The organism is Micromonospora sp. NPDC049801, from assembly GCF_040656575.1.
Lineage (GTDB): Bacteria > Actinomycetota > Actinomycetes > Mycobacteriales > Micromonosporaceae > Micromonospora.
The window spans coordinates 1-57005 of the sequence record NZ_JBFAMS010000018.1; the positions used below are offsets into that span (position 1 = coordinate 1).

Sequence of the window (57005 nt, forward strand, 5' to 3'; positions counted from 1 at the left end):
GCCCCCGCCGCTGGGCCATGGTCATGCTCTCCGGCGTGCTGTCCCGCGTCGCCCGCACCAAGCTCACCGACACCACCTCCGGGCTCCCCGGAAACCCTGACTCCTGCGGCCGCCGTCCGTCGGTCACCCGATGGGCCGTCGTGGGTCGCCGGTCGTCGGTCGCTCGCGGAACGGATCCGCTTCACCGCAGTCGAGTACGCCAGCCGCCCGGAGAACCTGCCCAAGGAGATCCACTGGACCACCGAGATCCCCGACGGCATCACCGGACTGTTGCTGGCGACCGAGTGGCTGGACAACGTGCCGCTCGACGTTGCGGTGCACGCCGACGGTGGCTGGCGGTATGTGCTGGTCGAACCGTCAACCGGGGTGGAGACGGTTGGTGGGCCGGTCAGCACTGCTGATCTTGATTGGCTGACCACCTGGTGGCCCAGTCCGGCGAGCCCTCACGGTGCGGACCGTGACGTGACCGGTGGTCCGGCCTCGACGGACGCGACGAGCGGAAGCGGGTCGGGCTTCGGGGCAGCCCGGCCGGCGCAGGGATCAAGCCTGACCGCCCGGAGCCGGCCGGGCTGCCCGGAAACCCCACACACCGACCACCGCGCAGAAATCGGCAGACCACGCGACGAAGCCTGGGGGTACGCGGTGGGCAGGATCAGGCGCGGGTTGGCGGTGGCGGTCGACTATGGGCACCTGCGGGAGGGGCGGCCGGTGGATGGGACGTTGACGGGTTACCGGGGTGGGCGGCAGGTGCCTCCGGTGCCGGACGCGTCGAGCGATGTCACCGCGCACGTGGCCATGGACTCGGTCGCCTCCGCCGGCGCAGCGGTCGCCCGGTGCGCGTACTCCCTGAGCTTGCAGACCGAGGCGCTGCGGGCGCTCGGGGCCGACGGCGGTCGACCGCCGCTCAGCCTGGCCGGCACCGACCCGGCCGGCTACGTGCGGGCGCTGGCCGCGGCGTCGGCGGTGGCCGAGCTGACCGACCCGGCCGGGCTCGGCGGGCACTGGTGGCTGCGCCAACCGGTCGGCATCGGGCTACCGACGGCCGTGGCACGATGACGGGCATGAGCACCGACGCCGGGGACCTCCGTGAACTGACCGTCGGCACCGGGGCCGGGCTGGTCGCCGGCACCGGCGGTCAGCAGCTCGGCACCGACATGGTGCTCAACATCGGCCCGCAGCACCCGTCGACGCACGGCGTGCTGCGACTGAAGCTCGTGCTCGACGGCGAACGGGTGGTCGCCTGCGAACCGATCGTCGGCTACATGCACCGGGGTGCGGAGAAGCTCTTCGAGGTACGCGACTACCGGCAGATCATCGTGTTGGCCAACCGGCACGACTGGCTGTCGGCGTTCTCCAACGAGCTGGGCGTGGTGCTCGCCGTGGAACGCCTGATGGGCATGGAGGTGCCCGAGCGGGCCACCTGGCTGCGGATGGCCCTCGCCGAGCTGAACCGGGTGCTCAACCACCTGATGTTCCTCGGCTCGTACCCGCTGGAGATCGGCGCGATCACACCGGTCTTCTACGCGTTCCGGGAACGGGAGACCATCCAGGCGGTGATGGAGGAGGTCTCCGGGGGCCGGATCCACTACATGTTCAACCGGGTGGGCGGCCTCAAGGAAGAGGTTCCGTACGGCTGGACGGGACGAGCCCGTGCGGCCATCGGCGAGGTACGCGGACGGCTGCCCGACCTGGACCACCTGATCCGGCGCAACGAAATCTTCCTGGCCCGTACCGTCGGAGTGGGCGTGCTGTCCGCCGCCGACGCCGCCGCGTTCGGCGCGTCCGGGCCCGTGGCCCGCGCCTCCGGCCTCGACCTGGACCTGCGCCGCGACGACCCCTACCTGGCGTACGACGAGCTGGACGTCCCGGTGGTCACCAAGACCGCCGGGGACTGCCACGCCCGCTTCGAGGTGCTGCTCGACCAGGCGTACGCGTCGCTGGACCTCGCCGAGCAGTGCCTGGACCGGGTGGACCGGCTCACCGGGCCGATCAACACCCGGCTGCCGAAGGTGCTCAAGGCGCCGGAGGGCCACACGTACGCCTGGACGGAGAACCCGCTCGGCATCAACGGCTACTACCTGGTGTCGCGGGGTGAGAAGACACCCTGGCGGTTGAAGTTGCGCACCGCGTCGTACGCGAACGTGCAGGCGTTGGCCACCCTGCTGCCCGGCTGCCTCGTACCGGACCTGATCGCCATCCTCGGCTCGATGTTCTTCGTGGTCGGCGACATCGACAAGTGACCGGGATCAGCGCCAGCGGTCGGTGATCGGGGCGCCGCCGGCACGGGGCGCGTCGTCCTGCGGCGGGTAGCCGTACCGTTCCTCGACCCGGCGGCGGCCACCCCGCTCGGGGGCGGGTTCCGGCTCGTGGCCGCGCTGACGCGGCGGACGCCACTCGTCCGGTACGGCCACGCCACCGACCGGCAACGCCGGCCGAGGTTCGTCCTGCCGGCGCGGATCCTCGTGGCGGCGGGCGTCCTCCTGCCGGCGCGGATCCTCGTGCCGGCGCGGATCCTCGTGGCGGCGCGGATCCTCGTGGCGGCGGGCGTCCTCGTGGCGGACGGACGCCCAACGGTCCGCCATCCGGTACTCGGTGCCCGTGGCGTCGGCGTGCACCTCGGCCCGGCGTTCCCCGACGTGCAGCTCACGGCCGTTGTCGTCGTCGCGGACAGCCGCCCACCGGTCGCCGGCCCGAAGCTGGGACCAGTACTCGCCGGTGTCGTCCGCGCGCAGGGCGGGACCGGGCTGCGGGGCGCCGGCGCGCTCCGGCTCGGCCTGCTCCGACCAGCCACGGCGCTGCGAACGACCGTCCCACGCGGACTCGTCGGCCGGCGCGTAGGCGTCGCGCTGGTCGGTCCACTCCGGCTCGTCGGCGCGAGCCGTCCTGCGGGGCACCTCGTCGCCACGATCGGGCCCGCCCCATCCCAAACCGTCGCGGGGGCCCACCGGGGCCGACTCCCCCCGAGAGGCGTGCTGCGTACCCCAGGACCGGTCGTCGGCGCGGCGCTCGCGGTCGTCGTCGGCGTACTCGGACCGGGGCTCCTGCGCGTCGTCCCAGGAACGGGCACGCCCCTGGGCGCCGCCGCCCCGGGTCCATTCCTGGGCCGGCGGGGTCCACTGGCCGCCGTACCCGGCGCCGTAGCGCCCACCCGACTCGGCGGGACCGCCGTCGACGACGGTGTGCCGGGTCGTGACGTGCACGGTCTCGGTGTGCCGGACCACGCCGACCGGCCGGTGCGTCGACTCCGGGCGGTCGCGCTCACGCGGGCGGTCGTACTCGCGCGGCGGGTTGTACTCCCGCGCCCGGTCGTGCTCCGGCGGGCGCGCAGTGGCGCCGTACACGCTGCCGGCGGTGGGCTCGGGAGCATCCGCGGCGCGGTGGCGGTACGCCGGTTCGTCGTCGGCACGGTCGTCGCGTCCCCACCGACCGGCCGCCTCGTCCGGTGCCGGCACCCGCACCCGAGGGGCGTCCTCGTCCGTGGCCGGGGCCGGAATCCGACTGGCGGCCTCGCCCGGAGCCGGTACCCGCACCCGGGCGGCCGGGATGTCGCCGGGGACCGGTACCCGGCTGCGGGCGGGTGGGGTGTCGCCGGGGACCGGTACCCGGCTGCGGGCGGGTGGGGTGTCGCCGGGGACCGGTACCCGGCTGCGGGCGGGTGGGGTGTCGTCCACCGGCTCGACGGACGGCACGCGGGCCCGGCTGGCCGCCGCCGGCTCGGCGGCCGGGGCGGCGCCAGCGAGGGCCGCACCGGTGGCGTCGAGGCGGCGACGGACCGCGGCGATCCCCTCCTGGGCGCGCTGCGCCTGGTCGAGCGCCTGGTTACCGCGCTGCGCGGCGGCCACGATCTCGGCGCGCAACTCCCGGCGCAACTCCTCGATCTCCTCCAGCAGCTCGTCGGCCCGCGCCGATGTGCCGTCCCCGTCGGGGCGCAGCGCGATGGAGAGGCCGATCAGGACCACCGCCACGATGGCGAGCACCGCCGCGAGACGCAGCGGACCGTTACCGTCAGCCACCAGGAGAATCAACGCCGCGACGGGCGCCAGCGCCACGCCGCCCCAGAAGAGCACGGTCAGCAGAAGCGGTTGACGCCGGGCGTCGGAGGTGACCGGGGCTGGCATGGGAGTGCAGCCTACCGACGATCCGCACCGGAGGGAACGGTTCCCGGACGGACGGACGCCCCCGCCCCTGCGGGGCGGGGGCGTCCGTCACACGCCGTAGCAGAGCGTCAGCTCGTGGCGAACGCACTGTCCGAGGAGAAGACCAGGCCCACACTGATCTTGCCCTCACGCAGACCGTTCTTGGTCAGCGGTCCACCCTGGTCCAGGGAGGAGAACGAACCCACCGAGAGGCCGTAGGTCTTCTCCAGGCCCGGCTTGCAGAACGGCCGCTGCTGGCACTCCGGCGGGCCGCCCAGCACGGTGGCGCTGCCGGAGCACTTCGCGGCCAGCTCGGAGAGGGTCCGTACGCCGTACTTGTCGGCGAACTCCTGGGTCACCGCGAAGGCGTTCTGGTCCTGCGCGGCGGCCGGGGCACCGAAGGTGATGCCCACCTTGTCGCCCTCGGCCTTGAGCGCCGTCACCGTGGTGTTGATGTCGGGCGAGGAGACGGGCGGGGGGTTCTGGCCGTTGGCCTTGGTGTTGAGGAACTCGGCCATCGTCGACGCGTACTCCGGGACGACCTGGACCTCGCCCTTCTCCAACGCCGGCTCGTACAGCTCCCGGTTGCCGATCTGCTGCACCTTGACCTGGTAGCCGGCGCCGGTGAGCGCGATGCGGTACAGCTCGCCCAGGATCTGGCTCTCGCTGAAGTTCGCGGCGCCGACCACGATCTCGCCACCCGGGCCCTTGGCGATGCCCGCGGTGAGGTTGTTGGCGCTGGCGAACTCCTCGGCCGCGACCTTGGGGGTCTTGCGGTCGACGTCGACCGCCTTGTTGAGCTGGACCAGCTTCGGCGTGTCGAGCGTCGCGGAGACCTTGTCGAGCGCGGCGATCAGCTGTGGGTTGGCCACCTTGCTGTTGATCGCCGGGAGGACGTTGTCGGAGTTCTGGAGCTTCTTGTCGTCGGTCAGCGCGATGAGCTGCTTGCCGGCGACCGGTGCGCACCCGGCGCCCGAGGCGCTGGTCTGGGGAGCGTCGGTGCCGGACGAGCCGGCGTCGCCACACCCGGTGAGAAGTGCTGCCCCGGCCACGACGCCGACGGCGCCGATCGCGAGACGTGTACGTGCGCGCATATGTGCCGCCCGCCTTCCGTGTCCCGGCGCGACCCGTCCCGGGCCGGCCGCGTGTCCGACGGGCGATCCTGGATGTTGGTCGCCCGCAATTCCCACCCAACATGGTCCACGGCCGACCGACAACTCGGGATGGGCTTCGTCACCGCATCGTCACCGACCGGCCCGCCGCTGGTCGCCGCTTCGGCGTCCACTCACCCGGACGGAGCACGCCCGGTGACCTGTCAGGCGCGGCCGGTGGCGTCGGCGGGTCGCGGACGGCCCGCGCGCCGCCGGCCCCGGCGCAGCGGACGCGGGGTGACCATGCGTTCGACGATCCCGAGCAGCAGCTCGGCCAGCAACGCCAGCCCGGCCACCAGCACACCGCCGGCCACGATCTGCCCACCGCCGACGGCGATGCTCAGACCGAACCCGGTACGGATGATCTCGCCGAGCCCGCCGCCGTTGACGAACGAGGCCAGCGCCGCCGTGGCGATGACCTGCACGGCCGCCGTCCGGAAGCCGGCGGCCAGGTACGGCACCGCCAACGGCAGCTCCACCCGCCGCAGCAACTGCCCGCCGGACAGGCCCATCCCCCGGGCCGCGTCGCGCGCCTCCGGGTCCACCTGGCGTACGCCGGTGTAGGCGTTGGCCAGCAGCGGCGGTACGGCGAAGACGGCGAGCGCCACCACCACCGGCGTACGCCCGAAACCGAGGAACGTCAGCGGCAGGATGGTCAGCAGCGCCAGGGTGGGGATGGCCAGCGTGGCGTTGGACACGAGCACCACCAGGCCGCCGCCCCGACCGGCGTGCCCGAGCCAGAGCCCGACCGGCCAGGCCACCAGGCAGCCGAGCGCCACCGCCAGGGCAGAGATCGTCAGGTGCTCGCCGAGGCGCTCCAGGATGCCGCCGGGGTTGGTCCAGTTCAGCGGGTCGTTGAGCCAGAGCACCCCCTGCTGCAGGGGGTTCGCGGCGGCGCTCACCGGACGCCCCGGGCGGCCCAGGGAGTGACCAGCCGGCCGACGAGCACCAGCAGCAGGTCCAGCAGCACCGCCAACGCCACGCAGAGCACCGTCCCGGTCATGATCTCGGCCTTGTAGAGGTTGTTCTGGAAGCCCGCGAAGATCAGTTGCCCGAGGCCGCCGTGCCCGACCAGCACCCCGACCGTGACCAGCGCGACGGTCGACACGGTGGCCAGCCGCAGCCCGGTCAGGATGCCGGGGATGGCCAGCGGAAGGTCGATCCGGAACAGCCGCCGCCACCGGCCGTAGCCCATGCCCTCGGCGGCCTCGCCGACCTCCGGCGGCACCTGGTTGAGCCCCGCCACCACGTTGCGGACGATCAGCAGCAGCGCGTACAGGACCAGCCCGACCAGTACGGTGGTGGCGCCGGTACCCAGGTACGGCGCGATGAAGGCGAACAGCGCCAGCGACGGAATGGTGTAGATCACTCCGGTGACGCCGAGGATCGGGCCGGCCAACGGACGGAACCAGTACGCGAGCACGGACAACGGCAGGGCGATGAGCACCGCGATCAGCACCGCGCGCCCGGTGAGGGAGGCGTGTTCGCGCACGGCGGCAAGGATCGTGTCAGAGTTGTCCCGCACGTACTGCCAGGAGAACCAGGGGTTACCCGGGTCGGCCCGGTAGCTCAGGCGGAAGGACATACGTGGACGTTACCCCGGAGGCCCCCGGCGCGGCCGAATCCCCTCGCGCGGCGTCGATCTCCCTGCAGGGCATCCAGAAGCGCTACCCGAACGGCACCGAGGCCGTTAAGGAGCTGAGCCTGGACGTCCGGGCCGGTGAGTTGGTGGTGCTGATCGGCCCGTCGGGCTGCGGCAAGTCGACCGTGCTCCGCATGATCAACCGCTTGATCGAGCCGACGGCCGGTCGGATCATGCTCGGTGACGAGGACGTCACGGACGCCGACCCGGTGCGGCTACGCCGCCGGATCGGCTACGTGATCCAGAACGTCGGCCTCTTCCCCCACCAGACGGTCCGGGCCAACGTGGCCACCGTCCCGGGCCTGCTCGGCTGGTCCCGCCAGCGGACCCGCGCCCGGGTGGACGAGCTGCTCGACCTGGTGGGACTGGACCCGAACCAGTTCGGCCGCCGCTATCCGCACGAGCTGTCGGGCGGTCAGCGGCAGCGGGTCGGCGTGGCCCGCGCGCTCGCCGCCGACCCGGTGGTGCTGCTGATGGACGAGCCGTTCTCGGCCGTGGACCCGATCGTCCGGGCCCGCCTGCAGGAGGAGTTCCTTCGCCTGCAGGCCGAGGTCCGCAAGACGATCGTCCTGGTCACCCACGACCTCGACGAGGCCGTCCGGCTCGGCGACCGGATCGCGGTGCTGTCCGAGGGCGGGCATCTCGAGCAGTACGACACGCCGGCCGCGCTGCTCGGCGCCCCCGCCACCGCGTTCGTCCGGGAGTTCGTCGGCGCCGACCGGGGCATCCGCCGGTTGGCGGTCACCCCGCTCGACCGGGATTCCCTGGAGCCCGTGCCCGGCGACGCCCCCGCCGACCTGCCCACCGTGGGGCTCGACGGCACGGCGTACGACGCCCTGGCGGCACTGCTGACGTCGGGACAGGATCGCCTCCTGGTGACCGACGACGGCCGCCCGGTGGGCGCGCTCAGCCGCCAGAGCCTGCTCGACCCGGGTCGCTAGCGGCCGGCCCACCCGGCCCCTGGCTGAGTCCGCTCGGCGTGGCGGCTGGACCCGGTCCGCTGGGCTGGCCGGCTGGCGGTCCGGTCCGCTGGGTCCGGTCTGCTGGGCTGGCGGCTAGGCCCGGCCGCCGAGGCTCGCGGTGCCGATGATCCAGCCGGTGAGGAAGCCGTAGCCGGCGCCGCTGCTCGCATCCTGCAGCGCCTTCAGCAGCGACGGGTCCGGGCCGAGGAGCGCCGCCAGCACGGCGGCGAGCCCGCCGGCCAACACGTACGCGGCCCAGCCGGAGAAGAACTGGCTGACCGGCCCGGGTACCCGGGCCACCTGCGCGGCGGGCAGCAGGTAGAGCAGCGCCACCGCCAGGAGCACCAGCGCGACGGCCCGCAGGTCGGCGGCGAACAGGCCGCCGGCCTGCCCGTCCGCGTCCAGTCGCCAGGCCGGCCAGGCGAGCAGGCGCAGGTAGAAGCCGCCCGCCGAGGTCGGGTCGGTAAGCGTCGCGGCGGCCCAACCGGTGTACGCCGGGCTGCCACAGATGCCGACCAGCAGCAGTACGGCGAGCGCGCCGGTGCCGGCGGCCGTCCCGTAGCCGCTGACCGGGCCCGTACGGACCAATCCCATGATCCGCCCAGGGCCCCTGCCGGCCGACCGGGCGGACCTGGGCTGCGTCGGGCGGCTCAGTGCTTCAACAGATAGTCGATGAAGGCGGCCCGCAGCAGCGGTGCCGACTCCTCGTAGCCGTGCCCGGTCAACTCCCGCCACAACGCGTTCGCCTCGTCGATGGTCGGGCCGATCGAGTTCGGCGCGCCGTCCAGCACCGTGGCCTCGTCCGCGTTCGGCAGATGGCGCAGCACCGACCAGTAGAAGCCCACGTCGCGGCGCTCCCGGGCCAGGGCGAACGCCCGCTCCCGCAACTCCTCCGTGGACAGCGCGTCGAGTTCCTCGAACGAGGTTCCGCCGGGCGCGGCGGGTGGTGTGTCGGTCATGCGGCGAGCCTAACGGTCGAGATCACCGCCGGCTCGGCGGACGCCACACGGCTCACCGGTCGCCGACATCCCAGCGCCGCGGGCCGTCCTCCCAGCGGGGATCCCGCCACGGGTCGGCCGGTTCCGGCGCGGGCGGCGTCGGCAGGGTCGGCGGCCAGTTGTCGGCCGACTGGGGCCGGGGCACGCTCCAACCCGAGCTGATCGTGCCGTCGCCGACGGGCTCCGGCTTCTCCACCACACCCGGCCGGGGCCGCCCGAACGTCTCGACCAGTCGGGTCGCCAACAGCCCGACACCGAGCGCCACCCCGCCCACCGCCCAGCGGCTCACCGACCAGTCGCGCTCCGGCGCGTACGCCTCGAAGACGGTGACCAGGCCGACCGCCAGCACCGTGCCGAACACGCCGCCGCGCCGGCCGTACGCGCTGGTGCCGCCGAGCAGGGACACACCGATGGCCAGCACGGTCCAGTCCAGCCCGGAAGTGGGCGTGACGACGCCGGGAGGGTTGGCGGCGAGCAGGACCCCGGCGAGCGCGGCCAGCACGGTGGAGCCGACGAGCGCCAGCGCGGTGACCACGGCGGCCAGCGCGCCCCGGCGCCGGGCCGGATCGGCAACCGGCCGGTACCGGCCCACCAACCGGCGGATCGCGCGGATCGCGCCGAACAGACCGCCGAGGACCGCGACGGCGGCGAACCCGGCGAAGAGGTAGCCGGCCGTCCGCCTCGGGTCGTAGTCCCCCTGCACCAGCACCGGCGCAGACCGGCGTTCGATGTACACCACCACGCCGGCGGCACCGGCCAGGCTCGCCGCCCACGCGGGCACCTGCAGTGCCACCACGGCGAGCGCCAGCACGAGACCACCCACCGCGGCGACCACGACCGCCGACCCCACGGACGCGGCCAGGCCCCGGTCACCCTGCTCCGCGTAGTGCAGCGCGGCGGCGACCGCCACCGACCCGATGGCCAGGTTGGGGGCGGCGGTGCGCAGACTCAGCCCGGCGGCGAGAGCGAGCAGCCCCAGGCCGACCGCGTCGACCAGCAACGTGCGCAGGTCGGCACCGCGCAGCGCGTCCGGGTCGGCCCGCCAGAGCAGCCAGCCCAGGGCAGCCAGACCGGCCAGCAGCAGGAACTCCCAGAACACGTGCACGCCGACGCGGTCGCGGCCCGGCTCGCCGTGGGTGGGATCGTCGAAGACGTTCTCCAGGACGGCGGCGGGAACCGCGGGCGTGGGGTCGACCGACCGCTCCCGGCCCGTGTCTTCGTACCCCATGGCACCGCCTCCCCAGTGGCCGGCCGCTTCCGTCCCGGCACCCGGATGGACCGGGGCGGCCGTTGCTCTCCGATCGGAGGCACCGTACCCGCGGTGGGAGCCGGACGTAACCCCCTGCTCAGCGCTGGCCGGGGCGGCTCTCGCGCTGGTCCTGCTCGTGCTCGTCGTCCGGGCGCTCCGGGACGCGGCAGGAACGTTCCAACCACAACGCGGCGCCCACCAGCGCCAGCGACGCCAGCAACCCGCCTCCGGCGGCCGGCCGGTCCTCGGTGGCCGCCCGGGTTGTCTCCACGAAGAGCCACCCGCTGAGCCCGGCGTAGAAACCGACGAAGATGGAGCCCGCCAGCGCCGACGCCTTGGCCAGCACCACGAACCGGGCGACCAGCAGCGGATTGACCGGATCCCGACCGGGCTTCCGGTCGATGCGGCCGCGCGTGTTGACGGCCGCGTACGCCTCCAGGACCGCGAGCGCGGCCAGCGTCACCACCGGCAGCCACGGCAGGCGGGGGATGCCGCTGTAGTAGAGCGCGCTGATCAGCAGCCAGGCCACCGCCGCCGCGGCCAGGGCCGCCACGACCAGCGTCGAGATCCGGGTGGGGCCCATCCGCGACCCGTCGGGGCCCGGCGGTGGGGACTTCGCCTGACTCATGCCGGCCGGCTCCACTGGGTCATGTCGTCGACTCTAACGTCAGTTCCGGCCGGGGACGCAGTTCCAGCGCGTCGTCGGCGGCCGGGCCGGAGGTGAGCAGGTCGGTCAGCCAGCCATGGCCGGGCAACCGCCCGTACGGTTGGATGTCGATCCACGGCCGCAGCACGAACGCGCGCAGGTGTGCGCGGGGATGCGGCAGGGTCAGCTCCTCCTCGTCGCTGAGCACCGGCTCGTCGTCGTCGCCCCACACCGCGATCACGTCCACGTCGAGGGTGCGCGGCCCGAACCGCCGCCCCGGGTCACGGACCCGACCGGCCGCGCGCTCCGCGTCGTGGGCCCGCGCCAGCCAGTCGCGCGGGGTCGCGCTCCCGTCCTGGGCGAGCACCACCGCATTGAGGTACGCGGGCTGGTTGGCGTCTCCCCACGGTGGAGTCTCGTACACCCCGGAGACCACCAGCACGGCGTCACCCAGCGTCGCGACGGCCGTCCGGAGGTGGTCCAGGCGATCGCCGAGGTTGCTGCCGAGCGACAGCACGGCCCGGGTCATCGGGTACGCGTCCGGGTCATCGTGACGGCCACGTCGGTGAACGTGTGCGGCACCGGCGCCTCCGGCTTGTGCACGGTGACCGTCGCGGTGACGACCCGCTCGTCGGCCAGACAGACCGTGAGCAGCCGGTCGGCCAGGGTCTCGATCAGGTTGACCGGTTCTCCGGTCACCACCGCCACCAGCCGCTCGGCCAGTTCGCCGTAGTGGACCGTGGCGGTGACGTCGTCGCTGGCGGCGGCCGGGCCGAGGTCCAGTTCGAGGACGGCGTCGACCACGAAATCCTGCCCCTGCTCCCGCTCGAAGTCGTACACCCCGTGCCGGCCGTGGGCCCGCAGGCCGGTCAGCTGGATCCGGTCATTCATCGGATGGCCTCCGCACGGCCGACCGGCCGGCCGTCGGGACGGACGGGCGTGAGGCGCGGCCGGCCGGTGGCGGTCCAGACGGCAAGCGCGTCCGCGGTGGCCCGCACGTCGTGCACGCGTACGCCCCACGCACCGGCCGCGACGGCCAGCACGCTGGTGGCCACGGTGGCGGCCTCGCGTTGGGCGGTTGGCCGCGGTGTGCCGTCGGCGGCGGCGAGCAGGCGACCGAGGTAGGACTTGCGGCTGGCGCCGAAGAGCAGCGGGTATCCGAGGTCCAGCAGCTCCGGTAGGCGCGCGCTGAGTTCCCAGTTGTGGGCGGCCGTCTTGGCGAAACCGAGGCCGGGGTCGACGACGATGCGGTCGGCGGCCACCCCGGCGGCCAGCGCCGCGTCGACGCGCTGCCCGAGCTCCACGCGTACGTCGGTCACCACATCGGTGTAGCTGGCCAGGTCACGCATCTGCCGGGAGTGGCCACGCCAGTGCATGAGGACCCAGGGGCAGCCGGCGTCCCGCACGACGCGGGCCATGTCGGGGTCGGCCAGTCCGCCGGAGACGTCGTTGACCACCACGGCGCCGGCGTCCAGCGCCGCCTCGGCCACCCGCGCGCGGCTGGTGTCGATGCTGACCGGCACCCCGGCGGCGCTCAGCTCGCGGATGACCGGCAGTACGCGTTCGGCCTCGGTCGCCGCGTCGACCCGGTCGGCGCCCGGGCGGGTCGACTCGCCGCCGATGTCGACCAGGTCCGCCCCGGCCTCGCGCAGACGGACGCCGTGTCCGACGGCCGCGTCGAGGTCGGCGTACCGTCCGCCGTCGGAGAAGGAGTCCGGCGTGACGTTGAGGACGCCCATCACCACCGGGCCCGGAGCCCGTACCAGATCGGTCACGACTAGACCGTACCGGTCATGACGACGGAGCTCGGCCACCCGGGTCGACCATCCCTGACGTGCGCATTGGAACAGGTGTACGATCGGTCGTCCGGGCAGCAACAGGCAGTCCCTTCGCGGCTTGTCGCAATCCGGGGCGGCCCGTACGCTTTGGAATTGGCCAGCATGGAGATGGCGAAGTCTGGAGGGAGGGCCGAAGCGGGCAAAAACCGCCCAAAGCTCGCCACCCTCCGTGGTGAGTAACGAACACAGGGTCGAAATCGCTCCGCCCTGTGAGCAGATTTCCCGCCAGGCTTGCCTACTGCACCGCCGCGGCTCCGCCGGCCGCGATATGGGGAGGTTCCAGTGATCGCCTTCGAGCTCATGGAGACGGCGTCGTCCGGCGTCGCCCACGCGCTCTCCACCCTGGCCTCGGCTCCGCTCGCGGAGCCGGCACCGAAGGGGATCGACACCAACGGTGTGGTCACCTTCTTCGCCAGCAAGATCGCGCCGATCCTGCTCGCGGTCCTGGGCGTCATCTTCATCGGTCGCGCCAGTCGGGGCGAGATTTCCAAGGTCCTGACGAGCTCGGCGATCGCCATCGTCGGGCTGGCCTTCATCGCCGGCGCGGCAACACTCTTCTTCGTCGGCGATTACCTGATCGACCTGATCTTCGAATAGGCGCGGTCACCAGATGCGGCTGCGCACCGACGACGACATCTACCGGGCCCGCCTGGTCTACCTCGGGCCGCCCGGCTACACCCTTCCGGTCCACCTGCCCTACGCCCAGTACGGGCTCTTCATCCTGCTCGTCCCCCTCTACATGTTCATCCACTGGCTGTTCACGTTGACGGTCGACCTCTTCCCTGCCTGGGAGATCGCGCTCGCCATCGTGACCACGTCGTTCATCTTCCGGCACGTTGATCCAGACCGGCCGGCGCGGGTGGTCATCCGCACCGCGCTGACCGACTGGCGACGCACCCGGGAGCCGGCGATCGAGCAGCGCGACCCGCGCCTGGTCGGCAGCCGGATCAGGATCCGGGAGGAGCTGGCATGACCGGGGGCACGTCGATCGGTCTGTTTCACGCGGGTGAGGCGGTCGCATGAGTCGCTCTTCCACGCCGGGCTCCCCGGCCGGCCGCCCGGCCGTGCCGGCCAGTCACCGTTCGCAGTCGTTCGACTACCCCGAGACCGAGGATGAGGTCGCACTCGATCCCGCGCTGGTGACCTCGCCCGGTCACGGCGCGGTCGGCGTGTTCCAGGCACCCCGGCCGGTCACCCGCCGGACGCCTCCCACCGAGCCGAGCACGGTCTCGGCCGGCGACAACGCCGACATCGACTCGCCCTTCCTGGACCTGTTCGGTGGCGCGCGGCCCCGGGCCGTGACGGCGGCTCCCGCCAGCCGGCCCCAGCCGGCGATCCCGCAGCAACCGCCGACGCCGACCCGCCCGGCTCCCGAGCTGGAGCCACCGTGGACACCGGACGACCCCTCCAGCAGTGGCCACCGGATCGACACCCGTCCGACCGTCGAGCCCCGGTTGCCACACCAGGCGGGCGACCGACGGCCGATGCCGCAGCCCACGGTCGAGGTCGAGCAGACCGCCCCAGCCGCGCCCGCGCCGCCGTCCAGCGGCCCGGCGAGCCGGGTGTCCAGCAGCACATCGGCCGGGCAGACGGCGGCGCCGGCGCAGCGTCCGAGCGCCCCGGCAGAGCAGCCGACCGCGCCGGTCGACCGGCCGGCCCTGGCACGCGGGCCGCACCGGACCACCCGGACGGAGCGACCCACCGGCGCCGGCAGAGAGGTCACCACGCCCCGCCAGCGGGCCGCGAACCGTCAGGACCGGCCGATCAAGCCGGTCCGGGTCCGCGCTCCGAAAATCAAGTTCGGTGACCGGGACCCATCGGTCGAGCTGGCCATCACCGAGATCGCCGGCCACCTGACCTTCACGCCGAACACGGTGACCGCCTGGTACTGGCTGCCCGAGGTGCGCTGGGCCTTCCGCCCCGACGCCGAACGCGAGGCGCTGCTGTCGGCGATCTCCGAGCAGTACGCGGGCCTCGCCGGCTTCCGGCTGCACCTGCGCCGGACCACCCGGCCGTTCCCAGCCGACGAGTGGGCACGCACCATCGACACCCACACGGCCGCGCCGCTGCCCGACGTGCCTGGAACGACCGGCTGGGCGGACCACCTGGTCGCCGCCCAACGGCACCTGATGGCGGTCAACCACGCCGAGGGGCAGACCTACCTGGGCGTCACCTTCGCCCGGCGTTCCCTCGGCGACTCCATGACCGAACGGCTGCTCCGCACCTTCGGCCGGGGCACGGCGGAGGGCGAGCGTCGCAAGCTGGGTCGCACGGTCGAGCAGTTCGACGAGGTGCTCGGCGCGTTCGGCATGCGTGGCCGACGGGTCACCGCGCAGGAGCTGGAATGGCTGCTCTACCGCTCGGTCGCGCTGTGCATGGCGCCCCCGGGTCGCCTCTCGCCGGTGACCGACGGGCAGTGGGAGCGCGGTGACCTGCTCGCCCTGACCGAACAGGTCGAGCGCTACCGCACCCCGTACGGCTCGACCGTCAAGCTGGTCAACCGGATGACCGGCGAGGAACGGCACGTGGCCGTGCTCGCCGTCGGCCGGATGGAACCGCTGGAGATCCCGGAACGGCACGAGCCGTGGCTGCACTTCCACGAACGACTGCCCTGGCCGATGGAGATCTCCACCCGGGTCGACATCCTCGGCTCCGGTGACTCGTTCCGTAACCTCGAGCACCGGCTCCGCATGATCCGCTCCCAGCAGCTCGACTACGCCGAGCACGGCATCGACGCTCCCCCGGAGCTCGAACGCCTCGCCAAGCGGGCGCTGGTGATCGGCGACGAGATGACCACCGGCCTGCCCGTCGACTCGGCGCGCGCACACGGCTGGCACCGCATCGCCGTCGGCGGCCGGACCAGGGAGGAGTGCCTGGAGCGGGCCCGCCGGCTCATCCAGCTCTACTCCCGCGAGCTGCGCATCTCGCTGCAGCACCCGAAGAACCAGGACTGGCTGGCCCGCGAGTTCATCCCCGGCGAACCGATCGCCAACACCGGCTACGTCCGCCGGATGCCCGTCCCGCTGCTCGCCGCCGCGCTCCCGCAGGCCGCCTCCACCGTTGGCGACCGCCGGGGCGACCTGATCGGGCGTACCGCCGGCACCTGCCGTCGTCCGGTCTTCCTCGACCTGCACTTCCCCATGGAGGTACGCGAACGCTCCGGGCTCGCGGTGTTCGTCGCCGAGCCGGGTGGTGGCAAGTCGACCCTGCTCGGCGCGCTGGGCTACCTCGCCGCCCGACGGGGTGTGCAGGTGACCCTCCTCGACCCGTCCGGGCCGCTGGCCCGGCTCTGTGCCATGCCCGAGCTGCGCCCGTACTCCCGGGTGTTGAACCTGACCGGCTCCGAGCACGGCACCCTGGCGCCCTACTCGCTCATCCCCACGCCCCTGCGCAGCGAGTTCGCCAGCGGGGCCGCCGGCGACCGTGAGTTCGAGATCGCCGTCTCCAACGCGCGGGCCGAACGCCGCATGCTGGTCCAGGACATCTGCATGATGCTCGTGCCGCCGCAGGTGGCCCGGGAGGCGTCGACCGCCACCCTGTTCCGGCACGCCGTCCGGCAGGTACCCGCCGAGGAGACGTCCACCCTGGACGACGTGGTGAGCTGCCTCGGGCGGCTCGACGACGATGCCGGCAAGGAGTTGGCGAACCTCCTCCTGGACACCGCCGAGATGCCGCTCGCCATGCTGTTCTTCGGCCGGCCGCCCGAAGGGCTGCTGGGCGCGGACGCGGCGCTCACCGTGATCACCATGGCCGGGCTCCGGCTGCCCGACCTCAAGATCGAACGTGAGTACTGGTCGGCCGAGGAGGCCCTCGCCCTGCCGATGCTGCACACCGCGCACCGGCTCGCCGTCCGCCGCTGCTACGGCGGGTCGATGTCGTCCCGCAAGCTGGTCGGCCTCGACGAGGCGCACTTCATGGAGGGCTGGCGGTCCGGGCGTTCGTTCCTGGTCCGGCTCGCCCGAGACTCCCGGAAGTGGAACCTCGCCGCGCTGGTCGCCTCGCAGAACCCCCGCGACATCCTCGGCCTCGACGTGCAGAACCTCGTCTCCACCGTCTTCGTCGGCCGGATCGCCGAAGACGCCGAGATCGCCTCCGAGGCGCTGCGCCTGCTGCGGGTACCGGTCAACGACGGGTACGAGGCCACCCTGGCCTCGCTCTCCGCCGCCGACAGCAACTCGGCCTCCCGCCTCGGCTTCCGGGAGTTCGTGATGCGCGACGTCGACGGCCGGGTGCAGAAGGTCCGGGTCGACGTCTCGTACGTCGACGGCCTGCTGGACCACCTCGACACGACACCCGCCGCGATCGCCGCGGCGGCCGGAGTCCTACCGAGCATCTCCCTGCCCGATCTGGAGGCGTGACATGGCTGGGGCCCGGGTTCGGATCACGTCGTTCCTGCTCGCGCTCGGCGTCCTGGCAGGGGCCACCCTCAGTTGGCCGCTGCTCGGCTCGGAAGCGGCCGCAGCCGCCCCACCCGTCACCCAGGCCCGAGCCGAACTCTGCACCACCGCCGAGTGGCAGGCCGACTTCCGGGCCTGCGTGGGGAAGCTCCAGGCGGTCAGCGAGGACGAGGTCAAGTGCCGCAACGCGCCAACCCCGGGCACACCCGACTCCGGCCTCGCCGGCTGGTTCGCCGCAGCACCACCGGCTGAGGCGGCGAACGGCATAGCCGGTCGCTACAGCCTCTATGGATACGCGGGTTACAGCTACAACACTTACGACATCGACGGTGGCTGCGCATCGAGCGTCCTGCATCCGGATTACAAGTTCACGACGACGATCGCCAACGGGGAGTTCATGGTCGCCACGGCGGTCATCGGCGCATCGAACGCGTTGCGCGAGCGTGCCTGGGATCCCCGTTCCATGTGGGGCTGGGCGGACCCGCTGGTCGAGAAGGCGACGAAGTCCGTCTACGAGAAGGTGTTCAGCGTCTTCGGGATCGTCACGCTGTGCGTGGTGGGCCTCTACCTACTCTGGCGCTCCCGCCAGTCGGACATGAGCAACGCGATGACCACCGCGGGTTGGGCTCTCCTCGTGATGGTCGCCGTTACCGCGCTGGCCGCCTGGCCGGTGAAGTCGGCGAACATCGCGGACGGCACGCTGATCACCAGCCTCGGTGTGGTCCACGACGCGGTAGGCCCGCAAGCAAAAGAGCCCGACCCAGGGCGATGCATTGATCCAGACCGCTGTAAAGACCTGCGCACGCCGGCCGTTCGCGCGAGCGACACCGCTACCGAGACGATGCTCTACCGAAACTGGGTCCGAGGTGTCCTCGGGTCGGCCGACAGCGAGACGGCTCGCAAGTACGGACCGGCGCTGTACGACGCGCGATCCCTGACATGGGGCGAAGCCCAGTCAATGCGCGCCAACCCGGCCACCCGGGAGGCGACGATCAAGGCGAAGCAGCAGCAGTGGGCGCGGGTGGCCCAGCAGATCCAGACCGAGGACCCGGAGGCGTACGAATACCTCCAGGGCGTCCGGGACATGGACCGGGTCGGGGCGGGGTTCATCGCGGTGCTGGCCTCGGTGCTGTTCGCCATGTTCGACCTGACGGCGTCGCTTTTGGTCCTGCTGGGGTTCCTCATCTTCAGGTGGGCGGTGATCGCGGCGCCCATCCTGGGCACCGTGGGGCTGCTCCGACCGGCCAGCGCCGGTCTGCGACGGCTGGCGAACGCCGTCGTCGCCGCGATCTTCAACATCGCCATCTTCGGCACCGGGGCCGCCATCTACCTGTTCGCGGTCGATTTGATCATGAGTACGCCCACCCTTCCCGGATGGCTCCAGGTGGTCCTGGTGTGGTTGTGCGGAGTGGTCGGTTGGCTACTGCTACGGCCGTACCGGCGGATCACCCAGCTTGGCGGTAAGGACAGCAGCGAGGCGGTCAGTTCGGCCGGCTCCTGGCACCGCCGCTTCTTCCGTGACATACGGGTCGCGGCGCGACTCGATGTCGTGGAGCCCGGCGGCACGGTGGAACCGGTGGGCGGGCGCCGCCGGTCACCAGACGCCGAGCAGACCCGGCTGCGCCCGGAGGCCCGCCGGGAAGACGCGGGCCCGACGCCGACGCCCACCCCGGCCGGCAGCCGACGCACCGACGACGTTCGGCCCGATGGTCACGAACGCGCCGACGAGGCACCGATCGGGGAGACCGGCGGTCGAGACCGTCCCGTGCCGCCGCAGCCTCGTCGCCGGCAACCGGCGACGTGGACCGAACCCGACGTTCCGGCCGAGAACCCGTCGTTCGTGGTCTATCGGCCGGGCTCCACCGAACGTGCGCCGGATCGCACCGGACCGCGGGTGCGTTCCGAGGCTCGGTGACAGCGATGCGACGGGCGCTGGAGTTTCTCTTCACCCGGGCACTGCGATCCCGGCTGGGGATGGCCGCGCTGATCGCGGTCCTCATCTTCGGGGTGATCGGAGCGGCGCGCCTGGTGTCCGGTCCGACCGACCCGACGGACGGGTTGAGCAACCGGCCGAACCGGCCGATCACCACGGTCGACCCGACGGCTGGTGACGATGGTCTGATCGCCACCGAGGCACCTCCATCGCCGGTCACTCCACCCGGTGCTCGTTCGCCCGAGCAGATCGCGGACCGGTTCGCCTCGGCCTGGATCGGCAGGCCCGGCATGACAGCCGACCAGTGGCAGGCCGGGCTACGGCCGATGTCGACGCCGGCGCTCACCGAGAAGCTGGCCGGCGCCGAGCCCGGCGGGGTGCCGGCCGAGGAGGTGACCGGCCCGCCGACGGTGCGGTCACGCACCGAGACCTTCGTCGAGGTGCTGCTACCGCTCAACACCGGCCGTCTCCGTTTGGAGCTGGTGATGGCGGACAAGAGTTGGCTGGTCGACGTCATCGACTGGGAGCGACAGTGACCGCCGGCCGAGCAGGCCGCGCTCTTCGTCGGCCGGTCCGGGCCGGCGTGATCGCCTCGGTACTCACCGGCGTACTGCTCCTGCTCTGCTGCACCGGGGGGACGGCGGCATTCTTCCTCAGTGGTCTCGGCGGCGACGAGGAGAATGGGGACGCCCTGGCCGGCTGGGGCTGCGGGCCGGTGCGTCCCGTCGACATCACCGGCGAGCTACCCCGGTTCAGCGAGTACGGTGACGCGCAGGTCCGCAACGCGGCGATCATTATCAAGGTCGGTCAGGACATGGGGGTTCCCTCGCGTGGTTGGGTGATCGCCCTCGCCACGGCGATGCAGGAGTCCGCCCTGCGCAACCTGGCCAACAGTGGCGTGCCCGAGTCGCTGTCCCTGCCACACGAGGGCGTCGGTGCCGACCACGACTCGTTGGGCCTCTTTCAGCAGCGTCCGGGTTGGGGCTCGATCGCCGAGCGGATGACACCCGCGTACACCGCCCGGAAGTTCTACGAGAAACTCGTCAAGGTGCGCAGCTGGCAACGTCGACCGCTGACCGTCGTGGCACAGCAGGTCCAGGTCAGCGCCTATCCGGACGCGTATGCCAAGCACGAGGAGCTGGCCGGCAAGATCGTGGACGCACTCGCCGGTGGTGCAGCCCGCACCGTTCAGATCAACGGCAAGGCGGTGTGCGACGCGGCCGAGCGCGGCGAGATCGCCGCCTCCGGCTGGACGGCACCGATCTCCGGCGACGTCGGCTCCGGTTTCCGGACCGCCGATCGACCCAGCCACAACGGTGTCGACATCGGAGCGGCGAAGGGCACCGAGATCCGTGCCGCGGCCACCGGCCGAGTGCTCGTTGCCCGCTGCGACCCGGACAACAAGGGGCGCCGGACTTGCGACGTGGACGGTTATCCGGGCAAGGGTGGCTGTGGTTGGTTCGTCGACATCCTGCACGCCGGTGGTTACATCACCCGTTACTGCCACATGGTGGTCCAGCCCCGCGTCTCGCCGGACCAGATCGTCCCCGCCGGCGAGGTGATCGGACAGGTCGGCAGCAGCGGCAATTCGTCCGGACCGCACCTGCACTTCGAGGTGCACCTGCGCAGCGACCGGTCCAGTCGGGGCGCGACCGACCCGATCCCCTTCATGCGCCAGCGGGGCGCTCCGCTGCGCGCCGCGGAGTGAGGCGGTCACTGGCATGACCGGACCGCTGCCGGACCCGTTCGCCGACCAACCCGACTGGGCGCCCCGGCCACCCCGCCCCCTGACCATCGTGCCCGCCACCGGGCGCGTGGAGCTGCGCGGGCAGCGGGTGCTCGTGGGTCTGCCCGGGCTGGGCTGGCGTGGAGACCTGCGCGCGGACGACCGGGTCGTGCAGGGCGCCCGAACCTACGTGCCGGTCATCCCCGAACACGAGTGGTACCGGGCCGAGGCCGACCAGGTCGAGGTGTTCGCGCCGCTGGTGCCGGTGGAGCGGGTGTGGGTGGAGACGGTCGGTGAACGGCCCGCAACGGAGGGCGTACGGGACACCGGCATCCGCTTGGTCTCGCTCGACGGCCCCTCCCACCGCGCTCCCACCCCCGTGTTCGAAGCGGACGCGGTCACCGGACGCCGGGTGGTGCACGTCGAGGACGGACGCGAACACCGGGACATGCGGGCGGTGACCGAAACCTACTCGGGGGCCGAGGGCGACATCTGCGTGCGGATCACGCCCGAGGTGGAGTGGTACCGCTGGGCCTGGCGTGGCCAGTCACCCACCACGCTCGAGGTACCCGTCCATCTGCTGTGGATCGAGTGACACCTAACCGACCCTCGCGCCAGTACATACACGCCAACCGTCTCTGTCCTGAACATCGAACCGCCAGGTATCAGCCAGACTCTGTTGAATCCCATCGATCGATGCACTACGGCGGATTACAGCGGTGACCGAGGCATTATTCGAATTAATCTTCGCGACGCTAACACCTTCGATGTTGATCGAGAATGAAACGCGTAGTTCTTGCTCACGTCGGACTGCTTGCGCATTGAACTGATCCAGAGCCGGGACCGACCCATCACAAGTAAATAGCTTGGCTCTGTTGGGGTCGCGAGACACAAGCGCTGCCTGCAGATAGTTGACGACGACCACGTCGGGGGCGCTGCGGTCCGGGGCGGCGGCGCGGTTGTAGAGCACGAAACCTGTCGCCACCCCGCCGAGCAGGAGCAGCGCGAGCACACCACCGACAACGATGAGCACGGTGCGCAGCCGGCGACGTCGCGGCTGTGGTGCCGGCGTTGGCGGGGCCGGCGGCAGCTGTTCGGACGGAGTCCGCTGGGCCGGTACGCGGGAGACCTGGGAACCGGCGGGGGGCTGCACTGATTCCACCTCCTGACGTTAACGGCTGGACGGCGCGGAGCCAATGCCTCAGATCCAGCGGATCGTGACGGACCACTCCCCACCGGTGACATCCGCGACAACACCGGCGCACCGCCGCGGTACCTCCCGGAGGTGGGGCTCTGGCTGGGATACCGTCACTGCTCGGGGAGGGGTTGCCGACCTCGGGTGAGGGGGTGGACACGGTGGCCGGTCCGAAGGCACGCACGAACCGCGCCGCGGCGCTGCACCGCCGGGCTGCCGCTGTCGTCACCGCCGCCGCCGGGATCCTCGACGAGGTGCGCCCGGCCCCTGCTGATCAGCGCCGCCAGTACGAGTTGGCCGAGCGGCTTCAGCTGGTTGCCGCGCGGTTGGCCCCGGGCTGGTCGGGAGCCGCTCTGGACTCACTCGACGTGGGCTCTCCGGCGGGTGACGGCCCACCACCGTTCGTACGGGTCGGCACGGCGGCGCCCCTGGACGACGCCCGGTTCCCCGCTCTGGTGCCGCTGGTCGGTACGGGCCATCTGAGCGTGGATGCCGACGGGCGGGAGCCTCGGGTGGCGGGCCTGCTGCGGGCCGTGGTGCTGCGGCTGCTGGGTGCCGCGCCCGCGGGCGCGCTGTTGGTACGCGCGGTGGACGCCACGGGTGCCGTGCTGACGCCGTTCGGCGCGCTGGCCGACGCCGGGCTGCTACCCCCGCCGGCGGTGGACGTGGCGGGTCTGCGCGCGGTGTTGACGGAGGCGGAGCAGTGGGTGACGCCGGGGGCGAGCGGACGGCGTCGTCACGACCGTACGCTGCTGCTGGTGGTCGCCGCGCTCCCGGAGTTGACCGGCCCGACCGATCTGGCGCGGATCGAGACGCTGGCCGAGCAGGGGCCGGCGGCGGGGCTGCACCTGGTGGTGGCGGGGTGGCCGCCGCCCGGCCCGTACGCGTCCCGGGATCCGTTGCCCCGGGCCACCTCGCTGGTGTTGCGCAACGCGTACGCGCTGCTCGGCGACCCGCCGGGCGCATCGTTCGCCAGCCCCGGGGCCGAGGCGCCGGGTGGGATGAACTCACCGGTCTTCGTGGAGACGGACCCACCGGCGGATCTCGTCGACGCGGTCTGTCGGCGGCTCGCCGCCCAGGTGGAGGCGGGCTCCCGGTTGGCGTTGGCGGATCTGTTGCCGGAGACGGGTGACAGCCGGTGGACGGCGGATGCCTCGGACAGCCTCACCACGATGGTGGGTGACGCGGGCGGTCGGCCGGTGCCGCTGGGCTTCACGGAGCTGACGCCGCACTGGTTGGTGAGTGGCCGGTCCGACGCGGGTCGTGCCGCGTTCCTGACCACCGCCCTGCTGGGGCTGGTCGCCCGGTACGGTCCGGACGATCTGACGCTCTACCTGGCCGACCTGGGCGACGGCGAGTCGTTCGTGGAGTTTCTGCAGACCGAGCGGGACCGCTCCTGGGTTCCGCACGTGCGGGCGGCGGCCATGGCTGCCGACCGGGAGTACGTCCGGGACCTGTTCGACCAGCTGACGGCCGAGGTGCGGCGCCGCGCGGAGGCGGCGGAGCGGGCCGGCGGGCAGCGCTTCGCGGAGCTGCGCCAGCACCGCCCGCTGCCTCGCATCGTCTGTGTGGTGGACAATGTGCCGTTGCTCTTCGCCGAGCGGGATCGGCTGGCCACCGAGCTGGCCGCGCAGGTGGACGCGTTGGCCCGGTCCGGTCGGGCGTACGGCGTGCACCTGGTGCTGGCCGGCGCGGGTGAGCTGGGGTTGAGTGCCCGCTCGGACGCCGGGCACCGGGATTCGGCGCTCGGGCAGTTTCCGGTACGGGTGGCGTTGCCGGGTGGCGGCCCGGTGTTGGAGCCGACAAACGATTCGGCCGCCGGTCTGCCGGTGGGCAGCGCGGTGGTGAACACCGCCGGAGGGTTGGGCGGCCCACGTGGCGCGATCCGTGGTCACGAGCGGTTGATCCGCCACCCCGATCCGCTCGACGATCCGGCGGTGGTCGAACGGCTGCGACACGAGCTGTGGGCGGCCCGACCGTCGGAGGCGGTGCCGCCCGTGGTGTTCGCCGGGTACGCCCGTCCGCTGCTGGGCAACGATCCGCGTCACCGGGCGGCCCTGGCGGGGCAGGCAGGTGGCCCGGCGGCCTTGCTGGGCCGTGCGGTGGACGTGGCCCGCACGACGGTCGCCGTACCGATGGGGCCTGCTCCTGGACGTAACCTCGCGGTGCTGGGCTCGGGCGCGGCGGCGGGTGGCCTGCTGGCGACGGCGGCCCGGAGCACCGCGAGCCACCATGCGGCGGGCACCGCCCGGTTCGTGGTGGCCGCACCTGACCAGGGGGCTCGCCCGCTGGCGGAGGCGTTGACGGCCGAGCTGGCCGCCCGTCATCCGGCCCGACTGGTGGACCTGCCAACGCTGTTGGCGGACGCCGACGACGAGCTGCCGACGTACCTGGTGGTCTTCGGGTTGGATCGGCCCGGTCCCCGGGATCTGCCGGCGGATCGGTTGCGGGCGCTGCTGCGGGACGGGCCACCGGCGGGCCGGCACCTGCTGGGTTGGTGGCGGGCGGTGCCGCCGTTCGCCGCGCTGCTGGAGCCGGACGGCGAGGTCGACAAACTGGCCGCCGTCGTGGCGCTGGACGTGCCGGCCGCGCAGCTCGCCGCCGTGTTCGGCAGGCCGGTCCAGTGGCGGGCGCGTCCGGACCGGGCGGCGCTGTGGGATGGTCCCGACGAGCGGGGCACGATCCTGGTGCCGTTCGCGGAGGAGACGAGGAGACCGGACGAAACGAGGAGACCGGACGAGACGGGGCGACCAGACGAGGCAGGGCTACCGGACGAGACGGGGCGCGCGGGCGATGCGGGTTGAGCCGGCGATGCGTAGGGAGGGTGCCGAGGTGAGGGCGACGGCGACCGGTCCGGGTCCGCAGCGGACCGCCGGTCCGGACGCTGGCACGGCGCCTGTCGACGCCTGGGCCGAGTACCTGGCGGCGGCCCGTCAGCTCGATGCGGTCCGGCGCGGCGCGGCGACCGCCGCCGGTGAGCAGGCCCGCTCGGCGGAAGCCGCCCGGGAGGAGCTGACGGTGGTGCGCGCCGGGTTGGCGACCCAGCAGGAGCGGTTGCGGGAGCGGGGCGTACCGGCGATCTCGCTGGTGCCGTCGCCACCGGAGCTGACGGAGGCCGCCCGGTCGATGGCCGGCGGCCCGGCCGCCGTCCTGGCGGCGCTGCGGACCGCACGGGGTCGGGCCGAGGCGGCGGACGCGGCGTTGGCCGCGCGCCGCGGCCTCCGACCGACCTCCTGGCCCGCGCGGGCCCGAAACCTCCTGGTGTACGGGCCGCTGGCGCTGCTGGCGCCGCTGATCCAGATCATCGTGTACGCGACGACCGGGTCGGGCCCGGCCAGCGTGCTGGCCCTGGTCGGCGGGCTGCCGATGCCGGCGGCCGCCTTCGTCGTCGGCTGGGTGTGTGTCGGCCGGGTGTTCCGTACCGCCCCCGACGACCAGGTGGACCGCACGGTGCGCTTCGGCGTGCTGGTCTGCCTGGTGCCGGCGGTCCTGGTCACGACCGGCCTGCTGCTGGCTCTGCTGGCCGGCTGACCCACCGGCTACCCAGCCGGCGGTCGCGCGGGCGGGTCAGCGGGGGAGGATCAGGGCCATCGCCTCGGCCCGCGACTTCGAGTCCGTCTGCAGGATGCCGCGCACCGCCGACGTGATGGTCTTGGCGCCGGACTTCTGGATGCCGCGCATCGCCATGCACATGTGCTCGCATTCCAGCACGACGACGACGCCGCGCGGGGCGAGCCTGCTCATCAGCAGGTCGGCCACCTGCGAGGTGAGCCGCTCCTGCACCTGGGGTCGGCGGGCGAACACCTCGACGAGGCGGGCCAGCTTGGACAGGCCGGTGATCCGCCCGTCCGGGCCGGGGATGTAGCCGATGTGCGCGCTACCCCGGAACGGCAGCAGGTGGTGCTCGCAGAGGCTCATCACGTCGATGTCGCGGACGATCACCAGCTCTTCGTGGTTGGCCTCGAAGGTGGTGCTGAGCACCTGCGCCGGGTCGACGCGCAGGCCAGCGAAGAGTTCGGCGTACGCGCGGGCGACCCGGGCCGGGGTCTGTTGGAGGCCGTCCCGGTCCGGGTCCTCGCCGACCGCGATCAGGATCTCGCGGACGGCTCTCTCGATCCGGCCGAGGTCGACCGCGTCCTCGACGGGACGACCGGTCAGCTTGCCGCTGATCAACCGGGCGGCGACGTAGTCCAGCTCGTCGTCCCCGTCGGGTTCGGTCGCGGAAACGGCCAGCTCCCCGTGGGGGGAGCTGGCCGTCGGGTCGTTGCTCAGTGCGTACCGTCCGAGTTGTTGCTGGACGGCGATCCGCCGCCGACGGACGCCTGCGCGCCGTCGGCCTCGGCCTGCGCCTTGAGCTTGTCCTTCTCCGCGGGGGTGAGCACGGGCGGCTCGGTGGACGGCTGGCGCTTGCCGAACCCGTTGTACGGGGCGAGCGGCGGGCGCTTGACCACCCGGGAGCAGATCCGCGCCATGTCGGCCGTGGAGAGGGTCTCCTTCTCCATCAGCTCGAGCACGATGTTGTCCAGGACGTCCCGGTACTCGACCAGGATCTCCCACGCCTCGTCGTGCGCGAGCTCGATCAGGGCCCGCATCTCGCCGTCGATCTCGGCGGCCACCGAGTCCGAGTAGTCCCGCTCGTGGCCCATGTTGCGGCCGAGGAACGGCTCGTCCCCGCTGGTGCCGTACTTGATCGCGCCGAGCTTGGAGCTCATGCCGTACTGGGTGATCATCGCGCGGGCCAGCTGGGTGGCCTTCTCGATGTCGTTGCCGGCACCGGTGGTCGGCTCGTGGAAGACCAGTTCCTCGGCGGCCCGGCCGCCCAGCGCGTACGCCAGGGTGTCGATCATTTCGGCGCGGGTCTGGGTGTACTTGTCCTCGGTCGGCAGCACCAGGGTGTGGCCCAGCGAGCGGCCACGGGACAGGATCGTCACCTTGTGCACCGGCGCGGCGTGCGGCAGCGCCCAGGCGACCAGCGCGTGGCCACCCTCGTGGTACGCGGTGATCTTCTTTTCCTGGTCGCTCATCACCCGGGTCCGCCGCTGCGGACCGGCGACGACCCGGTCGATCGACTCTTCGAGTGAGTCGTTGGAGATCGCGCGCTGCTCCTTGCGAGCGGTGAGCAGGGCCGACTCGTTGATCACATTGGCCAGGTCGGCGCCGCTGAAGCCGGGGGTACGCCGGGCCACCGCGTCGAGGTCGACGTCCGGCGTGAACGGCTTGCCCTTGGCGTGCACCCGCAGGATTGCCTTACGGCCCTCCATGTCGGGGGCGTCCACCGGGATCTGCCGGTCGAACCGGCCCGGGCGTAGCAGCGCCGGGTCGAGGATGTCCGGCCGGTTGGTGGCCGCGATCAGGATGACCCCGCCCTTGGTGTCGAAGCCGTCCATCTCGACGAGCAGTTGGTTGAGCGTCTGCTCCCGCTCGTCGTGGCCGCCGCCCATGCCGGCGCCACGGTGCCGGCCGACGGCGTCGATCTCGTCGACGAAGACGATCGCCGGGGCGTTCGTCTTGGCCTGCTCGAACAGGTCACGGACCCGGCTGGCGCCGACGCCGACGAACATCTCCACGAAGTCGGAGCCGGAGATCGAGTAGAAGGGCACCCCGGCCTCGCCGGCGACCGCGCGGGCCAGCAGCGTCTTACCCGTTCCGGGCGGGCCGAACAGCAGCACGCCCTTCGGGATCTTGGCGCCCAGGGCCTGGTACTTGGCCGGGTTCTGCAGGAAGTCCTTGATCTCGTACAGCTCTTCGACGGCCTCCTCGGCACCCGCGACGTCCGCGAAGGTCGTCTTGGGGGTGTCCTTGGTGATCATCTTCGCCTTGGACTTGCCGAAGTTGAGCACCCGGGAGCCGCCGCCCTGCATCTGCGACATGAAGAACAGCAGCAGGAGCACGAGCAGCGCGATCGGCAGCAGGTTGACCAGCAGGCTCACCCAGATGCTGTCCGAGGAGACCTTGGCGTCGGCCGGGCCGGTCACCCGGTTGGCCGCCTTGGCCGCGAGCACCTCGTTCCAGACCTCGTCGCCCACCTGGTACGGGAACTGGGCTTCGATCCGGTCAGTGGTGGTCTCACCGAACTTGGTCTTGTTCTTCAGGTCGAGCTGGAGCGTCTGCTCCTTGTCCTGAAAGATGACCTTGTTGATCTGTGCGGTGTGGAGCTGGTCGAGCGCAACGGAAGTGTCCACGCGGTGGTAGCTGGGACCAGCGGTGAACAGCTGACTGAGCACAACGGCGCCGAGGATGACCAGGATGATCCAGACCACCGGTCGGCGGAAGAAACGCGTACGTTCCATACTGTTGTCGAGCGCCGGAGCGCCCGCATCCTCCTGATCGACGTCCTGACCGTCTGATGGTGTCGCCGCGGTGAGCGGCGGCCGGAGCCGCCGTGCGGGCCGGCTCGACCCCGAGGCACCGAAACTGCCGCGCCGCGGTCATTCGACGGTACACCGTGTACGCGAGGAGTGAGCTTGCGAGCCCCGCAGTCGTACACAATCACAGCGGTGTACGCGAGGAGCGAGCTGGTGAGCCCCGCGGTCGTGCACCATCGAATCGGGTCCGGGTGGTAACCGGCGTGGCGGGGAGTCCGGCCCGGCCACCCGAACGTTCGGTCACGCGGTCGAGGGGCCGGACGCGGAGTTACCTCCACGCCACCGGGGTCCACCGTAACCGCAAGAGCTGAGAGCCCGCTGAACGTCTGCTTGATGAACGCCGATACGAATCGCCTTCACCCGGGTCGGCGGCGGGCCGGCGACCGGGTTCAGGAGCGGGCGTAGACCTCGGGCTTGAGCACCCCGACGTAGGGCAGTTCCCGGTAGCGCTCGCCGAAGTCGAGGCCGTAGCCGACCACGAACTCGGTGGGGATGTCGAAGCCGACGTACTTCACCGGCACCGGCACCTTGACCGCGTCCGGCTTACGGAAGAGCGCGACCACCTCGACGCTCGCCGCCGAGCGCGACTCCAGGTAGCGCAGCAGCCAGGAGAGCGTCAGCCCGGAGTCGACGATGTCCTCGACGACCACGACGTGCCGGCCGGCGATGTCGCGGTCGAGGTCCTTGAGGATGCGGACCACCCCGGAGGAGGTCGTGCCCTGGCCGTAGGAGGAGATGGCCATGAAGTCGAGTTCGGCCGGGGGGCCGCTTCGGCCCAGCGCCCGGGCGAAGTCCGCCATGAACATCACCGCGCCCTTGAGCACGCAGACCAGCAGCAGTCCGTCGCCCACGTGGGCGTAGTCGGCGGAGACCTGCTTGGCCAGTTCCGCTGTCTTCTCGCGGATCTGCGCCTCGGAGATGATCACGTGGTCGATGTCGGCGTCGTACCAGGAGCCGTCAGCCATGACTCCTAGCCTGCCGTACGTCGGATGGCCTCCGTCGGCGGGGCCGCACCTTTCGGCACGGTCCCGCCCAGGATTTTTACCGCGAAGGGTGCTAAAAGGCATCAGCTGGTACGGGACCGCCAGCGGCGGCCGTCCTCGCTGGGCTTCCAGTCGGCCGAGTCGTGGCTGTCCACGGTGAGGTTCGCCGCCGAGGCGGCGACGAGCAGGACGAGGAACAGGAGGAAGAACAGGAACTCCATGGCGGCGCTCACTTTCGCATGATTGCTGTCGGTTTCGCCGCCGGTGCGCACCGGACTGAGACCAGTCTGCGCCGACGCGCGCCGCCCGGACAGTGGCAGAGATGCCATTGGGCATCGATTTACTGCCATCTCTCGGGTTACCCTCGTCACATGCTCCGATCCGTCGCCGTCCTCGCCCTGGACCAGGTCGCTCCCTTCGAGCTCGGGGTGCTCGCGGAGGTCTTCGGCACCGACCGGACGGCCGACGGCTTCCCCGCGTACCGCTTCGACGTGTGCAGTCCCGACGGCGTTGCCGTACGCACCTCGGCGGGCTTTCACCTCACGCCGAACGCCGACCTGGCCCCGCTCGAGGAGGCCGACCTGGTGGCCGTTCCGGCACACGGTCAGGGCACCGTCGTACCCGACTGTGTGCTCGACGCGTTGCGCCGCGCCGACGCGCGCGGGGCCCACCTCATCAGCGTCTGCTCCGGGGCCTTCCTGCTCGGCGAGGCCGGACTGCTCGACGACCGGGAGTGCACCACCCACTGGCGGTACGTGGACGAGCTGCAACGCCGGCATCCCCGCGCCCGGGTGCGGTGCAACTCCCTGTACGTCCAGGACGGTCGGCTGCTCACCAGCGCCGGCACCGCGGCCGGTATCGACGCCTGCCTGCACCTCGTCCGCCAGGTGCACGGCTCGGCCACCGCAACCCGGCTGGCCCGGCGGATGGTGGTCCCGCCGCACCGCGACGGCGGCCAGTCGCAGTACGTCGAGGCGCCCATCCCGAAGGCCCCCGAGGCGCCCACCCTGGAACCGGTGCTGGAGTGGCTGATGGGGCACCTGGACCGGACGATCACGGTGGAGGAGCTGGCCGCCCGCGCCGGCATGGCCCCCCGGACGTTCGCCCGGCGGTTCCGGGCCGAGACCGGCACCACCCCGCACGACTGGCTCACCAACCAGCGGGTGCTACTCGCCCGACGACTGCTCGAGGAGACGCCGCTGAGCGTGGAGGCCGTCGCCGACCAGGCCGGTTTCGGTGACGCCGCCGCGCTGCGCCACCACTTCAGCCGCCGGGTCGGCGCCACCCCGCACAGCTACCGGACGACCTTCCGGGACCGGAGCGACGGCGCGGCGGCCCTCAGCCCGAGCTGAGGACCGCCAGTCGGTCGCCCCGACGAAGTACGCGAACACCCCCGGGCAGGTCGGTCGGACCCTGACCGTGCCAGTCGGTGACCAGGGCGTCCAGCGCCCCGACGTGCCGGTGCGACAGGGCGCCCCCGACCGCGCCCAACTCGAGGGCCCAGGCGTGCAGCACCCGACCGCGTACGGCGGCGGTGAGGCCGGCCAGCTCCGGCACCGCGAGCCCACCGGCGGGATGCCGGGATGTCACCAGCGCCCTCGCCGCGATCTCGTCGAGGGCGGTGTTGTCCGCCGCCACCAGCCGGGCGGTGCGCGCCAGGTTGGCCACCACACCCGGCCCGAGCGCCCGTACCAACGCCGGCAGCACGTCGGCCCGCACCCGGGAGCGGGCGTACGAGGGGTCGGTGTTGTGCGGGTCCTGCCAGGGGCTGAGCCCGAGGACGGCACAGGCGGCGCGGGTCTGCTCCCGGCCGATCTCGAGCAGCGGACGCAGCAGCGGAACCCCGGCCAGCTCCCGCCGATCGGGCATCCCGGCCAGCCCACGCGGCCCGGCCCCCCGGGCGAGTGCGAGCAGCACCGTCTCCGCTTGGTCGTCGCGCGTGTGGCCGGTGAGCACCGCGACCGCCTCGTGCTGCCGCGCGGCCTCGGCCAACGCCTCGTAGCGGGCCTGGCGGGCCGCCGCCTCCGGCCCGCCCGGACGGCCGGCCACGTCCACCCGCACCGCCACGACCGGCGCGAACCCGGCCTCTCGGGCCCAGGCGGCCACCGCCTCCGCGCGCCGTGCCGAACCGTCCTGCAGTCCGTGGTCCACGGTCACCAGGCCGGCGGGAAGACCCAGCCGGGGCGCCACGAACACGGCCGCCGCCGCCAGGGCCAGCGAGTCGGCCCCACCGGAGCAGGCGACCAGCACCGGCCCGCCGGACGGCAGGTGGGTCAGCGCGCGACGGACCGCCACCCGGATCGCGGCCACCGGTGGGGCGAGCGCGGCCACCGGCGGACGGTCAGCCGGCGGACGGAACGGTGCCGGCCGGGCCGTGCACGCGTGCCACCCAGGCGTCCGGGTCGCCCAGCTCCGACAGCCGGGGCAGGGTGAGCGGTGAGTTGAAGATCTGGTTGAAGCCGTCCATGCCGACGCGCTCGACCACGCCGTGCACGAACTTGCGACCCTCGGCGTACTGGCGCATCTTGACGTCCACCCCGAGCAGCCGACGGATCGCCTTCTCCAACGGGTTGCCCGCCTCGCGGCGACGGTTGAACGAGGCCCGGATCCGCTCCACGCTCGGGATCACCTGCGGGCCGACGCCATCCATCACGAACTCGGCGTGCCCCTCCAACAGGGTCATCAGCGCGGTGAGGCGGTCGAGGACGGCCCGCTGCGCCGGGGTCTGCACGATGTCCAGCACGCTCGTCCGGCTCTCCGGGTCGCGGACCGCCTCGGACAGCGTCGCGACACCGCGCCGCAGCCGCTCGACGAGATGTTCGCCGCCGCTGGACGACGCGTCCACGAACGCCTGGACCTCGCCGAGGAAGTAGGCCCGCATCCAGGGCACGGCGGTGAACTGGGTGCGGTGGGTGACCTCGTGCAGGCAGACCCACAGCCGGAAGTCCCGGGAGTCGGCTTCGAGCTTGCGCTCCACCTCGACGATGTTCGGCGCCACCAGAAGCAACTGCCCCGGGTCGGCGGAGAAGACCTCGTACTGGCCGAGGACCCGGCCGGACAGGTAGGCCAGGACGGTGCCGGCCTGCACCCCGGTCAGCCGCGACCCGATCGCCTCGGTGAGCGCGCCGGGCTGCTTGTCGCCGGACAGCCGGCTGACCAGTGGGGTGATCACCTCACGCAGCCCGGCGATGTTGGTGGCCGCCCAGTCCCGCCGGTCGACCACCCGCACCGGCGGGTGCGCCACCTGCGCCCGCAGGCCGGTGTAGTCGGCCACGTGCCCGGCGGCCTCGTCGGTCAGCCGACGCAGGTCGCCGACCACGTCGGTGGCCTCGGTGTACGACACCCGGGGGCCCGACTTGCTCAACGCCCCCGCGGTGGCGGCGGCCAGATCCCAGTCCACGAACTGCGCCATGAACCCACCGTACCCGCGTCGCGACACCCCGGGCCGGGCTCGCGTCGGCGATCGACGCCGGTCGCGGCCCCGCGTGCCGACCCGGGCCGGGCCCCGGAGCTGGTCAGCGGCAGCCGGAGCCCGCCCGTGCGGACGGTCAGCGGCAGCCGCAGCCGGCCAGTGCGGAGGCGATGCGGTCCAGCGCCGGTTGGGCGGTGTCCGTCCCGCCGGGCACCTTGTCGGTGAGCACCGCGAAGGTGAGCAGTCGGCCGTCGGCCGTGGTGACCAGGCCCGCGATGGCGTGCACCCCGGTCAGGGTGCCGGTCTTCGCGCGTACGGCACCGGCGCCGGCGGCGGTCCCCGGGGCACCCCGGTAGCGCTCGCCCAGCGTGCCGGACCAGCCGCCCACCGGCAGGCCTCCGAAGACGCCGGCCAGTTCCGGATGATCCGGACTCGCGGCCAGTCGGATCAGGTCGGTGAGCAGCGACGGGCTGATCCGGTTGCGACGCGACAGCCCACTGCCGTCGGAGAGGGTGATCTCCTCGGCGGGCAGGCCCAGCTCCGCCACCTCGGCGTCCATCGCGGCAGCGCCGCCGTCGAAGGACGCCTTCTGGTTTCGTGCCAGGGCCACCTGGCGGGCCAGCGCCTCGGCCAGCAGGTTGTCACTCTCGCTGATCATGATGTCGACCAACCGGATCAGCGGTGGGGACTGCACCACACCCAGCTCCGTACCGGCCGGCGGGGTGCCACCGGCGGCGGTCGCCAGAGCCGGGGCCGTACCCCGCTTGACGGCGCTGGTCGGTACACCGAGCAGCCGGGCGAACGACCGGCCGGCGGCCAGGTCGGGCTCGGGGACCCGCTCGGCGCCGCCGGGCTCGGCGCCCGGGTCCTTGCGTGCCCCGTCGGTCATCAGCGCGGTCACCGCGCCGCCGTACCCGCCGGTCGGGATGTCGTCGTCCCAGCCGGGGCCGTACAGCGGGCCGGAGTAGACCGTGCCGTCGACGGTGACGCTGGTCGGGGCGGTGCCGCCGAGGGCGGTACGTACCTGCGCGGCCAGGTCGTCCAGGCGTGCCGCGCCGGGGTAGTAGCCCTTCTTGTTCACCGCGAGCGTGGGGTCACCGCCGCCGACGATCACCACCTCGCCCGGCTTGGTGCCGGCCACCGCCCGGGTCGGGATGCGGAATCCGGGGCCGCGGGCGGCCAGCACGGTCACCGCCGTCGCCAGTTTGGTGACGGAGGCGGGCACCGTGCCGTCGTCCGCGCCCTTGCCGTACAGCGTCTGACCGGTGGTCACGTCGGCCACCGAGACGTTCACCCGGTCACCCAGGGCGGGTACGTCGACCAACGGGTCGAGCACGGCCCGTACCGCGTCGGCGCTGGGCAGCGGCGCGTTCGGGTCGGGTCCGTTCAACACGTCCGACGGGTCCGGTTCGGCGCTGGCGCCGGCGGCGGTCGGCGCGGACGCCCCGTCGTCGCCCAGCCAGCCCGCGACCGGGCCGGGACGGGTCACCACGACACCCACACCGGCCAGCACCAGCAGCACCACGACGGCCAGCACGGTCACCAGTCGCCCGCGACGGCGCGGCGTGGTCGGCGGCGTCACCGGCGGTTCGACGTCGGCCGTCGAGGGCAGCGCGGAGATCGGCGGACCCAGCGGCGGTACGCCGTACGGATCGCCGCCGGCCGGCCGCTCGCCGGGCATCGGGCCGCCCCAGGTGGGGCCGCTCGGGGCGGGTCGGACCGACGCGCGACCCGGGGGGTGCGCGCCGCTCGCGGGGCGGTCCGGGCCGAGGACCGGGAAGCGACCGTTGTTCGGTCCCGCCGGGGCCGAGCCGGACGGACGCCACGGCAGCGGCGGTGGCCGCTCGGGAACCGACTCCTCGGGGACTCGGGGGAAGTGCGCGTCCGGCACCGGGACCCTTCCGGTCGCGCCACCGGAGCCGGATCGTCCGGTACCGCCTCTGACGCCCTCGTCCGGACGGTAGTGTGAATCTTCCCTCCCCACGACCCCCTCCTCCCCCAACGAAAATCGGCTTGGGTGACACTACTTCGGTCCGAAGACTATGCGGCGGCCGGAGTCGGCGGGTGGGCATTCACCTGTCCGGAGGGCCGCCAGTGGTTCCGTTAGCCAGCGTGGGCAGACGAGGGAGCGTGCAGATGGATTTCGACGTGACGGTTGAGATCCCGAAAGGTCACCGCAACAAGTACGAGGTGGACCACAAGACCGGCCGGATCCGGCTGGACCGCACCCTGTTCACGTCCACCCAGTACCCGGCCGACTACGGCTTCATCGAGGACACGCTGGGCGAGGACGGCGACCCGCTGGACGCGCTCGTGCTGGTCCCCGAGCCGACCTTCCCGGGCTGCCTCATCCGCTGCCGGACCATCGGCATGTTCCGGATGACCGACGAGAAGGGCGGCGACGACAAGGTCCTCTGCGTCCCCTACGAGGACCCTCGTCAGGAGCACCTGCGCGACATCCACCACCTGGGCGAGTTCGACCGCCTGGAGATCCAGCACTTCTTCGAGGTGTACAAGGACCTGGAGCCCGGCAAGTCGGTCGAGGGCGCGACCTGGGTCGGCCGCACCGAGGCCGAGGCCGAGATCCGCGCCTCCTACCAGCGGGCGCGCGACGCCGAGGCGCGCGGCGAGTCCACCCACTGACGTACGACGACCGGCCGGGCCCGGGAGCTGCTCACCCGAGCAGTCCCCGGGCCTTGTCGTACAGGTCGAGCACCGCGCAGGCGACCGGCACCACGGCGACCACCAGGGCCGTGTCGGTGAGGTCCGCGACCCGCCCGAGGTACGGCGAGACCGGTCGCCGGGCGTACCCGGTGCCGGCGGCCACGGTCACCAGGCCCAGCGCCGCCCCGCCGAGGACCAGCGCCAGGCGGCCGGTGTCGTCGGCCCGGTCGACCAGCACCGCGCCCAGCACCGCGTAGCCGACGAGCCCGGCGAGCACCGTCGGCACCCGGTGCCGCAGCGCCACGAACAGCCGCGAGCGCAGCAGCAGCACGGCCGAGACCACCGCCACCAGCGCCGGGCCGGCCGTCCCACCAGCCACCCCGAGTACGACAGCGGCCCCGACCGCCAGCACCGCGTGCCCGAGCAGCATCCCGGTGAGCATCTCCTCGGTGCGGGTGACCGCCGCCTGCACCCGACCCCGGTCCGGTAGGTCCCCGGGCCGCTCCGGCTCGGCGGCGGACGGGGTGGCCGGCAGGGTGATCGGCGGCAGTGGCAGCTTGCCGAGCCGGATGGCCAGCAGCGGGATCGCCCCGATGGCGAAGACCAGTGCGCTGAGCAGCACCGCCGCCGTGCCGGCGGGGGTCAGCGGCAGCGCGCCGAGCGCCGCGCCGGCACCGAGCAGGCCGACCGTGACGCCGGCCACGAAGATCCGCTGTCGGCTCGCCACCCCGAGCAGCCCGACCAGCGCCACGAGCAGCAGCGCCACCGAGCCGGCCAGCAGTTCGGCCGCGCCGACCCAGCGCACCGGCACGAGCGGGCCGACCGGGTCACCCGAGCCGACCGCGAGGGCACCGGCTACGAAGGCGTACGGAAGCGCGTACCCGCCGAGCGTCGCGCCGGCCGCGCCGTCGCCGTTGGCACGGCTGGCGACCGTACCGGCCACGGTGAGCAGCAGCGCCACCGCCGCCGCCGCGACCCAGCCGCTGCTCGACGTCGGGCCGCTGGCGAGCAGGGCGAGCAGCCCGACGGCGAGCGGTACGGCGGCGCCGGCCAGACCGGCGACCCGGGTGGCGGCGGGTGACCAGGCTCCGCCACGTCGCCGGGCGCCGTCGGCGATCGCCTCCACGACGTCGTCGTACTCCAGCTCGGGCCAGTGGGCGCGGGCCGGCACCAGGTGCAGCACCTCGCCGTCGCGGACGCCCTGCGGCAGCAGCGCCTGCGCGGTCGCCAGCAGCGCCCCGTCGGTGCGGCGCAGCACCCAGCCGCCGTGCCGTTCCCCGTCGTCGGCCAGTCCCTCGCCGGCGTGCCGGAGCACGTCGGGCAGCAGCTCGGCCAGGGGGACCTGCTCCGGCAGGGCGACGTCCACCCGCCGCTGGGGGGCGCTGATGGTGACGCGGGCCAGTCCGGTTGTCATCGACCGGTCTCCATATCGAACGGCATCGGAGGCTGCGGGGACGACAGGACTTTACCTACCATGAGCCAGGCTCGGGTTACCCAGCGCAGTCAGGAGGCCGAGTGTCCACCGTCGTCATCAAGCGCCCACCGCGTCGGCCAGCGCCGGAGATCCCCGTCGGCGAGCTGCCCGTCGACGCGCCGCCGGAGATTCCGGCGGTGGCCGGCGGCCGGTGGCAGCAGGCGTTGATGGTGCTGCCCATGCTCGGCGGCACGGTGGCGATGGCGATGATGTTCGGGCGGGGCGGCGGGGCGTACTCGTACGTCGTGGGCGGCATGTTCGGGCTCTCCTCGCTCGCGATGCTGGTGACCACCTGGGGCAGCGCCTCGGGCACCCCGAAGAAGTCCGAGATGATGGCGGCTCGCCGCGAGTACCTGCGCCACCTGGCGACGCTGCGCCGTCGGGTCCGGCAGACCGCCGGACAGCAGCGCGCGGGTCTGTACTACCGCCACCCCGACCCGGGCCGACTGTGGTCGACCGTGGACAGCCGCCGGGTCTGGGAACGCCGCCCCGGCGACCCGGACTTCGCCGTGGTTCGCGTCGCCGTCGGGCCGCAGACGCTGGCCACCCCGCTGGTGCCGCCGGTCACCCGGCCGCTCGAGGAGCTGGAGCCGATGACGGCCGGCGCGCTGCGCCGCTTCCTGGACGCGTACTCGGTGGTGCCGGAGCTGCCGGTGGCGCTGTCCCTGCGCAGCTTCGCCCGGGTGCACGTGCGCAGCGCCGCCGGCAGCGGCCCGACCACCGGCGGGCCACCCACGCCCACCGGCGACCCGGCGGCGCAGGCCCTGACCCGGGCCGTGCTGATCCAGCTGGCCGTCTTCCACGCGCCCGACGAGCTGCTGATCGCGGTCTGCGCCGGCCCCGAACGCCGTGCCGCCTGGGAGTGGGTGAAGTGGCTTCCACACGCGCACCACCCCGGACGCACGGACGCGCTCGGACCCGCCCGGCTGGTGACCTCGTCGGGCGCGGAGCTGGAGCGGCTGCTCGCCGACGTGGTGGCCAGCCGCTCCCGGTTCAGCCCGGCCGGTCCGGCCACCGACGGCCCGCACGTGGTGGTGGTCCTCGACGGCGGTGACCTGACCGGCGCCACCGACCTGACCGGCGACGGTGGCATCGACGCGGTCACCGTGCTCGACCTGGAGACGCCACCGCCGCGCCTGCTCGACCGGTACGCGCTGCTGCTCGAGCTGCGCGGCCGGCGGCTGCACTCGTGGTCGGTCGAGGGGCACGCCGAGGTGGGCAGCGCCGACCACCTCGACCTCGCCGACGCCGAGGCCGTCGCCCGACGGCTCGCGCCACTGCGGCTGGCCGGCACGGCCCGCGGCCCGGACGCCCCACTGGAGATCGAGTTGGGCCTACCGGAGCTGCTCGGCCTCGGCGACCCGGAGAGCTTCACCGCCGAGCAGGGTTGGACGCCGCGCGCGCCCCGGGACCGGCTGCGGGTGCCGATCGGGGTGGGCGTCGACGGTGGCGCCATCGAACTGGACCTCAAGGAGTCCGCCCAGGACGGGATGGGTCCGCACGGTCTACTCATCGGGGCCACCGGGTCGGGCAAGTCCGAGCTGCTCCGCACCCTCGTGCTGGGGCTGGCCGCGACGCACAGCTCCGAGCAGCTCAACTTCGTCCTGGTCGACTTCAAGGGCGGGGCGACCTTCGCGCCGTTCGACCGGCTGCCGCACACCGCCGCCGTGATCACCAACCTGGCCGACGCGCTGCCCCTGGTGGACCGGATGGTCGACGCGATCAACGGCGAGCTGGTCCGCCGGCAGGAGCTGCTGCGCCGGGCCGGCAACTTCGCCAGCGTGCGCGACTACGAGCGGGCGCGAGCCGCCGGCAGCCCGCTCGCCCCACTGCCGTCGCTGCTGCTGATCTGCGACGAGTTCTCCGAACTGCTCTCCGCCAAGCCCGACTTCATCGACCTGTTCGTGCAGATCGGTCGGCTGGGTCGGTCGCTCGGCGTGCACCTGCTGCTCGCCAGCCAGCGCCTGGAGGAGGGCCGGTTGCGCGGGTTGGACACGCACCTGTCGTACCGGATCGGGTTGCGCACCTTCTCCGCGCTGGAGTCCCGCACGGTGCTCGGCGTGCCGGACGCCCACGAGCTGCCCCGCTCGCCGGGCCACGGCTACCTGCGCGCCGGTACCGATCCGTTGGCCCGGTTCAAGGCCGCGTACGTCTCGGGCGCCGTGCGCCGCCGGGCCGCCACGGCCGGCGTCCCGGCCGACGACGAAGCCCGCCTGCTCACGTTCACCACCCACGCCGTACCGCTGCCCGCGCCGACGACACCGGCCCTGCCCATGGTGGCCGAGGACGAGCCCGGCCGGGAAACCCTGCTCGACCTGCTGGTCGACCGGCTCGTCGGGCAGGGCCCGCCCGCGCACCAGGTGTGGCTCGCGCCGCTCGGTGATCCGCCGCCCCTGGACGAGTTGGTCGGCACGGTCGAGGTGGACCCGGCCCGCGGGCTCACCGTGGCAAACCCCGAGCTGCACGGAGCGCTGGGCGTGCCGGTGGCCGTCGTGGACCGGCCGTTGGAGCAGCGCCGGGACCTGCTCTGGCTGGCCCTGGACGGTGCGGCCGGGCACGTGGCGGTGGTCGGCGCTCCGCAGAGCGGCAAGTCCACGGCGCTGCGGACGCTGATCTGCGCGTTGGCGCTCACCCACACCCCGGCCGAGGCGCAGGTCTACTGCCTCGACTTCGGCGGTGGCGGCCTCGCGGCGCTACGCGACCTGCCGCACGTGGGCGGGGTGACCGGTCGCGCCGACCCGACCGCCGTACGACGCACCGTCGGCGAGCTGACCACACTCCTGGCCGACCGGGAGCGCCGCTTCGCCGAGTTGGGCGTGGAGTCGATGGCCACGTACCGGCGACGTCGGGCCGCGACGGCGACGACCGATCAGCCGGATGCCGACCCGTACGGCGACGTCTTCCTAGTGGTGGACGGATGGAGCACGCTGCGCAGCGAGTACGACGACCTGGAACCGCTGGTCACCGACCTGGCGACCCGTGGTCTGTCGTACGGGCTGCACGTGGTCGCCACGGCCCTGCGCTGGCTGGACTTCCGCCCGGCGATCCGGGACCTGTTCGGCTCCCGGCTGGAGTTACGCCTTGGCGACCCGGCCGACTCCCTGGTCGCCCGGCGGGCCGCGGCGAACGTGCCGGAGCGTCCCGGCCGGGGGGTGACGGCCCAGAGCCTGCACTTCCTGACCGCGCTCCCGCGACTGGCGGGGCCGAGTGGGGGCACCGCCGAGCTGGTCGAGCGGATCACCGACAGCTGGCCCGGACCGGTGGCGCCTCCGGTCCGACTCCTCCCGCCGGTGCTGCCGTACGCCGATCTGGATCTCACCGCCACCACCGGGCTGCGGCTGCCGATCGGTGTCGCCGAGGCCGACCTACGGCCGGTGCACCTCGACTTCGCGGCCGAGCCGCACTTCGTGGTCTTCGGGGACGCCGAGTGCGGCAAGTCGTCGTTCCTGCGGGCGCTCGCCACGTCGATCACCACCCGGTTCACGCCGGAGGAGGCCCGGGTCATCCTGGTGGACTACCGGCGCAGCCTGCTCGGCGCGATCGAGACACCGCACCTCATCGGCTACGGCACCGCGGCCGCGCACACCGCGGACCTGGTCGAGTCGGCCGCCGGTTACCTGCAGCGGCGGGCGCCGGGGCCGGAGGTCACGCCGCAGCAGTTGCGCGATCGCTCGTGGTGGTCGGGGCCGGAACTGTTCGTGCTGGTCGACGACTACGACCTGGTGGCGACCGGGCCGGCGAACCCGTTGCGGGCGCTGGAGGAGCATCTGCCGCACGCCCGCGACGTCGGCCTGCACCTGGTGCTGGCCCGCCGTTCCGGCGGCGCGGGTCGGGCCCAGTACGAGCCGATCGTGCAGCGGCTGCGGGAACTCTCCACCGCCGGACTGGTGATGGCGGGCAGTCCGGAGGAGGGCGCGCTCGTCGGGCCGGTACGACCCGGGCCGCTGCCAGCGGGCCGTGGTCGGTTGGTCACCCGGCGAGAAGGCGTACGCCTCGTTCAGCTCGCACATTTGCCGCCACCGTGACCTGTCTCCGCGGTTCCCCCCGTGACGCGTGGGGAAACCGGTAATCTCCGATCGTCATGGTTCCGTCGGGATGAATGGCAGTGGATGTGACTGGGGTTCGGCACAGCGCTCCGGCGGTGGCCCGGCGGGCCGGCCGGGCGCTGCTCGGCATGGCGGCGCTGGCCGCTGTCGCGGTTCCGAGCGCCGCACCCGTCGCCGCGCCGAGCAGCGGCGGGCAGCTCGCCGGCGCGTCGGCCGCGTTCGCCCCCGGTGACAGCGTCTCGCGCACCGACCAGGTTCGTGACGAGCAGTGGCAGCTCGACGAGCTGCGGGCCGACACGGCCTGGCGCACCTCGACCGGTCGGGGCGTGACCGTCGCCGTGGTCGACTCCGGCGTGGACGCGAACCATCCCGACCTGGCCGGTCAGGTGCTGCCCGGGCTCGACCTGGTCGGACCGGCCGGCGGAGCCGGTCCCGATCCGGTGGGCCACGGCACCACGGTCGCCGGTCTGATCGCCGGGCGCAACGACGACAAGCGGGGCGTGGTCGGCCTGGCACCGGATGCCCGGATCCTGCCGGTACGCGTGCTGGACGAACGTAACAAGTACGACGACGCGCTGATCGTCGCCAAGGGCGTCCGGTGGGCGGTCGACCACGGCGCCCGGGTGATCAACCTGTCGCTGGGCGGCAGTGGCGACAGCCCGGCCCTGGCCGCGGCCCTGGACTACGCGTTCGTCCGCGACGTGGTGGTGGTCGCCTGCACCGGCAACCTGGCCACGTCGACCGACTCCAAGCCCTGGTATCCGTCTCGCGAGCCGGGCGTCATCGCGGTCGCCGGGTTGGAGCGCAACAGCGACAACCTGTGGTCCGGGTCGATCACCGGTCGGGCGACGGTGCTCACCGCTCCGGCCACCGGCCTGGTCGGCGCCCGTCCGACCGACGGGTACTGGCGGGTGCAGGGCACCAGCTTCGCCGCGCCGCTGGTGGCCGCCACCGCCGCGCTGGTCCGGTCCCGCTACCCGGACATGCCCGCCGGCCAGGTGGTCAACCGGCTCGTGGTCACCGCCCGGGACATCGGCCCGACCGGCCGGGACGACCGGTTCGGGTACGGGGTGGTCGACCCGGTGGCCGCGCTGACCGCGGATGTCCCGCCCGTCGCCGCCAACCCGCTGGACGATCAGACCTCGCCCGGCGTGGTCGGCTTCGGGCCGGCGCCCGGTTCGGGCGACGACGACCCGGTGAGCGGCGCCGGCAGCGACCCGCTCGGCTTCACCGCTCCCCGGCAGCAGACGGGGTGGACGGCACGACCGGCGGGCGTGCCGGCCGAATCCGCGCCGGAGCGACTGTGGACCGGCGCCGTGCTCTTCGCCGCTCTGGTCACCGGCGCGGCGCTGATGGTGCGCCGGTTCCGCCAGCGCGCTCGCTGAACGACGCACCGGGCAGGCCTGATTGCCCGGCGGGTGGGGTAGAACCGACCGCATGAGTACGCCCGCCACCCGTACCCTCGCCACCGACCGACGCCCGTCCTGGGGGCGGCGTCGCCTCGACCCGGACCACTCGCTGGGGCTGCGGCTGACCCTGGCGGCGACGGCGGCGTTCCTGGTGCTGGTGCCGTTCGCCCTGCTCGCGCTGCTGGTGCTCGGAGCGTGGGCGCCGCTGCACCGGCTGGACTCGACGGTCACCGACGCGCTGCACGAGCACGCGGTGGACCATCCGGCCTGGGTCGTGCTGATGCGGGTGTGGAGCGAGGTGTTCGCGCCGATGCCGCTGCGGGTCGTCGTACTGCTGGTGGTGATCTGGCTGGTGCGCCGACAGGCCCGCCGGTTGGCCCTCTGGGCGACCACCACCATGGTCGTCGGCGGACTGATGGGCCCGCTGCTCAAGCTGCTCGTCGGCCGGGACCGGCCCGAACTGCTCGACCCGGTGGCGCGGGCCGCCGGCTACTCGTTCCCCTCCGGGCACGCGCTGAACGCCACCCTGGCCGCCGGCGTGCTGCTGCTGGTGTTCCTGCCGTACGTCCGGCGCGGGGCCGCGCAGGTCGCGCTCTGGGTCGCCGCGTTGCTGGTCACGCTGGTGACCGGGCTGAGCAGGGTGGTGCTCGGCGTGCACTTCGCCAGCGACGTGCTCGGCGGTTGCCTGCTCGGCGTGGCGGTGGTCGCGGCGACCACCGCAGCGTTCACCAGTTGGCGGGCGCACACGGGCCTCCGGCCGGTGCGGCCGACCCGTGACGGCGTCGCGCCGGAGGTCGAGCGGCAGCCCGACGCGACCTGAGGCGTGACGAGGACGCCGACCGGGTATTGGCCGGCTCATGTCCGACACCGTGGTCCAGATCGTCCGGCGGGTGCTGCTGCCGGTGTCCCTCCTGTTCGGCGTCATGGTGCTGCTCGGGGTGCTGGTCACCCGTGTCTTGAACCGAACCTGGCCGTTCACCGTCGAGGACGCGGTCAACCGGGAGTTCGCCGGTGACCGCACCGGCGGCTGGAACGACGTCTCGCTGGTGTTCAGCACCCTCGCCAGCACTCAGATGATCGTCGTGGTCACCGTGCTGGCGGCGCTGGCGCTGCGGCTCTGGCTGAAGCGCTGGCGGGAGCCCTTGTTCCTGTGCGCGGCCGTGACCGCCCAGGCGCTGGTGTTCCTGCTGACCACGATGGTGATCGACCGGCAGCGGCCCGCCGTGGAGCACATGGACACCTCACCGCCCACGTCGAGCTTCCCCTCCGGGCACACCTCGGCGGCGGTCGCCCTCTACGTCGGCATCGCGGTGCTGATGGCCCTGCGGGCGCGCAGCACCGGCGCGAAGGTCGCCTGGTGGACGCTGCTGCTGATGGTGCCGGTGGGCGTGGCGCTGACCCGCATGTACCGGGGGATGCACCACCCGAGCGACGTGACGGCGTCCTTCCTCAACGGCGGCGCCTGCGTCGCGATCATGGCGCGGGCGATCCTGGACCGGGGACTGCGCTGGGGACGCGCGAAGCTGCCGCTCGCCGAGCCGGCCCGCACCTGATCCGGTACGGCGCTCAGGTGCACTCGCCGGTGGCGACGGCCCGGTTGCGCTCGGCACCGGCCAACGCCACCGGGCGGGCCTCGGCGGCGGTCACTGCGAAACCGGTGTTGGGGTCGTCGGCCGCCGCCGCGAAGATGACACCGAGCACCAGGCCGTTGGCCGACAGCAGCGGGCCGCCCGAGTTGCCGCTGCGCACCAGGGCCCGAATCGTGTAGATCTCCCGGGTGACGTCCCCGGAGGAGTAGATGTCCGGGCCCTTGATCCGGTCGACGTCACGGACCCGGGCGGACTGCGCGTTGTACGGCCCGTCGAGCGGGAAGCCGAGCACGATGGCGTCCGAGCCGCTGCCCGCGTTGCCGGCGGCGAACCGCAGCGACGGGCCGGGAAGCCCCGGCACCAACAGCACGGCCAGGTCCCGGTTGGGGTCGTACACCACCACCTGGCCGTCGTACCGCTCGCCGCCCAGCTCCACGGCCACCGAACGGGTGCCGGCGACCACGTGCGCGTTGGTCATGACCCGGTCGTCGGCGTACACGAAGCCGGAGCCCTCGATCCGACGCGAGCAGCTCGGCGCGGAGCCGAGCACCTTGACCACCGAACGCTGACCGTTGACCACCACCTGGGAGCCCGCGAGCGCCGGGTCGGGCGGCTCGACCTGCCGGGCCCGGGTGGGCGCGAGGCCACCGAAGACGTCCGGGAAACCGTCGGTGTCGACGGTGTCCTCCAACGCGGTCGAGAGCCGGTGTGCCTCCTCCGGCAGGATCCCGTTCACCACGCTGATCAGCGCGCTGTTGCGTACCGAGGCGGCGAGCCAGGGCACCGACGACGATCCGAGCGGTACGGCGACCAGCCAGGCCAGCAGGAGCACCGCGAACAGCGAGACGAAGGCCCCACCGACGTCGTCGATGCGCCGACCCACGTCGCTGGTGATCGTCTTGCGCAGGTGCGAGCCGAGCCAGCCGGCGAGCGCCTGCCCGATCACCGCCAACCCGAAGATCGCCACCAGTGAGATCAGCACCCGGGTGCCGGCGTCGACGAACTGCCGGGCGAACAGCGGCCCTAGTTGCAGGCCGAGCAGGAGACCCAGGAAGAAGCCGGACAGCGAGGTGATGCCGATGACAAAACCTTGACGGTATCCGCTGATCGCGAACACGAGCATGAGCAGCAGCAGGACGAGATCCACGACGGACACGGGGTCCAGCGTACGGGCACCGCGCCCACCTGATGACCATCGCTTGCGGAAGGTGACCGGGTGGTCAGCGCAGGGCGGTCTCGTCGACCTCGTCGGTGCCGGCCGACGGCGCGGGAGTGGCGCCCGTGGGCGGCAGGTCGACGAGCCGGCCGGGCGACCACGGGCGGGCCCAGCCGCCCATTTCGAGCAGGGCCGCCAACACCCCGGCGGTGAAGCCCCAGACGAGCATGCCGCGCGACGAGAACGCCGGCCCCACCCAGCCGCTGGGGTGGCGGACCCGCAGCCGGTTGGCCGGGTCGACCAGTTCGCGGATCGGCAGTCGTGCCACGTGGGCCACCTCGGCGGGCTCCCGGGGGTGCACCGGATGCGGGTCGTGCCACCAGGCCAGCACCGGGGTGACCACGAAGTCGCTGACCGGAATCCACAGCTTCGGCAGCTCGGCCAGCACGGTCACGCTGGCCGGGTCGAGCCCGACCTCCTCGTTGGCCTCGCGAAGCGCGGTGGCGCGGGCGTCGGCGTCCTCCGGGTCGGCCGCCCCGCCCGGAAAGGCTGGCTGGCCGGCATGGTTACGCAGGGTCGCGGCCCGTTGCAGGATCAGCACGTCCGGTCCGGTGTCGGGCTGCTCACCGAGCAGCACCAGCACGGCGCTCTCCCGGCCACCCTCGGCGGGGGTGGTGAGGCGGGTGAAGTCCTCGACGCGGGCCGTGCCCAGTCGACTCAGCAGCGGGTCGATCCAGCCGGGCGGTCGACGGGTCACGCCGCCACGCCCAGGTGCTGGCGTACCAGCGTGGTGAGCGAGGCGTCGTCGAGGGCTCCGGTGGCGTCGATGTGCCGGATCCGACCCCCCGCGTCGACGAAGAGGGTCAGCGGGAAGGCGTTGCGCCTCAGTTCCCGTTGCAGCGCGTCACCCTGGTCGACGAGGATCGGAAACCGTACGCCGAAGTCCTCGCCGATGGACTGGGCGCCGCTCCGGCTGTCGCGGGTGTTGACCCCGACGACCTGGAGCCGACCGGCGGTCCGCTCGCTGAGCCGCTGAAAGGCCGGCAGTTCCTTGCGGCACGGCCCGCACCAGGAGGCCCACACGTTGATCACGGCTGGCCCGGCCACGTCCCGCAGCGCGACCGGCGCGCCGCCGGTGAAGCAGGCCAGGGTCAGCGCGGGCAACTCCTGCCCGTCCACAGCCGCAGTGGTCGCGGCCGGCGGGGTGGAGACAGCCCCGGGGCTGGGTGTCGGTGCCGCATTCAACGTGCCGCAGTCCCGGAAGGGCGACGGTCGTTCGGCGGCGGCGGCCGACTTGGGTGCGGGGTCGTCGGCCGGGCTGGCGGTGCAACCGCCGACGAACAGCGCGAGCGGCACGGCGAGCAGGGCGAGCCGCCGGGTGGCCGCACCCGTGAGCAGGCGGTTCACGGCACCTCCGCGGCGACCGCCTGCGGCGGCACCAGATCCGGGTCGACCCCGGCCGCCACGGCCAGGTCACGCGCCCGGGGGCCCTTGAGCAGCTTGGCGGCGGCGGCCGGCTCGGTCGGGCCGGTGCCGTACGAGGGGCAGAGCTTCGCGAGCGTGCACGCCCCGCAGGCCGGTTTGCGGGCGTGGCAGACCCGCCGCCCGTGGAAGATGATCCGGTGCGACAGCATCGTCCAGTCGCGCTTGGGGTACAGCGCGCCGATCGCGTGCTCGATCTTGACCGGGTCGGTCTCGGTGGTCAGTCGCCACCGGTGCACCAGCCGCTGGAAGTGCGTGTCGACGGTGATACCGGGCACGTCGAAGGCGTTGCCGAGGATGACGTTGGCGGTCTTGCGGCCGATCCCGGGGAGCGTCACCAGGTCGGCGAGCCGGCCGGGAACCTGGCCGTCGTACCTGTCGACGAGGGCCTGCCCGAGTTTGAGCAGCGAGTCCGTCTTGTTGCGGTAGAACCCGGTGGGCCGGATCAGCTCCTCCATCTCGCCCCGGTCGGCGCCGGCGTACGCGGCGGCGTCCGGGTAGCGGGCGAAGAGCTTCGGGGTGACCTCGTTGACCTTCTTGTCGGTGCACTGGGCGGACAGGATGGTGGCGACGGACAGCTCCAGCGCGTTGGAGTGGTCCAGCTCGCAGTGCGCGTCGGGGTGCGTCTCGGTCAGCACCCGGCCGATCTTGCGGGCGCGGCGGGTGCGCCCGAGGTCGGTCTCGCTGGCGCCGGGAGGGCTACTGGTCACGACGGTCAGCCTACGTCGCGCCCCGGACGTTCCTCCCGGGTCAACCGCCGGTCGGCGCGGTGATCCTGCCCTGCCCGTCGAGCCGGGCCCCGCTCCTGGGGAAGTCGGTTCGGCTCAGCTCGGTGACGAGCCCCAGGCCCCGGTCGTCCGGGTCCATCGTCGGCTTGCCGGCCGAGTTCATGTACGTGGAGGTGAACGAGCCGCCGCTCCAGCTCCCGTTGGGTTTGAGCGACACCTTCAGCACACCGCCCCAGCCCAGCCGGCCGGCGTTGCTCAGTGAGTTGCCGCCGCCGGCGAAGTTGCCCAGGCTGTACGCGATCAGCCGCCCCTGGTAGAACTCCATGCCCCGCAGCACGTGCGGCCCGTGCCCGACGATCAGGTCCGCGCCCGCGTCGATCATGGCGTGGGAGAATTTGACCGGATCGCCCCGGTTCTCGCCCAGGAACAGCTCGGTGCCCGGCTTGACCCGGGTCTTGTCCGCTCCCTCGCCACCCATGTGCACCTGCACCACGACCAGATCGGCGAGGGTGGCCGCCTTCGCGACCACCGTCTTGGCCTTGGCGATGTCGACCAGGCTGTTGGACCAGACGTACGAGGAGAAGCCGGCCACGGCGACCTTGACGCCCTTGACGTCGACCACGGTGATCTCGTCCGGCGCGCCGGTGTGCTCCAGGTCGTACTTCTCCAGCGCCTGCTGCGTGTTCTGGTAGCCCTTCGGCCCGTAGTCGTAACCGTGGTTGTTGGCCTGGTTGAGCACCCGGAACCCGGCGTCACGCAGGTGCGCCGCGTACTCGGGCGGCGCACGGAACTGGAAGCAGCGGGTGGAGTTGGCCCCGCACTTGCCGGCACCGGTGTCCACCGTCAGCGGCTCCTCCAGGTTGCCCATGACCAGGTCGGCCTTGAGCGCCCCGGTGACCGAGTCGAAGAATCCCTTGCCACCGGCGGCGGGCAGCCGACCGGGCGCGTTGCCCATGATGATGTCGCCGGTCGCGGAGAGCGAGATGACGCCGCCCCCGTTGGCGGCCGTCGCGCCGCCGCTGGCCTTCGGGCCGGCCGTGTTCAGCGGCGCGCCCGTGCCACCGCCACCGGCGCCGGGCTGCCACACCGGGGCGTCCCCGCTGTCGGCGCAGCCGGCGACGAGCAGGGCGGCCAGCAGCGCCGCGAGGCCGGCGGTGACGCGGCGAAACGGGCGGGACGCGAAAGGGGCAGTAGCGTACATCGCCCGCGACCCTACCGACCTCGGAACGCGCCGACGAGGGCCGATCGGTCGGAAGTTCAGCCGGTCAGCCGGTCTGACCAGGGCACGACCGGCCGTTCGCCGCCCGCGCGCACGGCGGCGTGGACGGCTCGGGCCAACGGGGCGCCCCACATCGAACGTGGCCCCCCGTACGCGGCCTCCGGCCCGTCCACCGGGCAGAGCACGGTGACCGCGTCGGTGGGGGTACCCGTCCCGGGCAGTCCCAGCTCCCCGATCGCCTGGGTCTTCGCCTCGGTGGCGGTGGCGACGGCGTTGACCAGCGCCGAGTCGGCGAGCCGGGCCGGCACGTACACCACGATGTTGACCGTGCCCACCCGCTGGCTGAGCGCTCCCGTGGCCGGCGCGGCGGCGGGCACCGGTGTGCCGAGCCCGACGGTCGCCCACGCCCGCACCCCGGTGTCCGTCCGGGTCACCACCTCGGTCACGTCGACGCCGGTCAGCAGACCCACCCCGGGCCCGTCCAGGGCCAGGTCCGCGGCGAGTGCGGCCAGGTGCGCGGCGGGGTCTTCCCGGTCGTACGACATGGGCACGGTCGCGTTCAGCACCCACCGCCGGATGCCGACGCCACCACCCAGCGGGCCGCTGCTGACCGCCCGCAGGGGCCCGTCGGCCCGCCAGACGAGCAGCGGTACGTTTCGCCCGCCCTCGACGCGGCTGGTCAGAATCGGGTCCCTCAGCACGTCGGGCAGGTTACGCCCACCGATCAAGTTTCCAGGGGCGACCTCTGATTCGTGCTCACGTGCGCCTAGACTTGGCGGCGCGCGAGGGGATCAGCGGACGGCGGCCCCGGCCGACGGACGGCACGCGCAACCGGAGGTGCGCAATGGACGAGGTACTGGCCCGCAGCGGGATCTTCCAGGGTGTCGACCCGGAAGCTGCCGAGGCGCTCGCCAAGGAGATGGAGACGATCGAGGTCCGCAAGGGCGAGATCGTCTTCAATGAGGGCGAGCCCGGTGACAGCCTCTACATCCTGCTGTCCGGGAAGATCAAGGTCGGCCGCCGGGCGGCGGACGGCCGGCAGAACCTGATCGCGGTGATGGGCCCGTCGGACATGGTCGGCGAGCTGTCGCTCTTCGACCCGGGTCCGCGTACGGCGACCGCCACCGCGGTGACCGACACCCGGCTGGTACGGCTGCGCAAGCAGGCGCTGCGGCCGTGGCTCAACAACCGCCCGGAGATCGCCGAGCAGCTGCTCCGGGTGCTCGCCCGGCGGCTGCGCCGGACCAACGACTCGCTCGCCGACCTGATCTTCACGGACGTGCCGGGCCGGGTGGCGAAGAACCTGCTCCAGATGGCCGGCCGCTTCGGCACCCGCGACGGCGGCGTCCTGCGCGTGACCCACGACCTCACCCAGGAGGAGATCGCCCAGCTCGTCGGCGCCTCCCGGGAGACGGTCAACAAGGCGCTTGCCGACTTCGCCTCGCGCGGCTGGCTGCGGCTGGACGGCAAGAGCATCATCATCCTGGACCCGGAGCGTCTGGCCCGCCGCGCCCGCGTCTGAGACATCGGTACGTCCCCGCCCTCCGTCCCCGACGGCAAGGCGGGGACGTATCTGTCTGCCCGTTTGTCTGCCCGGCGCAGAATCGCTGGGTCGGGACGGCTGGCGGGGTGAAGTGTGGGGCCATGCTGAACCGGGTCGCCGTGCTCTCCGACATCCATGGTGTGCTGCCCGCGCTGGAGGCGGTGCTGGCCGAGCCGGACGTCGCCGCCGCCGACCTCATCGTGCTGACCGGCGACATCGCGGCCGGTCCGCAGCCGGTCGAGGTGCTGGACGTGCTCGCCGGGCTCGGTGACCGGGCCTGCTGGGTGGGCGGCAACTGCGAACGTGAGCTGGTCGAGGCGCGTGCGGGAAGCCCCGCCCCGATAGAGGTGTCGAACTGGGCCGCCGGCCAGCTTCGGGACGATCAGGTAGCCCGGCTGGCCGCGCTGCCCGCGACCGTGACGCTGGAGATCGACGGCCTGGGCCCGACGCTGTTCTGCCACGCGACTCCCCGCGACGACGAGGAGATGGTGCTCGTCGACTCCCGGATGGCGCGCTGGGCGGAGGTGTTCGCCGGTCTGCCGGCCGAGGTCTCCACGGTCGTCTGCGGTCACACCCACATGCCCTTCACCCGGCTGGTCGACCGACGGCTGGTCGTCAACGCGGGCAGCGTCGGCATGCCGTACGGGGGCGCGGGCGCGTGGTGGGCCCTGCTCGGGCCGGGCGTCCAGCTCCGCCGTACCGCCTTCGACGTGGACGCGGCCTGCGCCCGGGTGACGACGGAGTCGGGCTATCCGGACGCCGCCGCGTGGGCCGACGAGTACCTGCGCTCCCGCCACAGCGACGCCGACGCGCTCGCCGTCTTCGGCCCCCGCGACGGCCGCTGAACCGCACGGATCCGCCCGACGCCTACACGTTCGACCAGCCAGCCCTCGCCCCGGCACGGCCGGGTGATCGGTGGCGAGCAGGACCGCGGAGTAGGTGGTTGAGCCCTGTCGAGCTGCCCCGAATCTGGGGCAGGCGATTCGGGAGGCGACGCGACCCGCCTGCCCCATTCCTGGGGCAGCTCGACAGGGCCCAAGGAGAGCGGTGGGGCCGCCCGACAGACCGCGAGAACACCAGGTGAGAGCCGCCCGACAGGGCCCAAGGAGAGCGGTGGGGCCACTCGACAGACCGCAAGAACACCAGGTGAGAGCCGCTCGACAGAGCCCGCAGACCTCCGGTGGGAGCCGCCCCGGGCCACCGCTCGTCGCCTGGCGCCACAAAAAGTCAGTCTTGACTGTTTGTTTCCCAGGCCACAGGCTGTTCGCATGCCTCCCGCATCGACACGTGTTCCCCAGCAGGAGCGCAGTCGCGCCACCCGGGCCCGCCTGCTGAAGGCCACTGTCGACTGCCTCATCGAGCACGGCTGGTCCGGCACCACGACCACCGTCGTGGCCGCCCGGGCCGGCGTCTCGCGGGGTGCCCAGTTGCATCACTACCCCACGAAGGCCGCGCTGGTCACGGCCGCCGTGGCGCACCTGGCCGAACGCCGCGCCGACGAGCTGCGCACCGAGGCCGAGGCGTTGCCGGCCGGCCCGCAGCGACTGGATCGGGTGATCGATCTGCTCGGGGTGGCCTTCACCGGGCCGCTCTTCGTCGCCGCGCTCGAACTGTGGGTGGCGGCCCGCACCGACCGCGAGCTTCGCGACGCCCTCGTGCCGCTGGAGGCGACGGTCGGCCGGGAGATGCACCGGCTCACCGTCGCGCTGCTCGGGGTCGACGAGCGCCGACCTGGCGTCCGCGAGGCGGTGCAGGCCACCCTCGACCTGATGCGCGGGCTCGGAGTGGCCAACCTGCTCAGCGACGACTCGGCCCGTCGTACCGCCCTGCTCGTCACCTGGAAACGTCAGCTCGCCACCCTGCTCACGCCCTGACCCCGGCCATCGGGGCCCGCACCGACCGGAGGCACCATGGTCGACCTCAGTGACCTGCTCACGGATCTGACCGACGAGTGCGCCGACCTGGACGCGCTGGTCGCGCCGCTGTCCGTGGCCGACTGGGCCCGTCCGACCCCGGCGGCAGGCTGGACCATCTCGCACCAGATCGCCCACCTGGCCTGGACCGACCACGTCGCGCTGCTGGCCGCCACCGACGCCGAGGCGTTCTACGCGACGGTGACCGGAGCGCCGGACGTGACCCGACTGGTGGACGCCGGGGTCGACGAGTTCCTGGCACCCCCCGCCGACCTGCTGGCCCGCTGGCGGGCCGGCCGGGCCGCGCTCGTCGACGCACTGGCCGCCGTCCCGGCCGGCGACAAACTGCCCTGGTACGGCACCCGGATGTCGGCCACCTCGATGGCGACCGCGCGGATCATGGAGACGTGGGCGCACGGTGAGGACGTGGCCGATGCCCTCGGTGTCGTCCGTCCGGCCACCGACCGCCTCCGCCACGTGGCGCACCTCGGTGTGCGTACCCTCGGGCACGGGTTCACCGCCCACGGCCGTGCCGTACCAGCGTCGCCGGTCCGGGTCGAGCTGGCCGCGCCCGGCGGCGACACCTGGGTCTGGGGGCCGGCGGACGCCGCCGACCGGGTGAGCGGTCCGGCCCGGGACTTCTGTCTCCTGGTCACCCAGCGCCGGCACCGGGCGGATCTCGCCCTACGGCCCACCGGCCCGGTCGCCGACGAATGGCTCGACGTGGCCCAGGCCTTCGCCGGACCGCCGGGCGACGGCCGGACGCCAGCCAGCGGAGACGGGGTACGCCCGTGATCCGTATCGGCAACGCCTCCGGCTTCTACGGTGACCGGTTCACCGCCTGGCGGGAGATGCTCGACGGCGGCGAGCTGGACGTGCTGACCGGCGACTACCTGGCCGAGTTGACCATGCTGATCCTCGGTCGGGACCGGCTCCGCGACCCCGACCTCGGCTACGCGAAGACGTTCCTGCGCCAGGCGGAGACGTGCCTCGGCACGGCCCTCGACCGGGGGGTGCGGGTCGTGACCAACGCGGGCGGGTTGAACCCGGCCGGACTGGCCGCCGCCATCGAGGCGCTCGCCGGCCGCCTGGGCCTGGCGGTGCGGGTCGGGTACGTCGAGGGCGACGCCCTCCAACGGGCCGACGCGCTCACCGCGAACGCGTACCTGGGCGCGTTCGGGATCGCCGCCTGCCTCGACGCCGGGGCCGACGTGGTCGTGACGGGTCGGGTCACCGACGCGTCGCTGGTGGTGGGCCCGGCCATCGCGCGGTACGGGTGGAGTCGCGACGATCTCGACGAGCTGGCCGGGGCCACCGTCGCGGGGCACCTCCTCGAATGCGGCGCACAGGTCACCGGCGGCAACTTCAGCTTCTTCACCGAGCTGCCCGACGGCGGGCACCGGCCCGGATTCCCGATCGCCGAGGTGCGCCCCGACGGTTCCGCTGTGCTCACCAAGCATCCGGGCACCGGTGGCGCGGTCACCGTGGAGACCGTCACCGCCCAACTGTTGTACGAGGTCGGCGGGCCGGCGTACCTGGGGCCGGACGTGGTCACCCGGCTGGACACGGTGACCCTGCACCCCGACGGACCGGACCGGGTGCGCGTCACCGGCGTACGGGGTACCCCGCCGCCGCCCACGCTCAAGGTAGGCGTCAACAACCTCGGCGGCTTCCGGAACTCGATGACGTTCGTCCTGTGCGGCCTCGACATCGAGGCGAAGGCGGCCCTGGTACGGGGGCAGATCGCCGAGGCGGTCGGCAGTGCCGGGCTGGAGTTCACCCTCGCCCGCACCGACCACCCCGACGCCGCCGACACCGAGGCGGCCAGCGCCCTGCTGCACGTACACCTGCGCGACAGTGACCGGACGCGGGCCGGGCGGGTCTTCTCGGCCGCCGCCGTGGAGCTGGCACTGGCCTCGTACCCGGGTTGCACGCTGACCACCCTGCCGGGCGACGCGACCCCGTACGGCGTCTTCACCGCCGACACCGTGCCGCAGGACGAGGTAGCGCAGGTGGCGGTCCTGCCCGGCGGCGAACGGGTGTCGATCGCCCCGCCGGTCCGCACGGCCCCGATCGCGCCGGACGAGGCGGCGTCGGCTGGCGACGCGGCGGTCACCGGCCCGACCCGGCGCGGAGCGCTGGGTGAGCTGGTCGGCGCGCGCTCGGGCGACAAGGGCGGGGACGCCAACCTCGGCGTCTGGGCGCGCTCCGATGCCGGGTACGCGTGGCTGCGCGCCTGGTTGACCGTCGAGCGGCTGGCCGGGCTGCTGCCGGAGACGGCGCCGCTGGCCGTCCGGCGCTACGAGCTGCCGAACCTGCGCGCGGTGAACTTCGTGATCGAGGGCCTGCTCGGGGCCGGGGTCGCCGCGTCCGCCCGGTTCGACCCGCAGGCCAAGGCGCTCGGTGAGTTGCTCCGCGCGCGGATCGTCGACCTACCGGCGGAGGTCGCCCGATGAGCATCGTGGACACGCCGGAGCGTCGACAGCTCCGTGAGTTGACCCGGGCGTTCGTCACCCGGGAGGTGCTGCCGCACCTGGACGACTGGGAGCGGGCCGGCGAGGTCACCCGGGCCCTGCACGCCACGGCCGCGAAGCTGGGCCTGCTCGGCATCGGCTTTCCCGAGTCGGTCGGTGGCAGCGGCGGCGACCTGCTCGACTCGATCATCGTGACCGAGGAGCTGATCCGTTCCGGCGGATCGTCCGGGCTGGTCGCGGCCCTGTTCACGCACGGCATCGCGCTGCCGCACATGGTCGCCGCCGCCGGTGCCCGCACCGGCGGATCGTTTGGCGGTCGCCTCACTGGCGTCCCGTCCCCGGGTGACGACGGCCTGATCGAGCGGTACGTCCGACCCACCCTGGCCGGCACGATGATCGGCGCCCTGGCCATCACCGAGCCGGACGGCGGTTCGGACGTGGCCGGCATCCGCACGACCGCCCGCCGGGACGGCGACCGCTACGTGGTGAACGGGTCGAAGACCTACATCACCAGCGGTCACCGGGCCGACTTCGTGACCACGGCGGTGTGCACGGACTTCCCGGGAAGCGGCAACCTGACCCTGCTCGTGATCGACAAGGATTCGCCCGGGTTCACCGTGGGACGCCGGTTGGAGAAGTTGGGTTGGCACTGCTCGGACACCGCTGAGCTGTCCTTCGCGGATGTACGGGTGCCGGTGACCAACCGGATCGGCGCGGAGAACACCGGCTTCCTGGCGATCATGCAGCACTTCGCGGCGGAGCGGCTCTCGCTGGCGACGCAGGCGTACGCGACCGCGCAACGCTGTGTGGAGCTGGCGGTGCGCTGGTGCCGGGACCGGCAGACCTTCGGGCGTCCGCTGGTCGGCCGGCAGGTGGTCCGGCACCGGTTGGCCGAGATGCACACGCGGGCCGAGGCGGCCCGGTCGTACGTCCACGAGGTGGCCGCCCGGGTGGCTGCGGGCGAGCCCGTGGTGACCGAGGTGGCGATGGCGAAGAACGTGGCCGTGGCCGCCTGCGACCACGTCGTCGACCAGGCGTTGCAACTGCACGGTGGCTTCGGCTACCTGCGCGACGCCGAGGTGGAGCGGCACTACCGCGACGCGCGGATCCTCGGCATCGGCGGCGGCACCACCGAGATCATGAACGAGATCATCGCGAAGGGCATGGGCTTGTGACCATTCTGGACAGCGCGATCGACCCGGCCGCGCCCGGATCCGCGGCGAACCGGGCGGCCCTGGTGGAGCGGCTGGCCGAGTTGGACGCCGCGCTCGACCAGGCGCGCGCGGGCGGCGGCGAGAAGTACGTGTCGCGGCACCACGCACGCGGCAAGCTGCTGCCCCGGGAGCGGATCGAGTTGCTGGTCGACGCCGACAGTCCGTTCCTCGAACTGTCGCCGGTCGCCGCGTACGGCACGGACTTCCCGGTGGGGGCCAGCGTGGTCACCGGCATCGGGGTCGTCGAGGGCGTGGAGTGCCTGATCGTCGCCAACGATCCGACGGTACGCGGCGGCGCGGTCAATCCATGGTCCCTGGCGAAGACCCGGCGGGCCGGCGAGATCGCCCTGGCCAACCGGCTGCCCATGGTCAACCTGGTCGAGTCGGCCGGGGCGGACCTGCCCACGCAGGCGGAGATCTTCATTCCCGGCGGTCGGGTGTTCCGTGACCTGACCCGCCTCTCGGCAGCGGGCATCCCCACGGTCAGCGTGGTCTTCGGCAACGCGACGGCCGGTGGCGCGTACGTGCCCGGGATGTCGGATCACGTGATCATGATTCGGGACCGGTCACAGGTCTACCTGGCCGGGCCACCACTGGTGAAGATGGCGACCGGCGAGGTCACCGACGACGAGTCGCTGGGCGGCGCGGCGATGCACGCCGGCACGTCCGGGTTGGCCGACTACCTGGCCGAGGACGAGCGCGACGGCATCCGCCTGGCCCGTCAGTGCGTACGCCGGCTGAACTGGCGCAAGCGGGGTCCCGCGCCGCGGACGGCGGTGCCCCGGCCGCCGAAGTACGACCCGGAGGAGCTGCTGGGCATCGTCAGCTCCGATCTGAAGGTGCCGTTCGACCCGCGCGAGGTGCTGGCCCGCATCCTGGACGGCAGTGACTTCGACGAGTTCAAGCCGGCGTACGGGGACTCGCTGGTCACCGGCTGGGGCGAGCTGCACGGTTATCCGGTGGGCGTGCTGGCCAACGCGCGAGGGGTGCTGTTCAGCGCGGAGGCGCAGAAGGCGGCCCAGTTCATCCAGCTCGCCAACGCCTCCGACACCCCGTTGATCTTCCTACAGAACACCACCGGCTACATGGTCGGCACCGAGTACGAGCAGCGCGGCATCATCAAGCACGGCGCGCTGATGATCAATGCCGTGTCCAACTCGACGGTGCCGCACCTCACGGTGAACCTCGGGGCCTCGTACGGGGCCGGCAACTACGGCATGTGCGGTCGGGCGTACGAGCCGAGGTTCCTGTTCACCTGGCCGAACGCCAAGTCGGCGGTGATGGGTCCGGCACAGCTCGCCGGCGTGCTGTCGATCGTGGCCCGGCAGGCCGCCGCCGCCCGTGGACGTGACTACGACGAGGAGTCCGACGCGGCGATGCGGATGATGGTCGAGCAGCAGATCGAGTCGCAGTCGGGCGCGCTGTTCCTCTCCGGCCGGCTCTACGACGACGGGGTGATCG

General features: G+C 72.9%; 51 protein-coding genes (1 of these 51 running past the window's edge). 25 read left to right on the forward strand and 26 right to left on the reverse strand.

Going from position 1 to position 57005, the window contains the following annotated elements; all coding sequences use genetic code 11:
* The first annotated feature begins 96 nt into the window (after positions 1-96).
* Together AB0I89_RS27625 and AB0I89_RS27630 are read left to right on the forward strand one after the other, a co-directional pair.
* Positions 97-1056 (forward strand): SAM-dependent methyltransferase, encoded by a 960-nt coding sequence (locus AB0I89_RS27625; RefSeq protein ID WP_357132963.1) that lies wholly within the window; start codon positions 97-99, stop codon positions 1054-1056.
* A complete protein-coding gene (locus AB0I89_RS27630) occupies positions 1053-2240 on the forward strand; it encodes an NADH-quinone oxidoreductase subunit D (protein WP_357132750.1) in 1188 nt (395 codons plus the stop codon). Before AB0I89_RS27625 ends, AB0I89_RS27630 begins: the two co-directional genes overlap by 4 nt.
* A 6-nt stretch (positions 2241-2246) precedes the next feature.
* Here the strand turns inward: AB0I89_RS27630 and AB0I89_RS27635 are convergent, their stop codons facing one another.
* The 4 genes from AB0I89_RS27635 to AB0I89_RS27650 all read right to left on the reverse strand — a co-directional run bounded on the left by AB0I89_RS27635 (position 2247) and on the right by AB0I89_RS27650 (position 6872).
* Positions 2247-4118, reverse strand: coding sequence for a hypothetical protein (locus AB0I89_RS27635; protein ID WP_357132752.1), 1872 nt, complete (start codon positions 4116-4118; stop codon positions 2247-2249).
* Between the two features lie 107 nt (positions 4119-4225).
* Positions 4226-5230 carry a glycine betaine ABC transporter substrate-binding protein gene (locus tag AB0I89_RS27640; RefSeq protein WP_357132754.1) on the reverse strand — a complete coding sequence of 335 codons (1005 nt, stop codon included), beginning with the start codon at positions 5228-5230 and terminating at the stop codon, positions 4226-4228.
* A 221-nt stretch (positions 5231-5451) separates the two neighbouring features.
* Entirely contained in the window at positions 5452-6189 is a 738-nt protein-coding gene (locus tag AB0I89_RS27645; RefSeq protein WP_357132756.1) for an ABC transporter permease, read from the reverse strand.
* A complete protein-coding gene (locus AB0I89_RS27650) occupies positions 6186-6872 on the reverse strand; it encodes an ABC transporter permease (protein WP_357132758.1) in 687 nt (228 codons plus the stop codon). Before AB0I89_RS27650 ends, AB0I89_RS27645 begins: the two co-directional genes overlap by 4 nt.
* 2 nt (positions 6873-6874) lie before the next feature.
* On the opposite strand from AB0I89_RS27650, the gene AB0I89_RS27655 reads away from it, so the two are divergent.
* A complete protein-coding gene (locus tag AB0I89_RS27655; RefSeq protein ID WP_357132760.1) occupies positions 6875-7870 on the forward strand; it encodes an ABC transporter ATP-binding protein in 996 nt (331 codons plus the stop codon).
* A 114-nt stretch (positions 7871-7984) separates the two neighbouring features.
* On the opposite strand, the gene AB0I89_RS27660 is transcribed toward AB0I89_RS27655, so the two are convergent.
* From AB0I89_RS27660 to folP, 7 genes are all read right to left on the reverse strand, one after another.
* Positions 7985-8485, reverse strand: a complete 501-nt coding sequence (locus AB0I89_RS27660) for a hypothetical protein (RefSeq protein ID WP_357132762.1) — start codon at positions 8483-8485, stop codon at positions 7985-7987.
* A gap of 56 nt (positions 8486-8541) precedes the next feature.
* Positions 8542-8850: a hypothetical protein gene (locus AB0I89_RS27665; RefSeq protein ID WP_357132764.1), complete on the reverse strand. Its 309-nt coding sequence runs from the start codon at positions 8848-8850 to the stop codon at positions 8542-8544.
* A gap of 52 nt (positions 8851-8902) precedes the next feature.
* The gene (locus AB0I89_RS27670) at positions 8903-10117 is read right to left on the reverse strand and encodes an ABC transporter permease (RefSeq protein WP_357132766.1); all 1215 of its coding nucleotides are present in this window, start codon (positions 10115-10117) and stop codon (positions 8903-8905) included.
* Between the two features lie 118 nt (positions 10118-10235).
* Positions 10236-10766, reverse strand: coding sequence for a DUF3180 domain-containing protein (locus AB0I89_RS27675; protein WP_357132768.1), 531 nt, complete (start codon positions 10764-10766; stop codon positions 10236-10238).
* A 19-nt stretch (positions 10767-10785) separates the two neighbouring features.
* On the reverse strand, positions 10786-11313 hold the full coding sequence (gene folK, locus AB0I89_RS27680; RefSeq protein ID WP_357132770.1) for a 2-amino-4-hydroxy-6-hydroxymethyldihydropteridine diphosphokinase: 528 nt from the start codon (positions 11311-11313) through the stop codon (positions 10786-10788).
* Positions 11310-11675, reverse strand: coding sequence for a dihydroneopterin aldolase (folB, locus tag AB0I89_RS27685; protein WP_357132772.1), 366 nt, complete (start codon positions 11673-11675; stop codon positions 11310-11312). The genes folK and folB overlap by 4 nt, the downstream gene beginning before the upstream one ends.
* Entirely contained in the window at positions 11672-12559 is an 888-nt protein-coding gene (folP, locus tag AB0I89_RS27690) for a dihydropteroate synthase (RefSeq protein WP_357132774.1), read from the reverse strand. Before folP ends, folB begins: the two co-directional genes overlap by 4 nt.
* A 345-nt stretch (positions 12560-12904) precedes the next feature.
* Between folP and AB0I89_RS27695 the strand changes: the two genes are divergently transcribed.
* From AB0I89_RS27695 to AB0I89_RS27725, 7 genes are read left to right on the forward strand one after another with little or no spacing between them, the layout of a single operon-like run.
* Positions 12905-13219: a hypothetical protein gene (locus tag AB0I89_RS27695; protein ID WP_053654780.1), complete on the forward strand. Its 315-nt coding sequence runs from the start codon at positions 12905-12907 to the stop codon at positions 13217-13219.
* 13 nt (positions 13220-13232) lie between these two features.
* Positions 13233-13595, forward strand: coding sequence for a hypothetical protein (locus tag AB0I89_RS27700; RefSeq protein ID WP_204942430.1), 363 nt, complete (start codon positions 13233-13235; stop codon positions 13593-13595).
* A gap of 46 nt (positions 13596-13641) precedes the next feature.
* On the forward strand, positions 13642-16980 hold the full coding sequence (locus AB0I89_RS27705) for an ATP-binding protein (protein ID WP_357132777.1): 3339 nt from the start codon (positions 13642-13644) through the stop codon (positions 16978-16980).
* Position 16981: 1 nt separating this feature from the next.
* Positions 16982-18934 carry an MFS transporter gene (locus AB0I89_RS27710; protein WP_357132779.1) on the forward strand — a complete coding sequence of 651 codons (1953 nt, stop codon included), beginning with the start codon at positions 16982-16984 and terminating at the stop codon, positions 18932-18934.
* A complete protein-coding gene (locus tag AB0I89_RS27715) occupies positions 18931-19488 on the forward strand; it encodes a hypothetical protein (RefSeq protein WP_357132781.1) in 558 nt (185 codons plus the stop codon). Before AB0I89_RS27710 ends, AB0I89_RS27715 begins: the two co-directional genes overlap by 4 nt.
* Entirely contained in the window at positions 19485-20660 is a 1176-nt protein-coding gene (locus AB0I89_RS27720) for a M23 family metallopeptidase (RefSeq protein WP_357132783.1), read from the forward strand. The genes AB0I89_RS27715 and AB0I89_RS27720 overlap by 4 nt, the downstream gene beginning before the upstream one ends.
* A 13-nt stretch (positions 20661-20673) precedes the next feature.
* On the forward strand, positions 20674-21273 hold the full coding sequence (locus AB0I89_RS27725; RefSeq protein WP_357132785.1) for a hypothetical protein: 600 nt from the start codon (positions 20674-20676) through the stop codon (positions 21271-21273).
* Between the two features lie 3 nt (positions 21274-21276).
* Here the strand turns inward: AB0I89_RS27725 and AB0I89_RS27730 are convergent, their stop codons facing one another.
* Entirely contained in the window at positions 21277-21711 is a 435-nt protein-coding gene (locus AB0I89_RS27730; protein ID WP_357132787.1) for a hypothetical protein, read from the reverse strand.
* A 314-nt stretch (positions 21712-22025) separates the two neighbouring features.
* On the opposite strand from AB0I89_RS27730, the gene AB0I89_RS27735 reads away from it, so the two are divergent.
* Together AB0I89_RS27735 and AB0I89_RS27740 are read left to right on the forward strand one after the other, a co-directional pair.
* Positions 22026-24677, forward strand: coding sequence for an FtsK/SpoIIIE domain-containing protein (locus AB0I89_RS27735; protein WP_357132789.1), 2652 nt, complete (start codon positions 22026-22028; stop codon positions 24675-24677).
* 28 nt (positions 24678-24705) lie between these two features.
* Entirely contained in the window at positions 24706-25404 is a 699-nt protein-coding gene (locus AB0I89_RS27740; protein ID WP_357132791.1) for a hypothetical protein, read from the forward strand.
* 36 nt (positions 25405-25440) lie between these two features.
* Here AB0I89_RS27740 and folE read toward each other — a convergent pair whose 3' ends face one another.
* The 4 genes from folE to AB0I89_RS27760 form a co-directional block, all read right to left on the reverse strand.
* A complete protein-coding gene (folE, locus tag AB0I89_RS27745; protein WP_357132965.1) occupies positions 25441-26106 on the reverse strand; it encodes a GTP cyclohydrolase I FolE in 666 nt (221 codons plus the stop codon).
* 35 nt (positions 26107-26141) lie between these two features.
* The gene (gene ftsH / locus AB0I89_RS27750; protein ID WP_357132793.1) at positions 26142-28163 is read right to left on the reverse strand and encodes an ATP-dependent zinc metalloprotease FtsH; all 2022 of its coding nucleotides are present in this window, start codon (positions 28161-28163) and stop codon (positions 26142-26144) included.
* Between the two features lie 464 nt (positions 28164-28627).
* Positions 28628-29203: a hypoxanthine phosphoribosyltransferase gene (gene hpt, locus AB0I89_RS27755; protein ID WP_357132795.1), complete on the reverse strand. Its 576-nt coding sequence runs from the start codon at positions 29201-29203 to the stop codon at positions 28628-28630.
* Positions 29204-29304: 101 nt separating this feature from the next.
* Positions 29305-29454: a hypothetical protein gene (locus tag AB0I89_RS27760; protein ID WP_355052605.1), complete on the reverse strand. Its 150-nt coding sequence runs from the start codon at positions 29452-29454 to the stop codon at positions 29305-29307.
* 138 nt (positions 29455-29592) lie between these two features.
* Here AB0I89_RS27760 and AB0I89_RS27765 point away from each other — a divergent pair, with 138 nt between their 5' ends.
* Positions 29593-30573 (forward strand): helix-turn-helix domain-containing protein, encoded by a 981-nt coding sequence (locus AB0I89_RS27765; protein WP_357132797.1) that lies wholly within the window; start codon positions 29593-29595, stop codon positions 30571-30573.
* Here AB0I89_RS27765 and tilS read toward each other — a convergent pair.
* The 3 genes from tilS to dacB form a co-directional block, all read right to left on the reverse strand.
* Complete coding sequence (gene tilS, locus AB0I89_RS27770; protein WP_357132799.1) at positions 30560-31552, reverse strand: tRNA lysidine(34) synthetase TilS; 993 nt, start codon at positions 31550-31552, stop codon at positions 30560-30562. The two genes, AB0I89_RS27765 and tilS, sit on opposite strands and share 14 nt — an antisense overlap.
* A gap of 10 nt (positions 31553-31562) precedes the next feature.
* Positions 31563-32633, reverse strand: coding sequence for a zinc-dependent metalloprotease (locus tag AB0I89_RS27775; protein WP_357132801.1), 1071 nt, complete (start codon positions 32631-32633; stop codon positions 31563-31565).
* Positions 32634-32769: 136 nt separating this feature from the next.
* Complete coding sequence (dacB, locus tag AB0I89_RS27780) at positions 32770-34314, reverse strand: D-alanyl-D-alanine carboxypeptidase/D-alanyl-D-alanine-endopeptidase (protein ID WP_357132967.1); 1545 nt, start codon at positions 34312-34314, stop codon at positions 32770-32772.
* Positions 34315-34769: 455 nt separating this feature from the next.
* On the opposite strand from dacB, the gene AB0I89_RS27785 reads away from it, so the two are divergent.
* Positions 34770-35276: an inorganic diphosphatase gene (locus tag AB0I89_RS27785; RefSeq protein WP_355052506.1), complete on the forward strand. Its 507-nt coding sequence runs from the start codon at positions 34770-34772 to the stop codon at positions 35274-35276.
* Between the two features lie 31 nt (positions 35277-35307).
* Here AB0I89_RS27785 and eccD read toward each other — a convergent pair whose 3' ends face one another.
* A complete protein-coding gene (eccD, locus tag AB0I89_RS27790; protein WP_357132803.1) occupies positions 35308-36711 on the reverse strand; it encodes a type VII secretion integral membrane protein EccD in 1404 nt (467 codons plus the stop codon).
* Between the two features lie 101 nt (positions 36712-36812).
* Between eccD and eccCa the strand changes: the two genes are divergently transcribed.
* The 4 genes from eccCa (at position 36813) to AB0I89_RS27810 (ending at position 43779) form a co-directional block, all read left to right on the forward strand.
* Positions 36813-40796 (forward strand): type VII secretion protein EccCa, encoded by a 3984-nt coding sequence (gene eccCa, locus AB0I89_RS27795; protein ID WP_357132805.1) that lies wholly within the window; start codon positions 36813-36815, stop codon positions 40794-40796.
* 74 nt (positions 40797-40870) lie between these two features.
* Positions 40871-42202 carry a type VII secretion-associated serine protease mycosin gene (gene mycP, locus AB0I89_RS27800; protein WP_357132807.1) on the forward strand — a complete coding sequence of 444 codons (1332 nt, stop codon included), beginning with the start codon at positions 40871-40873 and terminating at the stop codon, positions 42200-42202.
* Between the two features lie 52 nt (positions 42203-42254).
* On the forward strand, positions 42255-43046 hold the full coding sequence (locus AB0I89_RS27805; protein ID WP_357132809.1) for a phosphatase PAP2 family protein: 792 nt from the start codon (positions 42255-42257) through the stop codon (positions 43044-43046).
* Between the two features lie 37 nt (positions 43047-43083).
* The gene (locus tag AB0I89_RS27810; protein ID WP_357132811.1) at positions 43084-43779 is read left to right on the forward strand and encodes a phosphatase PAP2 family protein; all 696 of its coding nucleotides are present in this window, start codon (positions 43084-43086) and stop codon (positions 43777-43779) included.
* A gap of 13 nt (positions 43780-43792) precedes the next feature.
* Here AB0I89_RS27810 and AB0I89_RS27815 read toward each other — a convergent pair whose 3' ends face one another.
* The 6 genes from AB0I89_RS27815 to AB0I89_RS27840 all read right to left on the reverse strand — a co-directional run bounded on the left by AB0I89_RS27815 (position 43793) and on the right by AB0I89_RS27840 (position 49101).
* The gene (locus tag AB0I89_RS27815) at positions 43793-44971 is read right to left on the reverse strand and encodes a MarP family serine protease (protein ID WP_357132813.1); all 1179 of its coding nucleotides are present in this window, start codon (positions 44969-44971) and stop codon (positions 43793-43795) included.
* A gap of 64 nt (positions 44972-45035) precedes the next feature.
* Positions 45036-45728, reverse strand: a complete 693-nt coding sequence (locus tag AB0I89_RS27820) for a CoA pyrophosphatase (RefSeq protein WP_355052513.1) — start codon at positions 45726-45728, stop codon at positions 45036-45038.
* Positions 45725-46369 (reverse strand): TlpA disulfide reductase family protein, encoded by a 645-nt coding sequence (locus AB0I89_RS27825; RefSeq protein WP_357132969.1) that lies wholly within the window; start codon positions 46367-46369, stop codon positions 45725-45727. The genes AB0I89_RS27820 and AB0I89_RS27825 overlap by 4 nt, the downstream gene beginning before the upstream one ends.
* Before the next feature lie 5 nt (positions 46370-46374).
* On the reverse strand, positions 46375-47163 hold the full coding sequence (gene nth, locus AB0I89_RS27830; RefSeq protein WP_357132816.1) for an endonuclease III: 789 nt from the start codon (positions 47161-47163) through the stop codon (positions 46375-46377).
* 40 nt (positions 47164-47203) lie between these two features.
* A complete protein-coding gene (locus AB0I89_RS27835) occupies positions 47204-48382 on the reverse strand; it encodes a CapA family protein (RefSeq protein ID WP_357132818.1) in 1179 nt (392 codons plus the stop codon).
* A 56-nt stretch (positions 48383-48438) separates the two neighbouring features.
* Positions 48439-49101, reverse strand: coding sequence for an adenosylcobinamide amidohydrolase (locus AB0I89_RS27840; protein WP_357132820.1), 663 nt, complete (start codon positions 49099-49101; stop codon positions 48439-48441).
* A 143-nt stretch (positions 49102-49244) separates the two neighbouring features.
* Between AB0I89_RS27840 and AB0I89_RS27845 the strand changes: the two genes are divergently transcribed.
* From AB0I89_RS27845 to AB0I89_RS27875, 7 genes are all read left to right on the forward strand, one after another.
* Positions 49245-49922: a Crp/Fnr family transcriptional regulator gene (locus tag AB0I89_RS27845; RefSeq protein WP_007466162.1), complete on the forward strand. Its 678-nt coding sequence runs from the start codon at positions 49245-49247 to the stop codon at positions 49920-49922.
* A 122-nt stretch (positions 49923-50044) separates the two neighbouring features.
* Complete coding sequence (locus AB0I89_RS27850) at positions 50045-50788, forward strand: metallophosphoesterase family protein (RefSeq protein ID WP_357132822.1); 744 nt, start codon at positions 50045-50047, stop codon at positions 50786-50788.
* Between the two features lie 423 nt (positions 50789-51211).
* Complete coding sequence (locus tag AB0I89_RS27855; protein WP_357132824.1) at positions 51212-51817, forward strand: TetR/AcrR family transcriptional regulator; 606 nt, start codon at positions 51212-51214, stop codon at positions 51815-51817.
* A gap of 36 nt (positions 51818-51853) precedes the next feature.
* Entirely contained in the window at positions 51854-52651 is a 798-nt protein-coding gene (locus AB0I89_RS27860; protein WP_357132826.1) for a TIGR03084 family metal-binding protein, read from the forward strand.
* Positions 52648-54312 carry an acyclic terpene utilization AtuA family protein gene (locus tag AB0I89_RS27865; RefSeq protein WP_357132828.1) on the forward strand — a complete coding sequence of 555 codons (1665 nt, stop codon included), beginning with the start codon at positions 52648-52650 and terminating at the stop codon, positions 54310-54312. Before AB0I89_RS27860 ends, AB0I89_RS27865 begins: the two co-directional genes overlap by 4 nt.
* Positions 54309-55505 (forward strand): acyl-CoA dehydrogenase family protein, encoded by a 1197-nt coding sequence (locus AB0I89_RS27870; protein ID WP_357132830.1) that lies wholly within the window; start codon positions 54309-54311, stop codon positions 55503-55505. The genes AB0I89_RS27865 and AB0I89_RS27870 overlap by 4 nt, the downstream gene beginning before the upstream one ends.
* Positions 55502-57005, forward strand: the 5' portion of a protein-coding gene (locus AB0I89_RS27875) for a carboxyl transferase domain-containing protein (RefSeq protein ID WP_357132833.1). Its footprint extends 98 nt past the window's final position; the window shows 1504 of its 1602 coding nt (coding positions 1-1504); the start codon lies at positions 55502-55504; the stop codon falls past the right edge of the window. The genes AB0I89_RS27870 and AB0I89_RS27875 overlap by 4 nt, the downstream gene beginning before the upstream one ends.

What these genes read in the sequence shown, in the direction of transcription:
- AB0I89_RS27630 (WP_357132750.1), top strand. Translation starts at nt 1,053, where the DNA reads ATGACGGGCATGAGCACCGACGCCGGGGACCTCCGTGAACTGACCGTC.
- AB0I89_RS27635 (WP_357132752.1), bottom strand. Translation starts at nt 4,118, where the DNA reads ATGCCAGCCCCGGTCACCTCCGACGCCCGGCGTCAACCGCTTCTGCTG.
- AB0I89_RS27640 (WP_357132754.1), bottom strand. Translation starts at nt 5,230, where the DNA reads ATGCGCGCACGTACACGTCTCGCGATCGGCGCCGTCGGCGTCGTGGCC.
- AB0I89_RS27650 (WP_357132758.1), bottom strand. Translation starts at nt 6,872, where the DNA reads ATGTCCTTCCGCCTGAGCTACCGGGCCGACCCGGGTAACCCCTGGTTC.
- AB0I89_RS27660 (WP_357132762.1), bottom strand. Translation starts at nt 8,485, where the DNA reads ATGGGATTGGTCCGTACGGGCCCGGTCAGCGGCTACGGGACGGCCGCC.
- AB0I89_RS27665 (WP_357132764.1), bottom strand. Translation starts at nt 8,850, where the DNA reads ATGACCGACACACCACCCGCCGCGCCCGGCGGAACCTCGTTCGAGGAA.
- AB0I89_RS27670 (WP_357132766.1), bottom strand. Translation starts at nt 10,117, where the DNA reads ATGGGGTACGAAGACACGGGCCGGGAGCGGTCGGTCGACCCCACGCCC.
- AB0I89_RS27675 (WP_357132768.1), bottom strand. Translation starts at nt 10,766, where the DNA reads ATGAGTCAGGCGAAGTCCCCACCGCCGGGCCCCGACGGGTCGCGGATG.
- folK (WP_357132770.1), bottom strand. Translation starts at nt 11,313, where the DNA reads ATGACCCGGGCCGTGCTGTCGCTCGGCAGCAACCTCGGCGATCGCCTG.
- folB (WP_357132772.1), bottom strand. Translation starts at nt 11,675, where the DNA reads ATGAATGACCGGATCCAGCTGACCGGCCTGCGGGCCCACGGCCGGCAC.
- AB0I89_RS27700 (WP_204942430.1), top strand. Translation starts at nt 13,233, where the DNA reads ATGCGGCTGCGCACCGACGACGACATCTACCGGGCCCGCCTGGTCTAC.
- AB0I89_RS27705 (WP_357132777.1), top strand. Translation starts at nt 13,642, where the DNA reads ATGAGTCGCTCTTCCACGCCGGGCTCCCCGGCCGGCCGCCCGGCCGTG.
- AB0I89_RS27710 (WP_357132779.1), top strand. Translation starts at nt 16,982, where the DNA reads ATGGCTGGGGCCCGGGTTCGGATCACGTCGTTCCTGCTCGCGCTCGGC.
- AB0I89_RS27725 (WP_357132785.1), top strand. Translation starts at nt 20,674, where the DNA reads ATGACCGGACCGCTGCCGGACCCGTTCGCCGACCAACCCGACTGGGCG.
- ftsH (WP_357132793.1), bottom strand. Translation starts at nt 28,163, where the DNA reads ATGGAACGTACGCGTTTCTTCCGCCGACCGGTGGTCTGGATCATCCTG.
- hpt (WP_357132795.1), bottom strand. Translation starts at nt 29,203, where the DNA reads ATGGCTGACGGCTCCTGGTACGACGCCGACATCGACCACGTGATCATC.
- AB0I89_RS27765 (WP_357132797.1), top strand. Translation starts at nt 29,593, where the DNA reads ATGCTCCGATCCGTCGCCGTCCTCGCCCTGGACCAGGTCGCTCCCTTC.
- AB0I89_RS27775 (WP_357132801.1), bottom strand. Translation starts at nt 32,633, where the DNA reads ATGGCGCAGTTCGTGGACTGGGATCTGGCCGCCGCCACCGCGGGGGCG.
- dacB (WP_357132967.1), bottom strand. Translation starts at nt 34,314, where the DNA reads ATGCCCGGCGAGCGGCCGGCCGGCGGCGATCCGTACGGCGTACCGCCG.
- AB0I89_RS27785 (WP_355052506.1), top strand. Translation starts at nt 34,770, where the DNA reads ATGGATTTCGACGTGACGGTTGAGATCCCGAAAGGTCACCGCAACAAG.
- eccD (WP_357132803.1), bottom strand. Translation starts at nt 36,711, where the DNA reads ATGACAACCGGACTGGCCCGCGTCACCATCAGCGCCCCCCAGCGGCGG.
- mycP (WP_357132807.1), top strand. Translation starts at nt 40,871, where the DNA reads ATGGCAGTGGATGTGACTGGGGTTCGGCACAGCGCTCCGGCGGTGGCC.
- AB0I89_RS27805 (WP_357132809.1), top strand. Translation starts at nt 42,255, where the DNA reads ATGAGTACGCCCGCCACCCGTACCCTCGCCACCGACCGACGCCCGTCC.
- AB0I89_RS27810 (WP_357132811.1), top strand. Translation starts at nt 43,084, where the DNA reads ATGTCCGACACCGTGGTCCAGATCGTCCGGCGGGTGCTGCTGCCGGTG.
- AB0I89_RS27835 (WP_357132818.1), bottom strand. Translation starts at nt 48,382, where the DNA reads ATGTACGCTACTGCCCCTTTCGCGTCCCGCCCGTTTCGCCGCGTCACC.
- AB0I89_RS27845 (WP_007466162.1), top strand. Translation starts at nt 49,245, where the DNA reads ATGGACGAGGTACTGGCCCGCAGCGGGATCTTCCAGGGTGTCGACCCG.
- AB0I89_RS27850 (WP_357132822.1), top strand. Translation starts at nt 50,045, where the DNA reads ATGCTGAACCGGGTCGCCGTGCTCTCCGACATCCATGGTGTGCTGCCC.
- AB0I89_RS27855 (WP_357132824.1), top strand. Translation starts at nt 51,212, where the DNA reads ATGCCTCCCGCATCGACACGTGTTCCCCAGCAGGAGCGCAGTCGCGCC.
- AB0I89_RS27860 (WP_357132826.1), top strand. Translation starts at nt 51,854, where the DNA reads ATGGTCGACCTCAGTGACCTGCTCACGGATCTGACCGACGAGTGCGCC.
- AB0I89_RS27870 (WP_357132830.1), top strand. Translation starts at nt 54,309, where the DNA reads ATGAGCATCGTGGACACGCCGGAGCGTCGACAGCTCCGTGAGTTGACC.